Origin of the sequence: Mycobacterium intermedium, assembly GCF_002086275.1 — a bacterium.
Lineage (GTDB): Bacteria > Actinomycetota > Actinomycetes > Mycobacteriales > Mycobacteriaceae > Mycobacterium > Mycobacterium intermedium.
Genome location: NZ_MVHT01000045.1, coordinates 1 through 49,872, shown reverse-complemented (window position 1 = coordinate 49,872; position 49,872 = coordinate 1). Strand labels below are relative to the sequence as shown.

55 protein-coding genes and 1 tRNA gene are annotated in these 49,872 nt (G+C 64.8%); 27 read left to right on the top strand and 29 right to left on the bottom strand.

The window, feature by feature from the left end; translation table 11 throughout:
* Nucleotides 1-437 precede the first annotated feature (437 nt).
* On the bottom strand, nt 438-791 hold the full coding sequence (locus BST27_RS16795; protein ID WP_069418001.1) for a WhiB family transcriptional regulator: 354 nt from the start codon (nt 789-791) through the stop codon (nt 438-440).
* Between the two features lie 359 nt (nt 792-1,150).
* Here BST27_RS16795 and ponA2 point away from each other — a divergent pair, with 359 nt between their 5' ends.
* The 4 genes from ponA2 to BST27_RS16775 all read left to right on the top strand — a co-directional run bounded on the left by ponA2 (nt 1,151) and on the right by BST27_RS16775 (nt 5,876).
* The gene (gene ponA2, locus BST27_RS16790; protein ID WP_069418000.1) at nt 1,151-3,577 is read left to right on the top strand and encodes a transglycosylase/D,D-transpeptidase PonA2; all 2,427 of its coding nucleotides are present in this window, start codon (nt 1,151-1,153) and stop codon (nt 3,575-3,577) included.
* Between the two features lie 99 nt (nt 3,578-3,676).
* Nucleotides 3,677-4,636 carry a metallophosphoesterase gene (locus BST27_RS16785; protein ID WP_069417999.1) on the top strand — a complete coding sequence of 320 codons (960 nt, stop codon included), beginning with the start codon at nt 3,677-3,679 and terminating at the stop codon, nt 4,634-4,636.
* Nucleotides 4,633-5,739 (top strand): L-cysteine desulfhydrase Cds1, encoded by a 1,107-nt coding sequence (gene cds1 / locus BST27_RS16780; RefSeq protein WP_069417998.1) that lies wholly within the window; start codon nt 4,633-4,635, stop codon nt 5,737-5,739. The genes BST27_RS16785 and cds1 overlap by 4 nt, the downstream gene beginning before the upstream one ends.
* A 60-nt stretch (nt 5,740-5,799) precedes the next feature.
* Nucleotides 5,800-5,876: transfer RNA gene (locus BST27_RS16775), tRNA-Pro, on the top strand.
* Between the two features lie 88 nt (nt 5,877-5,964).
* Here BST27_RS16775 and BST27_RS16770 read toward each other — a convergent pair.
* A complete protein-coding gene (locus tag BST27_RS16770) occupies nt 5,965-6,738 on the bottom strand; it encodes a TetR/AcrR family transcriptional regulator (RefSeq protein WP_232007194.1) in 774 nt (257 codons plus the stop codon).
* A 20-nt stretch (nt 6,739-6,758) separates the two neighbouring features.
* On the opposite strand from BST27_RS16770, the gene BST27_RS16765 reads away from it, so the two are divergent.
* Nucleotides 6,759-7,517: a hypothetical protein gene (locus BST27_RS16765; RefSeq protein ID WP_069417996.1), complete on the top strand. Its 759-nt coding sequence runs from the start codon at nt 6,759-6,761 to the stop codon at nt 7,515-7,517.
* A gap of 31 nt (nt 7,518-7,548) precedes the next feature.
* Here BST27_RS16765 and BST27_RS16760 read toward each other — a convergent pair whose 3' ends face one another.
* Nucleotides 7,549-7,761 (bottom strand): hypothetical protein, encoded by a 213-nt coding sequence (locus BST27_RS16760; RefSeq protein WP_069417995.1) that lies wholly within the window; start codon nt 7,759-7,761, stop codon nt 7,549-7,551.
* Nucleotides 7,762-7,843: 82 nt separating this feature from the next.
* On the opposite strand from BST27_RS16760, the gene BST27_RS16755 reads away from it, so the two are divergent.
* Nucleotides 7,844-10,042, top strand: coding sequence for a molybdopterin-containing oxidoreductase family protein (locus BST27_RS16755; protein ID WP_069418052.1), 2,199 nt, complete (start codon nt 7,844-7,846; stop codon nt 10,040-10,042).
* On the opposite strand, the gene BST27_RS31405 is transcribed toward BST27_RS16755, so the two are convergent.
* The 4 genes from BST27_RS31405 to BST27_RS16740 all read right to left on the bottom strand — a co-directional run bounded on the left by BST27_RS31405 (nt 10,039) and on the right by BST27_RS16740 (nt 12,594).
* Entirely contained in the window at nt 10,039-10,194 is a 156-nt protein-coding gene (locus BST27_RS31405; protein WP_139805195.1) for a hypothetical protein, read from the bottom strand. The genes BST27_RS16755 and BST27_RS31405 overlap by 4 nt on opposite strands.
* Before the next feature lie 149 nt (nt 10,195-10,343).
* On the bottom strand, nt 10,344-11,681 hold the full coding sequence (locus BST27_RS16750; RefSeq protein WP_079219644.1) for a cytochrome P450: 1,338 nt from the start codon (nt 11,679-11,681) through the stop codon (nt 10,344-10,346).
* Between the two features lie 162 nt (nt 11,682-11,843).
* Nucleotides 11,844-12,146, bottom strand: a complete 303-nt coding sequence (locus BST27_RS16745) for a DUF4193 domain-containing protein (protein ID WP_069418050.1) — start codon at nt 12,144-12,146, stop codon at nt 11,844-11,846.
* 154 nt (nt 12,147-12,300) lie between these two features.
* Entirely contained in the window at nt 12,301-12,594 is a 294-nt protein-coding gene (locus tag BST27_RS16740) for a hypothetical protein (RefSeq protein ID WP_069417994.1), read from the bottom strand.
* A 207-nt stretch (nt 12,595-12,801) separates the two neighbouring features.
* On the opposite strand from BST27_RS16740, the gene BST27_RS16735 reads away from it, so the two are divergent.
* Nucleotides 12,802-13,341 carry a cysteine hydrolase family protein gene (locus BST27_RS16735; RefSeq protein ID WP_069417993.1) on the top strand — a complete coding sequence of 180 codons (540 nt, stop codon included), beginning with the start codon at nt 12,802-12,804 and terminating at the stop codon, nt 13,339-13,341.
* Between the two features lie 19 nt (nt 13,342-13,360).
* Here the strand turns inward: BST27_RS16735 and BST27_RS16730 are convergent, their stop codons facing one another.
* From BST27_RS16730 to BST27_RS16720, 3 genes are read right to left on the bottom strand one after another with little or no spacing between them, the layout of a single operon-like run.
* The gene (locus BST27_RS16730; RefSeq protein WP_069417992.1) at nt 13,361-14,122 is read right to left on the bottom strand and encodes an endonuclease/exonuclease/phosphatase family protein; all 762 of its coding nucleotides are present in this window, start codon (nt 14,120-14,122) and stop codon (nt 13,361-13,363) included.
* A gap of 18 nt (nt 14,123-14,140) precedes the next feature.
* On the bottom strand, nt 14,141-15,091 hold the full coding sequence (locus BST27_RS16725) for an acyl-CoA dehydrogenase family protein (RefSeq protein WP_069417991.1): 951 nt from the start codon (nt 15,089-15,091) through the stop codon (nt 14,141-14,143).
* Entirely contained in the window at nt 15,088-15,825 is a 738-nt protein-coding gene (locus tag BST27_RS16720) for a glycosyltransferase family 2 protein (RefSeq protein WP_069417990.1), read from the bottom strand. Before BST27_RS16720 ends, BST27_RS16725 begins: the two co-directional genes overlap by 4 nt.
* Nucleotides 15,826-15,941: 116 nt before the next feature.
* Here BST27_RS16720 and BST27_RS16715 point away from each other — a divergent pair, with 116 nt between their 5' ends.
* Nucleotides 15,942-16,487: a nucleotidyltransferase gene (locus BST27_RS16715; RefSeq protein WP_372515523.1), complete on the top strand. Its 546-nt coding sequence runs from the start codon at nt 15,942-15,944 to the stop codon at nt 16,485-16,487.
* Between the two features lie 75 nt (nt 16,488-16,562).
* Here the strand turns inward: BST27_RS16715 and BST27_RS16710 are convergent, their stop codons facing one another.
* From BST27_RS16710 to BST27_RS16695, 4 genes are all read right to left on the bottom strand, one after another.
* Nucleotides 16,563-16,841 (bottom strand): WGxxGxxG family protein, encoded by a 279-nt coding sequence (locus BST27_RS16710; protein ID WP_069417988.1) that lies wholly within the window; start codon nt 16,839-16,841, stop codon nt 16,563-16,565.
* Between the two features lie 186 nt (nt 16,842-17,027).
* Nucleotides 17,028-17,390, bottom strand: a complete 363-nt coding sequence (locus BST27_RS16705; RefSeq protein WP_069417987.1) for a hypothetical protein — start codon at nt 17,388-17,390, stop codon at nt 17,028-17,030.
* A 3-nt stretch (nt 17,391-17,393) separates the two neighbouring features.
* Nucleotides 17,394-17,651, bottom strand: coding sequence for a DUF7218 family protein (locus BST27_RS16700; protein WP_069418049.1), 258 nt, complete (start codon nt 17,649-17,651; stop codon nt 17,394-17,396).
* Between the two features lie 75 nt (nt 17,652-17,726).
* Entirely contained in the window at nt 17,727-18,512 is a 786-nt protein-coding gene (locus BST27_RS16695; protein ID WP_069417986.1) for an SDR family NAD(P)-dependent oxidoreductase, read from the bottom strand.
* Between the two features lie 186 nt (nt 18,513-18,698).
* On the opposite strand from BST27_RS16695, the gene BST27_RS16690 reads away from it, so the two are divergent.
* The 4 genes from BST27_RS16690 (at nt 18,699) to BST27_RS16675 (ending at nt 22,035) form a co-directional block, all read left to right on the top strand.
* Nucleotides 18,699-18,881: a hypothetical protein gene (locus BST27_RS16690; RefSeq protein ID WP_069417985.1), complete on the top strand. Its 183-nt coding sequence runs from the start codon at nt 18,699-18,701 to the stop codon at nt 18,879-18,881.
* Nucleotides 18,874-19,638 carry an STAS domain-containing protein gene (locus BST27_RS16685; protein ID WP_069417984.1) on the top strand — a complete coding sequence of 255 codons (765 nt, stop codon included), beginning with the start codon at nt 18,874-18,876 and terminating at the stop codon, nt 19,636-19,638. The genes BST27_RS16690 and BST27_RS16685 overlap by 8 nt, the downstream gene beginning before the upstream one ends.
* Before the next feature lie 179 nt (nt 19,639-19,817).
* The gene (locus BST27_RS16680) at nt 19,818-21,014 is read left to right on the top strand and encodes a glycosyltransferase (protein WP_069417983.1); all 1,197 of its coding nucleotides are present in this window, start codon (nt 19,818-19,820) and stop codon (nt 21,012-21,014) included.
* A gap of 76 nt (nt 21,015-21,090) precedes the next feature.
* The gene (locus BST27_RS16675) at nt 21,091-22,035 is read left to right on the top strand and encodes a helix-turn-helix transcriptional regulator (RefSeq protein ID WP_232007193.1); all 945 of its coding nucleotides are present in this window, start codon (nt 21,091-21,093) and stop codon (nt 22,033-22,035) included.
* Nucleotides 22,036-22,038: 3 nt separating this feature from the next.
* Here the strand turns inward: BST27_RS16675 and BST27_RS16670 are convergent, their stop codons facing one another.
* The 5 genes from BST27_RS16670 to BST27_RS16650 form a co-directional block, all read right to left on the bottom strand.
* Nucleotides 22,039-22,632 (bottom strand): PAS and ANTAR domain-containing protein, encoded by a 594-nt coding sequence (locus BST27_RS16670; protein WP_232007192.1) that lies wholly within the window; start codon nt 22,630-22,632, stop codon nt 22,039-22,041.
* 101 nt (nt 22,633-22,733) lie between these two features.
* Nucleotides 22,734-23,798 carry a DNA topoisomerase IB gene (locus tag BST27_RS16665; RefSeq protein ID WP_069417981.1) on the bottom strand — a complete coding sequence of 355 codons (1,065 nt, stop codon included), beginning with the start codon at nt 23,796-23,798 and terminating at the stop codon, nt 22,734-22,736.
* A gap of 79 nt (nt 23,799-23,877) precedes the next feature.
* Nucleotides 23,878-24,405 carry a DUF6328 family protein gene (locus BST27_RS16660; RefSeq protein ID WP_197518073.1) on the bottom strand — a complete coding sequence of 176 codons (528 nt, stop codon included), beginning with the start codon at nt 24,403-24,405 and terminating at the stop codon, nt 23,878-23,880.
* Between the two features lie 87 nt (nt 24,406-24,492).
* Nucleotides 24,493-24,891: a heme-binding protein gene (locus BST27_RS16655; RefSeq protein WP_069417980.1), complete on the bottom strand. Its 399-nt coding sequence runs from the start codon at nt 24,889-24,891 to the stop codon at nt 24,493-24,495.
* Nucleotides 24,892-25,251: 360 nt separating this feature from the next.
* On the bottom strand, nt 25,252-25,620 hold the full coding sequence (locus tag BST27_RS16650; RefSeq protein ID WP_069418046.1) for an STAS domain-containing protein: 369 nt from the start codon (nt 25,618-25,620) through the stop codon (nt 25,252-25,254).
* A 182-nt stretch (nt 25,621-25,802) separates the two neighbouring features.
* Between BST27_RS16650 and BST27_RS16645 the strand changes: the two genes are divergently transcribed.
* The 6 genes from BST27_RS16645 to BST27_RS16620 all read left to right on the top strand — a co-directional run bounded on the left by BST27_RS16645 (nt 25,803) and on the right by BST27_RS16620 (nt 31,446).
* A complete protein-coding gene (locus BST27_RS16645) occupies nt 25,803-26,687 on the top strand; it encodes an STAS domain-containing protein (RefSeq protein WP_069417979.1) in 885 nt (294 codons plus the stop codon).
* Nucleotides 26,688-26,715: 28 nt separating this feature from the next.
* Nucleotides 26,716-27,105: an STAS domain-containing protein gene (locus tag BST27_RS16640; RefSeq protein WP_069417978.1), complete on the top strand. Its 390-nt coding sequence runs from the start codon at nt 26,716-26,718 to the stop codon at nt 27,103-27,105.
* Nucleotides 27,095-27,505, top strand: coding sequence for an anti-sigma regulatory factor (locus tag BST27_RS16635; RefSeq protein ID WP_069417977.1), 411 nt, complete (start codon nt 27,095-27,097; stop codon nt 27,503-27,505). Before BST27_RS16640 ends, BST27_RS16635 begins: the two co-directional genes overlap by 11 nt.
* A 2-nt stretch (nt 27,506-27,507) precedes the next feature.
* On the top strand, nt 27,508-28,134 hold the full coding sequence (locus BST27_RS16630) for a SpoIIE family protein phosphatase (protein WP_069417976.1): 627 nt from the start codon (nt 27,508-27,510) through the stop codon (nt 28,132-28,134).
* On the top strand, nt 28,131-30,341 hold the full coding sequence (locus BST27_RS16625) for a SpoIIE family protein phosphatase (RefSeq protein WP_069417975.1): 2,211 nt from the start codon (nt 28,131-28,133) through the stop codon (nt 30,339-30,341). The genes BST27_RS16630 and BST27_RS16625 overlap by 4 nt, the downstream gene beginning before the upstream one ends.
* 73 nt (nt 30,342-30,414) lie before the next feature.
* Nucleotides 30,415-31,446, top strand: a complete 1,032-nt coding sequence (locus tag BST27_RS16620; protein ID WP_069418045.1) for an iron-containing redox enzyme family protein — start codon at nt 30,415-30,417, stop codon at nt 31,444-31,446.
* A gap of 92 nt (nt 31,447-31,538) precedes the next feature.
* On the opposite strand, the gene BST27_RS16615 is transcribed toward BST27_RS16620, so the two are convergent.
* The 7 genes from BST27_RS16615 to BST27_RS16585 form a co-directional block, all read right to left on the bottom strand.
* The gene (locus BST27_RS16615) at nt 31,539-31,739 is read right to left on the bottom strand and encodes a CDGSH iron-sulfur domain-containing protein (protein ID WP_069417974.1); all 201 of its coding nucleotides are present in this window, start codon (nt 31,737-31,739) and stop codon (nt 31,539-31,541) included.
* Nucleotides 31,736-32,428, bottom strand: a complete 693-nt coding sequence (locus BST27_RS16610; protein ID WP_069417973.1) for a HemK2/MTQ2 family protein methyltransferase — start codon at nt 32,426-32,428, stop codon at nt 31,736-31,738. The genes BST27_RS16615 and BST27_RS16610 overlap by 4 nt, the downstream gene beginning before the upstream one ends.
* 67 nt (nt 32,429-32,495) lie before the next feature.
* Complete coding sequence (locus BST27_RS16605) at nt 32,496-33,050, bottom strand: type 1 glutamine amidotransferase domain-containing protein (RefSeq protein ID WP_069417972.1); 555 nt, start codon at nt 33,048-33,050, stop codon at nt 32,496-32,498.
* 11 nt (nt 33,051-33,061) lie between these two features.
* On the bottom strand, nt 33,062-34,231 hold the full coding sequence (locus BST27_RS16600) for a zinc-dependent alcohol dehydrogenase (protein ID WP_069417971.1): 1,170 nt from the start codon (nt 34,229-34,231) through the stop codon (nt 33,062-33,064).
* Nucleotides 34,228-35,178, bottom strand: coding sequence for an SRPBCC family protein (locus tag BST27_RS16595; protein ID WP_069417970.1), 951 nt, complete (start codon nt 35,176-35,178; stop codon nt 34,228-34,230). The genes BST27_RS16600 and BST27_RS16595 overlap by 4 nt, the downstream gene beginning before the upstream one ends.
* Before the next feature lie 38 nt (nt 35,179-35,216).
* On the bottom strand, nt 35,217-36,203 hold the full coding sequence (locus tag BST27_RS16590; protein ID WP_069417969.1) for an LLM class F420-dependent oxidoreductase: 987 nt from the start codon (nt 36,201-36,203) through the stop codon (nt 35,217-35,219).
* A gap of 51 nt (nt 36,204-36,254) precedes the next feature.
* The gene (locus tag BST27_RS16585) at nt 36,255-36,719 is read right to left on the bottom strand and encodes a GatB/YqeY domain-containing protein (protein ID WP_069417968.1); all 465 of its coding nucleotides are present in this window, start codon (nt 36,717-36,719) and stop codon (nt 36,255-36,257) included.
* Between the two features lie 89 nt (nt 36,720-36,808).
* On the opposite strand from BST27_RS16585, the gene BST27_RS16580 reads away from it, so the two are divergent.
* Genes BST27_RS16580 through BST27_RS16560 form a run of 5 tightly spaced genes read left to right on the top strand, consistent with a single transcriptional unit; the run spans nt 36,809 to nt 42,437 of the window.
* The gene (locus BST27_RS16580; RefSeq protein ID WP_232007191.1) at nt 36,809-38,311 is read left to right on the top strand and encodes a DUF7847 domain-containing protein; all 1,503 of its coding nucleotides are present in this window, start codon (nt 36,809-36,811) and stop codon (nt 38,309-38,311) included.
* Between the two features lie 13 nt (nt 38,312-38,324).
* The gene (locus BST27_RS16575) at nt 38,325-38,975 is read left to right on the top strand and encodes a DUF4129 domain-containing protein (protein WP_069417967.1); all 651 of its coding nucleotides are present in this window, start codon (nt 38,325-38,327) and stop codon (nt 38,973-38,975) included.
* Entirely contained in the window at nt 38,957-40,111 is a 1,155-nt protein-coding gene (locus BST27_RS16570; protein ID WP_083148554.1) for a DUF4350 domain-containing protein, read from the top strand. The genes BST27_RS16575 and BST27_RS16570 overlap by 19 nt, the downstream gene beginning before the upstream one ends.
* Nucleotides 40,108-41,115 carry an AAA family ATPase gene (locus tag BST27_RS16565; RefSeq protein ID WP_069417965.1) on the top strand — a complete coding sequence of 336 codons (1,008 nt, stop codon included), beginning with the start codon at nt 40,108-40,110 and terminating at the stop codon, nt 41,113-41,115. The genes BST27_RS16570 and BST27_RS16565 overlap by 4 nt, the downstream gene beginning before the upstream one ends.
* On the top strand, nt 41,115-42,437 hold the full coding sequence (locus tag BST27_RS16560; RefSeq protein ID WP_083148552.1) for a DUF58 domain-containing protein: 1,323 nt from the start codon (nt 41,115-41,117) through the stop codon (nt 42,435-42,437). Before BST27_RS16565 ends, BST27_RS16560 begins: the two co-directional genes overlap by 1 nt.
* A 20-nt stretch (nt 42,438-42,457) precedes the next feature.
* Here the strand turns inward: BST27_RS16560 and BST27_RS16555 are convergent, their stop codons facing one another.
* A complete protein-coding gene (locus tag BST27_RS16555) occupies nt 42,458-43,450 on the bottom strand; it encodes a stage II sporulation protein M (RefSeq protein ID WP_069417963.1) in 993 nt (330 codons plus the stop codon).
* Between the two features lie 58 nt (nt 43,451-43,508).
* Here BST27_RS16555 and BST27_RS16550 point away from each other — a divergent pair, with 58 nt between their 5' ends.
* Nucleotides 43,509-44,462, top strand: coding sequence for an RDD family protein (locus BST27_RS16550; RefSeq protein ID WP_079220115.1), 954 nt, complete (start codon nt 43,509-43,511; stop codon nt 44,460-44,462).
* Between the two features lie 3 nt (nt 44,463-44,465).
* Here the strand turns inward: BST27_RS16550 and BST27_RS16545 are convergent, their stop codons facing one another.
* A complete protein-coding gene (locus BST27_RS16545; protein ID WP_232007190.1) occupies nt 44,466-44,888 on the bottom strand; it encodes a hypothetical protein in 423 nt (140 codons plus the stop codon).
* A 117-nt stretch (nt 44,889-45,005) separates the two neighbouring features.
* On the opposite strand from BST27_RS16545, the gene BST27_RS16540 reads away from it, so the two are divergent.
* Nucleotides 45,006-45,728 carry a PadR family transcriptional regulator gene (locus BST27_RS16540; protein WP_069417962.1) on the top strand — a complete coding sequence of 241 codons (723 nt, stop codon included), beginning with the start codon at nt 45,006-45,008 and terminating at the stop codon, nt 45,726-45,728.
* An 80-nt stretch (nt 45,729-45,808) separates the two neighbouring features.
* Here BST27_RS16540 and glpK read toward each other — a convergent pair whose 3' ends face one another.
* The gene (gene glpK / locus BST27_RS16535) at nt 45,809-47,377 is read right to left on the bottom strand and encodes a glycerol kinase GlpK (protein ID WP_170062331.1); all 1,569 of its coding nucleotides are present in this window, start codon (nt 47,375-47,377) and stop codon (nt 45,809-45,811) included.
* 57 nt (nt 47,378-47,434) lie between these two features.
* Between glpK and BST27_RS16530 the strand changes: the two genes are divergently transcribed.
* Both BST27_RS16530 and BST27_RS16525 read left to right on the top strand, forming a co-directional pair.
* The gene (locus BST27_RS16530) at nt 47,435-48,904 is read left to right on the top strand and encodes a glutamate-cysteine ligase family protein (RefSeq protein ID WP_069417961.1); all 1,470 of its coding nucleotides are present in this window, start codon (nt 47,435-47,437) and stop codon (nt 48,902-48,904) included.
* Between the two features lie 25 nt (nt 48,905-48,929).
* Complete coding sequence (locus BST27_RS16525) at nt 48,930-49,619, top strand: class I SAM-dependent methyltransferase (protein WP_069417960.1); 690 nt, start codon at nt 48,930-48,932, stop codon at nt 49,617-49,619.
* The last annotated feature ends 253 nt before the right edge of the window (nt 49,620-49,872 follow it).

Below are 49,872 nucleotides of genomic sequence, written 5' to 3'. Positions count from 1 at the left end.
GCTCGCGCAGCGAGGGGCTGAGGAACCGACCCATCGGCCGCGTCGGTGACGAGGCAGCTCGCGCAGCGAGGGGCTGACGAGGCCGCTCGCCCTGCCGTCCCAATCACATCCGCCACATGCGTCACCCCGCCGGGAGAGACCCGTCGTGCCCGGCTCGTAGCGACAGCTGCCTTCCCAACCGAGCTTGTCGCTACAAGCCGGGCAGACGCGCATGTGGTCCGGCGGGGTGACCAGTGTGACAGGTGTGGCGACGCTAAATGCAACCCCGGCGGTCACGAACCCGCCTACCGCCAACCGCCCATTCGCCAGTTCCTATTGCGCACAAGGCAATTAGCGTTGCGCCGGCCAACCGGGGAGCAACCGAGCCCCCACTTGTAACGGAAAAGTAATGACGAAGGCCGACCCGAAGGCCGGCCTTACAGTCTCTGAAGTGACCGCTAGCTGATCCCGCGACGCTTGCGCTTTTCGAAGAATTCCGACCAGGACGCGACGTCGGGATGCTGCTTCAGCAGTGCCCTGCGCTGGCGCTCAGTCATACCGCCCCAGACGCCGAACTCGACCTTGTTGTCCAAGGCATCCGCGGCGCATTCCTGCATAACCGGGCAGTGCCGGCAGATCACGGCGGCCTTGCGCTGGGCGGCGCCGCGGACAAAGAGTTCGTCGGGGTCAGTCGCCCGGCACAGCGCTTGCGAAACCCAGCCGAGTCGCTCGTCGGCATCACTCTTACGTACCGGGATACGGCCTACCGACGTGAGGTGGGTCCGTCGGCTAGCCGGACGATCTCCTGACACGAGCTGATCCCTTCCTCCCGGCCACAGTCCGTGGCCGCCTCCTCTGGGTACCAGCCGATGCGGCGATCTAGGCCACAATGCACACACCGGTGTTACCTGAATCTCACTGCGTATCTAAGTTAGGTGTCGGCTGGCAATTGCGCAACAGTCCGATAACGAATTTTCTGGGACGCTCGTCCAGGCTTGAGACGCTCGGCCGGTGCAAACACGGCGCGTCCGTCCAAAATGTGGCCCTGACCTGTAACGCAGGTGCAAATTGCCCTGTCAGGCGAGTAGCGCACTAGATCAACACGTGCTACAGAAATTTTTTTCCGCCGGACGGCGCGGAGCCGTGACAAAGGGTCGCTACTGTAGTACGCATGTCCGAGCGCCCCCCGGTCGCACTCACCCTGGCCAAGCTGGCAGGGTGTTGTCTGCTTGCGGCCATCGTCGCCGCGGCGCTCATGTTCCCCTTCGCCGGCGGGCTCGGATTGATGTCCAACCGAGCGTCCGAAGTCGTCGCCAATGGCTCGGCCCAGCTTCTCGAGGGGCAGGTCCCGGCGGTATCGACGATGGTCGACGCCAAGGGCAACGTCATCGCCTGGCTGTACTCGCAGCGCCGCTTCGAGGTGCCCTCCGACAAGATCGCCAACACCATGAAGCTGGCGATCGTCTCTATCGAGGACAAGCGGTTCGCCGATCACAACGGTGTGGACTGGAAAGGCACCCTGACCGGCCTGGCGGGGTACGCCTCCGGCGACCTGGACACCCGCGGTGGTTCGACGATCGAGCAGCAGTATGTGAAGAACTACCAACTGCTGGTAACGGCCCAGACCGACGCCGAGAAACGCGCCGCCGTCGAAACCACCCCGGCCCGCAAGCTGCGTGAAATCCGCATGGCGCTGACCCTGGACAAGACCTTCACCAAGCCCGAGATCCTGACGCGCTACCTCAACCTGGTCTCGTTCGGGAACGGTTCGTTCGGCATACAGGACGCGGCCCAGACCTACTTCGGCATCAATGCCAGCGACCTGAACTGGCAGCAGGCGGCGCTACTGGCGGGCATGGTGCAGTCGACCAGCGCACTCAACCCCTACACCAACCCCGAAGGCGCGCTGGCCCGGCGCAACCTGGTGCTCGACACCATGATCGAGAACCTGCCGCAAGAAGCCGACGCGCTGCGCGCCGCCAAGGCCCAACCGCTGGGCATCCTGCCGCAGCCCAACGAGCTTCCCCGAGGCTGCATCGCGGCCGGTGACCGTGCGTTCTTCTGCGACTACGTCCAGGAGTACCTCTCGCGCGCGGGTATCAGTAAGGAGCAGGTTGCCAGGGGCGGCTACCTGATCCGCACCACGCTCGACCCGGACGTCCAGGTCCCGGTCAAGGCGGCCATCGACAAGTTCGCCAGTCCGACCCTCGCCGGCATTTCCAGCGTCATGAGCGTGATCCAGCCGGGCAAGGACTCGCACAAGGTGCTGGCGATGGCCAGCAACCGTAAGTACGGCCTCGACACCGAAGCCGGCGAAACGATGCGACCGCAGCCGTTCTCCCTGGTTGGTGACGGCGCCGGCTCCATCTTCAAGATCTTCACCACGGCCGCGGCCATGGAAATGGGCATGGGTATCAACGCAAACCTCGACGTGCCGCCCCGGTTCCAGGGCAAGGGCCTGGGTAGCGGCGGCGCCAAGGGATGCCCGAAGGACACCTGGTGTGTGGTCAACGCAGGCAACTACCGCGGCTCGATGAACGTCACCGATGCGCTGGCCACCTCGCCCAACACCGCATTCGCCAAGCTGATCTCGCAGGTTGGGGTATCCCGCGCGGTCGACATGGCCATCAAGCTGGGGCTGAGGTCCTACGCCAACCCGGGCACCGCCCGCGACTACAACCCCGACAGCAACGAAAGCCTGGCCGACTTTGTCAAGCGACAGAACATCGGCTCATTCACGCTGGGCCCCATCGAGGTCAATGCGCTGGAACTGTCCAACGTCGCCGCCACTTTGGCGTCCGGCGGTATGTGGTGCCCGCCGAGCCCGATCGACAAGCTGATCGACCGCAACGGCAACGAAGTCTCGGTCACGACCGAAACCTGTGAACAGGTGGTCCCCGAGGGCCTGGCCAACACCCTGGCCAATGCCATGAGCAAGGACTCAACGGGCAGCGGCACGGCTGCCGGATCGGCCGCCGCGGCGGGCTGGGACCTTCCGATGTCCGGCAAGACGGGCACCACCGAGGCGCACCGCTCCTCCGGCTTCGTCGGCTTCACCAACCACTACGCGGCCGCGAACTACATCTACGACGACTCCCCGTCACCAACCGATCTGTGTTCTGGGCCGCTGCGCCACTGCGGCTCGGGCGACCTGTACGGCGGCAACGAGCCGGCACGTACCTGGTTCACGGCGATGAAGCCGATAGCCACCATGTTCGGCGAGATTCACCTGCCTCCGACCGATCCGCGCTACGTGGACGGCTCACCGGGGTCACGGGTGCCCAGCGTGGTCGGCCTGGACGTCGATCAAGCCCGTCAGCGCCTGAAGGACGCCGGCTTCCAGGTTGCCGACCAGACCAACGCCGTCAACAGTTCGGCCAAGTACGGCGAGGTCGTCGGAACGTCGCCCAGCGGTCAGACGATCCCGGGTTCGATCATCACCATTCAGATCAGCAACGGAATCCCGCCACCACCACCTCCGCCGCCGGAGGGTGCCCCGGAGGTCATCGGGTCGCAGGTCGTCGAGATACCTGGCCTGCCCCCGATCACCATCCCGCTGTTGGCGCCGCCACCACCCCCGGCGCCGCCTCCGCCGTAACCCGTATCGAGGCCCAAAGGGCTGCAAATCGGGCCGCAAAACGGGCTCAGTGAGGTAAGAGACACGACGTCAGACGCCTACCGGCAGTAGGCTGCCTGCATGGTTGCTGTCCTGCCTGCCCTGTTACGCACCGGCGCCGTTGCGGTCACCTCGGCCGTCGCCGGCATCGGCTACGCCTCGCTCGTTGAGCGCAACGCGTTCGTCCTGCGCGAGGTAACCATCCCGGTCTTGAGCCCGGGTTCGACTCCGCTGCGGGTGCTGCATATCAGCGATCTGCACATGCTGCCCAACCAGCGCCGCAAGCAGGCCTGGGTGCGCGAACTGGCCAGCTGGGAGCCCGATCTGGTGGTCAACACCGGGGACAACCTGGCCCACCCCAAGGCGGTGCCAGCTGTGGTCCAAGCGTTGGGCGACCTGCTGCACCGGCCCGGCGTGTTCGTCTTCGGCAGCAACGACTACTTCGGGCCCCGGCTGAAGAACCCGGCGAACTACCTAACCAACCCGGATCATCGCGTCCGCGGTGAACCGTTGCCGTGGCAGGACCTGCGGGCGGCGTTCACTGAACGCGGCTGGCTGGACCTGACCCATACCCGCCGCGAGTTCGAGGTGGCCGGGTTGCACATCGCCGCCGCGGGCGTCGACGACCCCCACATCGACCGGGACCGCTACGACACGATCGCCGGCCCGGCCAGCCCGGCTGCGAACCTGCGGCTGGGCCTGACCCATTCGCCCGAACCCCGGGTGCTGGACCGCTTCGCCGCCGACGGCTATCAGTTGGTGATGGCCGGCCACACCCACGGCGGACAACTGTGCCTGCCGTTCTACGGAGCGATCGTGACCAATTGCGGCCTGGACCGATCCCGGGCCAAGGGTCCGTCCCAGTGGGGCGAAAACATGCGGCTGTACGTGTCGGCGGGACTGGGCACGTCGCCGTTCGCGCCGGTGCGCTTCTGCTGCCGTCCCGAGGCGACCTTGCTGACCCTGATCGCCACCCCCAAGGGCGGCCGGGATTCCACCAGCGATCTGGGCCGACAGCCAACCGCGTCGCTGGTGCGTTGAGCGACCGGACCCGCATCGCGGTCCGCAATCGGTCCCGGAACTGGACGGACAACGCTGTCCGGCTGATCGAAGCCGACGCCCGTCGCAGCGCCGACACCCACCTGTTGCGCTATCCCCTGCCGTCGGCCTGGGCCGCCGACGTGAACGTCGAGCTGTACCTCAAAGACGAGTCGACGCACATCACCGGCAGCCTCAAACACCGCCTCGCGCGCTCGCTGTTCCTGTATGCGCTGTGCAACGGGTGGATCGACGAGGGCACCACGGTGGTCGAGGCATCGTCGGGTTCGACGGCGATATCCGAGGCGTACTTCGCCTCCCTGCTGGGCCTGCCATTCGTCGCCGTAGTGCCCGCCTCAACCAGCGCCGCCAAGGTGGCGTTGATTGAAGCGCAAGGCGGCCGTTGCCATTTCGTCGAGAAGTCGAGTCAGGTCTATGCCGAAGCCAGGCGGGTGGCCGACGAGACCAACGGTTACTACCTCGACCAGTTCACCAATGCCGAACGCGCTACCGACTGGCGTGGCAACAACAACATCGCGGAGTCCATCTACGCGCAGATGGCGGAGGAGCGCCACCCCATCCCGGAATGGATCGTGGTGGGCGCCGGCACGGGCGGAACGAGTGCCACCATCGGCCGGTACATCCGATACCGGCGCCACGCCACGCGGCTGTGCGTGGTCGACCCGGAGAATTCCGCGTTCTTCCCCGCCTACGCCGAACGGCGCTACGACCTCGTCACCGGCGCCTCATCGCGAATCGAAGGCATCGGCCGCCCGCGGGTCGAGCCGTCGTTTCTGCCCGAGGTGGTCGATCGTATGGTGGCGGTTCCCGACGCCGCCTCGATCGCGGCCGCCCGCCACGTCAGCGCGGTCCTGGGGCGCCGCGTAGGACCGTCGACCGGCACCAACGTGTGGGGAGCCTTCGGTCTGCTGGCCGAGATGGTCGCGCAAGGTCGTAGCGGATCGGTGGTCACCCTGCTGGCCGACAGTGGTGACCGGTACGCCGACACCTACTTCAACGACGAGTGGGTCGCCGCGCAGGGGCTGGATCCCAGCGGTCCCGCGCAGGCGCTCGTCGAATTCGAGCGCAACTGCCGCTGGACATAACCGTCCTACCTGCGGTTTGGGACAGTGGTCCACCCGTGCGATAGGCTGTCGTGGCTTAATCGGGGTGTGGCGCAGCTTGGTAGCGCGCTTCGTTCGGGACGAAGAGGCCGTGGGTTCAAATCCCGCCACCCCGACCAGACAACAATGGTCCGGCCAGCAGCGACACGGTCGGCGCTGCGGATCTTGGCGGACTCGCCGGATCCACGCCGCACCGAAGCCGACGGCTCAGCGGAATTCGTCGATCAGCTTGGCTACTGCCTGCTGAGCATCGTCGACGGTCAGCGGAGGCGTGGCGAACATTTCAGCCAGCATCATTGCTACTGGCGTTGTCCAGAGCAGCATGCCCAACGCGACGGCATGCTCACTGCTGGTCCCGGTATGCATCCGAGCGATCAATGCTGCGAGGGCCGCGCCGAGCCGCTTCAGGTGTTCTCCGCCAAGGGCGCTGCGCAATTCCTTGGTGGCGATGAGAATCTCCAATCCCGCCATCGCCTTCGGATTGGCGAATGCTTCCCAGGTCGCGCTCACCAACTCCTCGGTACCGATCGGCCGCTCAGGATCGGCCAGCATCTCGAGCGATGCGACCAGACGGTCGACTGCGTCGTCTATCACCGCGGTGAGCAGACCATCCCGATCGCCAAAGTGATGCTGAATGACACCCCAACTCACGCCTGCGCGTTCGATGATGTGCCGTGCACTGGCCGCCGAATAGCCCTCCTCACGGATGCAGCGAACCGTCTCTTCTATCAGCAGTTCTCGGGTCCGGTCCCCTCGCTGCTGTCGACCAGCGACCGGCCGACGCGGACTGGTGCGTCTGCCGGCAGTCACCCCGGTAGTCCGCTCTGCGCACCGCATTGCTTCATCAAAAAATGAGCTTAAGACACTTTGGAAAGTTTCCTGTTCGTCAGGGTCGTAGGCGTTCACCTGCGGGAAAACGCAGTGCCAACCTTGCTGTAAAAACATGGCATGTGCCATGCTTTTGCGCGTGCCGTCAGTCATCCCCCTCGCAGGCCGTACTCATGACTGAGACGATCAACGCCGACAAACAGGCAGCAGCGGCCAAGCCCGGCCTCTCGTCACTGCAGAAATCACTGTTCGGTGTCCTGGCGTTCTTTTTCGTCATCCAAGTTGTGTTCTGGTACCTCGAGTTTCATGCCGGGGTATCCCACACGGTCGCCACCACCACGCTCGTCGTTCTCGTCGTTGGCTGTTTCTTGACCGCACTCGCGCTGCCGTGGTTACCGCTCCCCGGTCAGCGTGACCGCACCAAAGCCGAGCGACTCAGCGCGATGGTGATCGTCTGGGTTTTCATCGCCCTGATCCCACGGTTCATCTGGGAATTACCGTGGCTTCTGCTTTTCGACCAGATCAAGGCTGGCGTCCAGCGTGGCGCGCTCTGGACGTACATGTGGGCGCCCATCCTGCTCGGCGGCGACGCCCGCTACCTCAACGGCGATCCGCTCATCGTCGTCCTTGAATGGATCGCCCTGTTCGTCGGGCTATTCGAGGCGTACGCGATGGTCCAGTTCTTCCGCAACGGCAAGCGTTTCACGAACACGCAACTCTCCTTCATCATGGGCGGGATGATCGTGGAGGTCACGCTGCCAGCGGTCTACTTCGGGGTAGAGATCGCCAACAACCTGCAGAGCATGACCAGCCCCGTCGAAATGTGGATCAAGTTCGTCGTGCTCAACCTGTTGTGGTGCACCATGCCTTTTGTCACGTACTTCTGGGGGGTCAGCAGACTGGCGCGCCAAGATCTCGCGGTGAAGTTCTGAGGTCGAGGAACCGAACCCCGCCAACGCGGCCCTAGGACGATCCGCGCTCTTCCTCCCGGGCGGCTTCGGCCTTGGACCGACCCTCTCCCGCCGTGCGCCGGTGTTCCGTGGCCGCGTCGCTGTGTTGCTCGCCGCCACGACCGGGCTTCGCCTTCTCGGCCCACTCATGGCCTTCAGCGATCTGTTCGTTCAGTTCAGCCGCCCGATCACCCGCGTCCGCGCGATCGCGCGCTGAATCCGGCATGTCACAACCATAGCGGGCGCCGAACGTCGCCTAGCAGACAATCGAGACGTCAAACTGTCGTCCTTACCGTAACGTGTTGGTGATGGCACCCGAGCACAGGACCACGTTCTGCCGGATCTGCGAACCACTGTGCGGAATGATCGCGACCGTCGAGGACGGCAAACTCGTCAGCCTTCGTCCAGACAAGGAGCATCCGCTCTCCGCCGGCTTCGCCTGCCAGAAGGGCATCGCCTTCACCGAAGTCCAGAACGACCCGGACCGCGTCACCACGCCGCTGCGACGCACGTCGACCGGGTTCGAACCGGTCACGTGGGATGCGGCGTTGTCCGATATCGCCGCTCGACTCGGCCGGATTTTGAAGGCCCACGGCTCGGGTGCGGTGGGCTGGTACATGGGCAACCCGGCGGCATTCAGCTACGCCCACACGTTTGCGGCACTGATGTTCATCAAGGGCCTGGGACGCCACAGCCACTACTTCACCGCCTCGTCTCAGGACACCAACAGCAGGTTGATCGCGAGCCAAATGCTTTACGGGGTACCGACATCGACGCCGATTCCCGACCTGATGCGGACCGACCTCTTCGTCGTTATGGGCGCCAATCCCGTTGTCTCGCATGGCAGTTTCTTGACGGCGCCCCGCATCAAAGACCGCATGCACGACATCGTCAAGCGCGGCGGGCGGGTCGTCGTCATCGATCCGCGCCGCACCGAGACCGCCACGGCTTTCGAGTGGCTGGGCATCGTCCCCGACACCGACTCCTATCTGCTGCTGTCCCTGCTGCAGGTGATGTTCGCCGACGACCTTGTCGACCTGCCGCGAGTGCGCCAACAGGCCGACGGGATCGAGTGGGTGCAGACGCTCTGCAAGCCGTTCACACCGGAGATGACGGCACCGCACACCGGTATCGAACCGGAGACCGTGCGCTCGCTCGCGCACGACCTGGTGCGTACCGAGCGGGCGGCGGTCTACGGACGGCTGGGCACCTGCGTCGGCCGAAGCGGCACCCTCACGGCGTACCTGATCGACTGCGTCAACCTGGCCGCTGGGAACCTCGACACGCCCGGAGGCTCGGTGTTCGGGTCGATGGAGACGGTGGGCGCGCGGTGGGTGAACACCTTGATGGGTGCGGGACTCCGTCACGACACCCGACGGAACCGTTCGCGCATCGGCGGCACGCCGAATGCCATCTTGTCCGAACCCGCCGCCTTCATCGCCAAAGAAATCACCACGCCCGGCGACCGGCAGATCAGAGCCATGTTCGTGTCGGCCGGCAACCCCGTCTTGTCGGTGCCCAACGGCGACGAACTCGAGGCAGCCTTCACAAAGCTCGAACTTTCGGTGGCTCTCGACTTCTACGTCACCGAAACCACGTCCCGCTGCGACTACATCCTGCCGACCACGACGATGTATGAACGTGACGATTTCCCGTTCACCTTCCAGCAATTCCAGGCCACGCCGTTTCGTCAGGCCACCAAAGCCGTCGTCGCCCCCCGAGGAGAAGCGCGATCCGAATGGGACATCGTCGACGACCTGACCAAGAGATTGGCACGTCAGGCGCCGACCTTCGGGGCACTAGCTGTCGCACGAAAAGCGTTGAGCGTCTTTGGGGTAACGCTGTCTCCGCGCCAGATGATCGACGTCCTCATCCGGACGTCACAGGGCGGAGACCTGTTCGGCGTGCGCCGCAACGGTTTGTCGCTGCGGCGACTGACCGAGGATCACCCACATGGTGTGGTCGTGGCGCCACACATCCGAACGGGTGTGTTACGCACGGCGGTTGCCTATCTGTCCCGACGGGTCAAGCTGATTCATCCCGAGATCGCCGACGAGGTCGACAAGCTGCTGGCCCGCAAGGATCCTGAAGGCTATCCACTGCGAATGATCGGCATGCGGGAAACCCGTTCGGAAAACTCATGGATGCATAACGCGCCGTTACTCATGCGCGGAGAGCGGGCACATCGCGCGCTGATCCATGTCGACGATGCGGCGGCCCTGTCGCTGACAGACGGCAGTCTGGTGCAACTCTCGTCACCGTACGGTCAGATCCAAATCACTGTCTCCACGACGAAAGACCTGCTGCCCGGGGTGATAGCGGTGCCACACGGATGGGGCCACAAGGGCACCGGAACTTGGAGCCTGGCCAACCGGGCCGGCGGCTCGAACGTCAATCAGTTGACGTCGAGCGCGCCGGAAGATGTCGAACTGTCCGGAATGGCTTGGCTCACCGGCGTTCCGGTCCGAGTGGACCCCATCCGCGAGCCGGTAGTTCCGGTCAGCTAGAACCAGACTTTTCGACCACCGACGGGGCGGCCGACCGCACCGAGAATCCATAAGACCACGCCGATGACGACCAGGATGCCGCCGATCGTCTCCAGAATGGCGAGCTTGGTGACCAAGCCGACGATAAACAGGATGATTCCCAAAATGATCATGGCGACTCCCCTTTGCTGAACGGTGTCCAATTGATTGGTTCACCAGGGGTACCCGACTTGCGGAACGCCCAATCGCAACGCGGCCCTTAGATTACGGGTACCCAGACAAGCCCTGAAAGATCTCGCGAAACCCGCGAGAACCGGCTCAGTTACCGAGCGGGGCGGTATCTCACCAAAGTGCCGTGTCGGGGGGCGAGCATGATGGAGCGCCGCACAATCCGTTCGGGATCCCCCCCGGCAGCCTCAAATTCGCCCTCACGCAGCAGCACATGCAAGACGGTGATCAACTCCCGCATCGAAAAGGCGGCGCCCAGACACCGTTTGATTCCGCCGCCGAACGGAACCCATGCGAACGTCTGGGGTGGCGCGTCGACGAATCGGTCCGGACGAAACTCGTGCGGCTGGTGGTAGGTGTCGGCACTGCGATTGATCGCGATGATATGGATGACGATGCGGGTGCCGGCCTCGATGCGATAGCCGCCAAGCACGTAGGGCTGTGCGGCGACACGGGCGGTGAAGGGAGCCGGCGGACGGACCCGCAGCGTCTCGTTGATCACCGCGGTCGTGAAGGCTTCCCCACCACCGCATGCTTCCTCCCGGACCCGCCGCAGCGCGTCGGGATGATGGAGTAAGAGGTCGAACGCCCAAGCCAGGGTGGTCGCCGTGGTCTCGTGGCCGGCCAACATCAGCGTGATCAGGTCATCCCGAATCTCGTTGTCCGACAGGCTCTCTCCGTTCTCGCCGCGAGCGCGGATGAGCAGCGCCAGAATGTCGTGTTGCTCCGCCAGGCGGGCGTCGTTCCGCCGTTGGGCTATCAGTGGCATGACGACGTCGTCGATGTCACGCCAGGCCCGTGCCCGCGACGGCCACACCCGCAACGTGCCGAGCCGCCGCAATGCATAACGAACCGTCAGTTGTTCGGACACACCGAGGTTCAGCAGTCGTTCGAAGGGACGGCCCAACCGTCGCACCTCATCGGGATCGTCGACACCGAAGATGATCTTGACGATGACGTCCAGCATCAGTGAGCGCGCCGCCGCCAACATTGCGAAGGGGCGGTCGACGGGCCAGTCGCGCATTGCGGCGCGGGTGGACTCTTCGATGATCGGCACATAACTGCGCAAGGCACCGCCGTGTAGCGGCGGTGTGAGCAGCTTGCGCCGCCGTAGATGCTCAGGCTCTTCCTGGACGAACATCGACCCCGATCCATAGATCGCCGCCGCCGGTCCCACCCCGGCTCCGCCGAGCAGAATGTCGGGCGGGGCCGCAAAGACCTCTTTGGCTAGGGCCGGGTCAGAGACGATTGCCACGTCGCCCAGGCTGAGGATCGGCATCGTCATGATCGGCCCGTATCGGCGGATCAACCGCAGCATCCGACGTTCGCCACCGACCAGGTAGGCGACCGCATACGCCGCCGCGTACGCGGCATGGAAACGGCGGGGCGCGGGTAGGCCTGGCGGACTGGTCAGATGGCTGAGTCCTCCCATGCAGCCTCCCGCGACCGCGGCAAGATCACGGCTAAGCGTACTAACAGCGTTAGTAGCTTGTGTGCGCCATTCGGTCAGCAGGAATCCCGATCTGTCGCACGCAGCCGACGGCGTAGCGGGCACACGTCCCGCGCCGCCGCGGTGGGTTAGAACGTTTTCAGGTTAGACACAGTCGGCGCAGATTTGGCGCCCACCGCTGGTGCTGCGCAGCCGGCTACGGTGCTGCACCAAGAAGCAGCACGAGCACATGAACTCGTCGGCCCGCTTAGGAACCACCGCCACCGTCAGCTCTTCGCCGGACAGGTCTGCACCAGGCAGCTCGAAGAAGGGGACGTCGTTGGGATCTTCGTCGACGACGACCGTGGACAACTTCGGCAATGAGGGCACAATCTCGCCGAGGGGCGAGCGGTCCCCCGCGTCGATCTCGGTCACGCGGCGTGCGTCGTAATCTGCTGTGGTGGACATGGCCGATCCTTCCTGCTGAGTCATCGGGTCGCTCATCACCCGTGGCTCAGTCAGTACCCTTTTAGATCACCGGCCACACGCGTCTACACGAAAATTTTTGGTCCGCAAATAGACGACGCGCTGCAGGTCAGGATTACTTTGCTAGGCGCGAAAGTCAGTGGCCGGCGAGGTACAGTTCGCGGCGTCCGCTCGGCAAGTCTGCAGGCTCGAACTGCCCACTCCCGGATCGGCTGCGCGACACCCATGCCAGGCCCACCCAGGGCGATAGGACGGCCAGGCAAAGGGTCACTGCCGCGACGGCGCCGTGTCCGGTGGCCAGCGCAATGATGCCCGCAATAAGACAAATTGCCCAGGTCAGAGCGAAAATCACGCCGGGCAGGCGCACTCCGTTGTCGTCGGCAGCCGTGAACTGCGTGCTCCGCTCGTTGCTGGTTGCGGTGTAGTTCATGCTCAACTCCCAAGGACAGGCAAAAACATGCCTTCAGGCCACTGTAGCCTATAGATACTATTGCTTAATTATTGAGTTGCTGTGGCCCCGTACTTCCAGCAAGACGAGGTCTACCCGATAGCTACTAGGCATAAACGTTGCCATCGTGTGCTGGCGACGTTAGAGATGAAGGCTGGTTAGAAGCTAAGGAGTGGGTATTACTGCGCTGTGAGTGATACCGCCGTACTGGTCATCGACATGTTCAACGACTACAGCCATGAAGATGCCGAACAGCTGACAACCAACGTCGAAAAGATCATCGACCCGCTGGTCGAGCTGGTTCAGGAGGCCCACCGCCGGGACGATGTCGACCTGATCTACGTCAACGACAACCACGGCGACTTCACCGCCGACCACAACGCCATCTTCAGCGCGGCGTTGAACGGCGAGCGCCCCGACTTGGTCAAGCCGTTGAAGCCGCCGCCCGATTGTCGGATTCTCACCAAGGTCCGCCACAGCGCGTTCTATTCCACCGCACTGGACTACCTGCTGGACCGCCTGAAGACCAAGCGCATCGTGCTGACGGGCCAGGTCACCGAGCAGTGCATTCTTTACACCGCGCTCGACGGCTACATCCGGCACTTCGACGTGATCGTTCCGCCCGACGCGGTCGCACACATCGATGAGGACCTGGGCGCGGCTGCCCTCAAGATGATGGAGAGCAACATGGGTGGCCAACTGCTGCCCGCCGCCCGCTGCCTGGACTAACGCCGCACCCCCGCGGCAATCAGCGGTGCAATTCGACCACCAGCGGTCGGTGATCGGAGATCGGCATCAAGTCAGCGACCGTTCCCCCGGCGCGCAGCGTTGGATCATCGGTCAGTATGTGGTCCAGCTGGCGGTCCGGCGCCGGCGCCGGGAACGTGGCCGCAAAAGCCAGCGGCCGCATGCCCGACCAGCGCTGCGCCGCCGGCGGAGTCAGGTTGAAATCGCCGATCAACAGCCTGGGGCCGGGCAGGCCGCGCACGTCCCGAACCAAGCTACGCAGTTGCCGGCGGTTCCAGCCGGGCACGAAAGACAGGTGGGTGTTGGCCACGGTGAGCGGCCCCAACGGGGTCTCGAAACGCCCGATGACGGCCGCCCGGGGCTCCTCGTCGACCATCATCACCTTGTTGGGCCCAGGAAGATACATGGGGAATCGCATGCGGATGCGAGGCAGCCGCACCACCTGCCAACTCGACGCCGGATACCGCGACAGCAGTGCGATTCCGTAGGCCGCGGTACCCGGCTGTTCAAGACCGGTAGCCGCCATCCAGGTGGCACCGGGGGTGCCCGAGATCGCGGCAACAAAGCGATGCTCCACCGCTCCCATGGCTTCTGCCGCCGCCGCAGTGAGGTCCGCTTTCCCCGACCGAGGCTGCTCGACATCGACCTCTTGCAAGCCGAGCACGTCGGGATCGAGCGCCTTTACACAATCCCGCAGCCGTTGCACGTCCACTCCGTCACCCACGGTGCGGCCATGCAGGATGTTGAAGGTGGCGACCCGCACGGCTCTGCTACACGCCCCTCAGCCGCGCTCGCCAACCAGCCGGCCGAGTTCGGCCAGATCGCGCTCGGCGTGGCTTTGGCGAATGTAGATGGTGAGGTCGGCAACCCGCTGCGCGTGCCGCCCGTCCTCGGTCAGCGGTCCCGGTCCCAGGGCACGGCCGGTGCGGGTAATGGCTTCGTCCACCGCATGTTCCACCACGGCGCGGACACGGCGGGCCAGGAGCTGCGCGGTGTCGGTCCGGTCGAACGGATCCGCGTCGATCTTGCTTGCGGCGACGGCCAGCATCGCCTCACCGGCGGCAAGCGCCGCGTCCACCGCGCCCAGGTGCGCCAGCGCATACGCGTCGGCCGACTCGCTACTCGCGCAACGATAGAGCGGGTCGGCGACGCGTTTGGCACCACCGAGCCAACAGGCCGCCACCCCGATGGCGCCGTGCCAAAATCCCGGTCGATTCACGTAGTCACCGGGTTCGCCGACCAGGACGGCGTGCGCATTCGTGAACTGCACCGACCTGGTGTCGCTGCCCGCCATCCCCGGATTCCACCAGGTAGTCGGCAAGGGCCTGATGCCGGGATCGGTGACGGTGACCGCGAACAGCCCTCGTTCGCCGCGCTTGTCGTCGATGTTCGCGGTGACAAGCGCGTGCGTGCAAAATCCAGCACCGGAACACCACACCTTGACGCCGTTGAGGGTGTACGCGTCGCCTACGACGCGGGATGCGGTCAGCACGGTGTCTGGATCTTCGGCTGCCCACACTCCCCACAGCTGGCTGGCATCCGGAGGCTTGCCGCCCAACTCATTCAGGATGGCGACGGCGTCTACGTGGTATTCGGCTATGCGTGCCGCAGAGATGTCTTCCTGCGCCAGTTGCACCAGGCGCTGCCAGCGTTCGGCGGTCAGACCCGAGGCCGGCAACGGCAATTCCAGTCTCCCGGAATCGAGCCAGTGCTGTACCACGCCTGCCGTCATGCGCAATCCTCCACCGGCCCCGCAGCGCCGACGCTGTCCAGTTGCCGCAAGCGGTCGGCGAAACCGTCAAGGGCCGGCGCGTCGATCCGCGCCGAGGTGACGACCGATGGCCTCGTGTCGCGGTCGACGCGGTAACCGGCGGCCTCGAACCGCGCGACGAGGTCGACGTCTTCGCCCGAAGACAGGGACCGGAAACCGCCTAATCTCCAGTACGCCGCGGAGCTGAATCCCATGTTCGCCCCCTGCACGTGGTCCGCGTCTTGGTCCCGGTCGCTACGCGTCTCGTAGTCCCGCTCGAGGCGGTCGACAACCTCCCACCGGTGGCGGCCCCTATCGGTGACGCGCACCAGACCCAGGTACATGTCGGCGTCGCTCTTCAGCTGCCGCACCAGCCAGTCCGGGTCCACCCTGCTGTCGGCATCGGTCGTCGCATACCAGCAGTCGGCGTCACCGAATGTCGGCAGCGAACGCACGTAGCGGAAGCCTGCGGCGCGAGCAGCACCGACGTCGCGCGCTTCCACGCGGACGAAGTGCACATCGGGCCCGTATTCTCCAGCCAAAAGGGTGCTGCCGTCTTCGGTCGCGTCAAGTACTACAACCACCGTGACCGGAGTCGGAACACACAGGCAGGCGGTCAGCACCGCACGCAAACAGGCAGGGAGATCAGCCTTTTCGTGGTGGGCGGGAATCACTACGGCTGCTTGGCCATAGGCGTGCGGGGTTGCGGCGAACATGCACCGTTAATTTCCCATTTCAGCGTCAATTAAACGAGTGCCTCATGCGAGCAGCGGCGGGCAGGTTGGCAGCCGCATGCGCAGGGTATGCCTAGTCGACGATGAATGAGACGCCTGTGGCCGACTGTACGCATTTGCGGGAAGCGCTCCGCTCCGCCGCATCGGCACTCAAGGAGCATGGGCCGCACTTCGCGCTGGCGGGTAGCTACGCACTGTGGGCGTATGGCGCTCCCGAACCCACCCACGACGTCGACATTGTCGTCGCCGAGTCAGACGCTCAAGCTGCGGCTGCGACACTCGAGAAGGCCGGATTCCGCATCGAGCACCCTCCGGAGGACTGGCTCTTCAAGGCACATTCCGGCGACATGCTCGTCGACGTGCTGTACCGCGTTAATGGAGTGACGGTAACGCCGACACTCTTGGATTGCGCCGAAGAGCGTGTGGTGCTGGCGATTTCGATGCCGGTGCTGCCGCCAACGATGGTGTTCATTCAGAAATTACGCGCACTCACCGAGCATCATTGCGACTTTACGAAGTTGCTTCCCGGCGCCCGAGCGGTTCGCGAACAACTCGACTGGGACCGGATCGAATCCGAAACCGCCGACAATCACTTTGCCGCTGCATTCCTACTGCTGGCCGGGCGACTGGGCCTCAAGAACTAGGCCTCAAGAAACTAGGCGACCGGTGGGCATGCCCCGTCCGCCCCACTCGGACGGGGCATGCCCGTAGGGGAGTGTCTAGACAGCGCCGCCCCGCGGGGTGTTGGTCACTGTTCCTGCCCCGGGCCGCACGTTGGCGCCGGCGTCGTTACGCCGCTTCAGGCCAGCGAGGCCCAAGAGACCGAGCAGACCAGTAAGTCCCCACAGTCCGGTGTTGTCGCTGTTTTCATTGTCGTCGACAGCCAGCGTGGTCGTCGTCGACGTGGGCGTCGTGGACTCGGGCGCGGCATTCGCAACGCCGGCACCGCCGAACACGAGCGCACCTGTGGCAGCCATGACCGCAACGGACTTTCGCATTTTTCCTCCATTTGTTTCGGCAGCCCGCAAGGGAGCCGCTTATCGAGAACCAGTGTGCTCTAGTCCTCAGAACCGCAACGCTTTTGGCGACATCAATTTGTTGTCGCAGGTCTATCGTTGCGCCCTAGCAATACCCACATACGTGGCGCGGAAACGCGTTTCAAGCCAGCGATCTGTTCTCGGGGACTATTCCCAAGGCGGAGTGTCATCCATCTTGGTGTAGTACTTGGCCAAGTGGCTCTTCACCCGTTCGATGTCCGACTCCGGCAGGTCGATACCGCCGCGTGACCCCTGCATGATCGCTCCGGCGGCCATCACCGCTCGCGGCACCACTCGGAGTTTGCCGTCGATCACGTCGGCGATCAGCAACTTGTAAGCGGTGAAGTTGTTTTTCTTGTCGCTGTCGTACCACACGTGGGCGTCACGATATTTCGCGTTGGGTTCCTCAGTGGCAGCAGCCCACTGCCGCACCCGCTTCTCCGCCGCCGTGCCATCCCACTTGCGATTACGGTCGGCCAGCGGCAGATCTTGGAACGCGGTGACTGTCATCGCTCAGTGGTTGCGGAGTTTGGCGACCAGCTTGTCCTTGGTCAGGCTCGAATACCCGGAAATTCCAAGCTCTTTCGCCCGCTTCTTCAGCTCAGGTACCGTCCAGTCGTTGTAGGACCCGCTCCTGCCGCCCTTGCGAGCGACCTTCGACTTCCCTTGGCCGGCTGCGGCGTTGGATATGCGCGCCGCCTTCTCTTTCGAGTCGCCCTTCTTGCGCAGGTCTTCATAGAGCTTCTCGTTCTTGATGGACGAGTTCGGCATGATCATTACCTCCTGTACGTGCTGCGATGCGAAAGGGGTGCCCCGTCGCACCGCGCTCAAACTGCAGATCGGGCATCACACCGCTTCGCCGGTCGGCGAAATGATCTGGCCGACCGGCCCTCTCACGCGGTCGGTCAGGATGCGGCAGGCAAGCGACGTCATTGCGCTCGCGACCCTTGTCGCCATGTTGTGCTTTTCGGCTTGTTCGAGTGCCTGCAAAGCCTGACGCGCGACGCTGGAGGGATGACCGGCGGGCACTCGGCCGATCACGGCCAGCAATAGGTCGCCCAAGCCGGCGCTGTCCCGGTGTGAAGGCTGCGGCACCAGCGCGACCACCTTTACCCCAGTCCCGCGCAGGTCCTGCTGCAAAGCCTCGGCGTACGTCTGTAAGAATGCCGAGCCGGCCGAATAGACCGCAGCGTCGAGGCTTGACATCCCCTTCGGAGGAGAGGCGGTCAAAACGATGCTGCCGCTGCCGTGCAGCACCATCTCGTCGGCCAGCAGACGAGCGAGCAGCATTGTCGCCCGGACGTTGTCGTCGACCTCCTCTAGCGCGCTGTCGAGGCTGCCATCCAGGTGGCCGTCGGGCGGTGGCATGCTGAGCGCGGCCGCCACCACCGGCTTGCCCATCGCTGTTGCACGCCGGTACAGCAGGTAAGCGTCGTCAACACAATGCATGTCGGCATTTACCGGCTCTACCTCGGTGCCCAGAACGCTCAGTGCGGCGGCCGCAGTATGTATTTCCTCGTCGCGATCGGCAACGATCAAGTCGTAGCCACGCTTTGCGAATTGCTTGGCTAATGCGAAACCCACGCCGCAGCTCGCGCCGGTGGATACAGCTACCCCGTCAATCCCAGCCAATGGTCGCTCCTTAGTTCCCGAATCGCCGCCCGACGGCGACCCGCGGCGCAGACCTACCCGTCGGGGCAACCCTCAAACCGATGGCGGCGGCGAATCAGCAAAGTTTTCGCATATTGGATGGCGCAGCCCTACTGAACTATCCAGCGACGCGGTTGCGCACGCGGGTACCGGGTATTCGTAGTTCATATGCAACCGGCTGATGAGCGGGCCGGCCCTGATGGCCGGCGCAACGGAACTTTGGCCATCGGCGTTTCCGTGGGTGGCGTCGAGGCTTTGTTGCGCCCGGGCGACGGTCTGCCTTACGCCGAACAGGCGATCCTGCCCAGCGAACGACTTGCCGACAATGTTTCAACGGGCAGCGATGGCTGACCTCACGCCCACCCCCGCCATTCTGGTCGACATCCGTCGCGAGCAGGACGCGACGATCTTGACTCCCGAAGGCGTACTGGACAATTCGACGTACCTGAAACTGCGCGACGTCGTCATCAAGGTCGCGCTTGACGAACGCCGCCCGGTAGTTGTCGACGTCAACTCGCTTGCAGTGCCGGCTGATGCGGCATGGTCAGTGTTCACCAGCGCGCGTTGGCACCTCAGCATCTGGCCTGATGTTCCGATTCTGCTCGTATGTGGGAACCCGCGGTCGCGACGCGTCATCGCCAGCTGCGGTGTCACCCGCTTTGTTCCTGTACACGCGACGCGTGCGTTGGCGCTCGAAGCGATCGAGGACCATCCGCTCACCGGTCGGCACCGGGCATGCGCCGAACTCCCGGCGACGCAGAGCGCGCTTCGGATGGCGCGCGATCTGGTCACCGACTGGCTCACCACGTGGGACCGGCGCGAACTCATTCCTGTTGCTGGGACCGTGGCGACGGTGTTCATCGAAAACGTACTCGCCCACACCGTGAGCGAACCGGCTTTCATTCTCGAACATCACCGAGACGGTGTGACCGTAGCGGTCGAGGACCATAGTCGCCAACCTGCGATCCGGCACGAAAATCCCGTTCGTGGGGCCGACATACTCTCGGGTCTGGCGATCGTTTCGTCGCTGTCTCGCGTGTGGCGCAGCACTCCCACTCCGACCGGCAAGACCGTGTGGGCGGTAGTTGATCGCGAAAATAAGCTGTGATGGCCGACCATCGAGGCCTCTGCGCCGTTCCCGATGCGGATGCAATCTGACCCAGGACCCGCCGCGGCTCGCATCACGTGGGATGTCCACAAAACGCACCGCCCAGAGCGCGTTTATCCAGAAAAGAACAGGGGTAATCCCTAATTTTCCCAGGTATTCGACTTGCGCCAGGAGTAACTCTGAAGATCGCGATAGTTAGTGGCGACGACATTGCCGCGGATTGCGGCCATGTCTACGACAGCGATGGCCACCAGTTGAGCGCCGCCTTGGCCTCGCTCGGACACGATGTCACCGCCTACGAGCGACGAGGCGATCACACCCGCGACGGCGCCGCTGCAGCCGAATACCAAACAGTCTCGACATCCATTGGTCCGAGCAAGCGCATCGCTCCTAGAGCAGTGCTGCCCTACGTCGGCGAATGGGCAGACGAACTTGTGCAGCGCTGGTCGTCTGAACCGCCCGACGTCGTGCATGCATACGGCTGGTTGGGCGGGTTAGCCGCTCAACTTGCGGCCCGGCGCCCAGCCCTGCTGACGGTGCAGAGCTTTTACGGAGTGAGCGCGTCACCGACGTCGGTAGAGGACACCGAACGCACACGGCTACAGCCGGTACTGGCCCGCAATGCGGCATGGGTCACCGGCGGTAGCGGTGACGACGTAGACGGGCTAGCCAAAATGCGTCGCAGCCGGGCGAAGTTGTCGATCTTGTCAACCGGCGTGGATGTCGAACGCTTCGCCCCCGTGGGCCCGGAACTTCCCCCGGCCGGCCTCCATCGTATTCTATGCTTGGCGCCAAACCCCGACCCGTGCAACGGATTTGATCGTGTCATTCGGTTAATGCCTAGAATTTCTGACGCAGAATTGGTGATCGCGGAAACCGGTCCCACCGATCGTCATTTCGATCGCGAGCGGGGAGCTTTGCAGACGCTGGCAGCTGATTTAGCCGTCGGCCATCGAATTCACTTCGCGGGCAACGTGACCGGCGACGCCTTGCCGACCCTGGTGAGATCCGCCGACGTGGTCGTTTGCCCGCCACGACACTCACCGCGCGCCACTGCTGCGCTACAGGCCATGGCCAGCGCAGTGGTTGTTGTCGCAGTGGATACCGGGGCCCTCACTGACACCGTAATTCACGGTGTAACTGGCTTATTAGTGGCGCCGGACCAGCCCGGCGAGTTGGTTTTGGCCCTCAAAACAATTCTTGCGGAACGCTTTCAGCGTCAGAGCATGGGAGCTTCCGGGCGCTCCCGCGCAACGTCGCGGTTTACGTGGGACCGCATTGCGCTTGACGCAACCAACATCTACCAGCAGGCGATTGCGGCGCAGTCGCCGGGCACGACGAGAGCAAGGGGTGAGCACTGTGCCACCGTCCGCTAGGACCAGCGCGAAACGCGCAAGTGAAATAAACGGGTCTGTTCACGAAAGCGGCCAACCCGGCCTCGGCTTGGCCGAAATGCGCGGCCTTCCGGCAATTCGCCACCGCCAGTTTCACACCATCGATCCCGACACCGCCCAGCGATTCTTTGCCAGCGCATACACGCCGAGTTGGCAGATCGGCGGGCTGGCGAAAGGCGACGCGGTCACGCACCGTCGCTGCGAAGCGGGCCTGCTCACTATCGACGACGTTCGTATCGAGGGTCGGATGACTTGCGAGGCGGAAACGGAGGACGCCGTCGTGGCGATCCGGCCTCGCGGGGGCTCTTTGGCGGTCGGTGAAAAGCCAGTCACCGACGTGGTGCTCGTCGCGTCGAACATGCCGGGCCTGCTCGAAGTGAGAAACGCCCGGTTCCAGGTGGCGAGCATCTCGGTGAAGTTGCTGCGCAAAGTGGCCGCGCAGAACAACACGCCGCTGCCCCAGCAAATTCAGTTCCTCAGCCCACAACCGCGCGCGGGCGCGGCCGTGCACACCTTGAACGATGCCCTGGACTACGTGAGCAACGCATACTCCGCCGCCGACACGGCAAATCGTCCACTGGTCGTCGCCGCCGCAGCCCAGCTGTTGACCGCCGCGCTGCTTGACACATTTCCGTCGAATCTGACCAACGTCCCGCAAGAACACAACGGCAAGGGGCCGGTGCCGCCGGCCTTCAAGGAAGCGATGGCGTTCATCCAGCGCCATGCGGGTCACGGCATTGGCGTCAACGACATCGCCGCGGCGGTGAACCTGACGCCTCGCGCCGTGCAGTACTTGTTCCGGCAGCAACTCGAGACCACGCCCACGGAGTACCTGCGCCGGGTGCGCCTACAGCGGGCCCATCACGACCTGGTGCGTGGCGACCAAGCCTCCACCACCGTCACCGAAATCGCGCAGCGCTGGGGCTTTGCCCACACCGGCCGCTTCGCCGTCCTGTATCGCGAAACCTACGGTCAGAGCCCGCACACCACTCTGACCGAGTAGGGGTCATCCGAAGTCCGTCGGCGGGGCGCCCGCGCTCGTTTCGGCGACAAGGCGCTCGGCGACCACCCGAAGCTTCGTGTTCGAGTCTTGTGAGATGCGCGTCAACAGCTGAAACGCGATGTCGGCGCCTACCCCGTACCGCGCCATCATGATGCCCAGGGCTTGGTTGATGACGGCCTTGCGAGCGGTGATTTCCTGCACCGCCTCGGTTGTTCGCGCCTGCACGTCGGCTTGGTACTGCTGAGTCTCGTCGACGTAGAAGCCCGCGATGCCGGCGGGGACGCCGTCTTTGTCGACGATCCTGTCTCCCACCATGACGACCACGTGCACGCTGCCGGCCGTGTCGATGATGCGGTGCCGGCTGCTGAACGCGGTGCCGTGGCGGCGCACCTCCTTGATCAGGTCGAGCACGCTCGGCATGTCGTCGGGATGCTTGTGGGAAAGCAGCAGCGCGGTGGTCGGCGTGACCGAGCCCGGTTGGTAGCCGTGCATCTTGGCGACTTCGTCAGACCATTCCCAACGGTCAATGCGCGACAGGTAGCGAAATCGACCCGCCGGCGACCAGCGGTGCTTTCTCCGCATCGAGTCGGCAGGCACACGCACAATGTATTCGCCGGTCCCCAAAACCGTGTCGTGTCCATCAACCGATTCGGAATCTGGACAACGGCCGCGCTCGAGCGAAGGCATGGCTAGCTCACCTATGCCGTCTTTGCCAGTTGCTGTGCGCCAGATGAGCTGTCGCTCTTGGCTACTCGGCGGATTAGCGTCCGCGTCGCTTTCTCCAGGATCTCCTGCCCAGCGGCTGGTTTACGGGCCCGCTCCGCGCGGCGCGCCGCGTTCGCAATCGTCATGCCCTGTCGATAACCCGTCACCACCCGCGGATCCACATAGGAGCCACGTGCCACCGCCGGCGTGTTGCCCAATTCCTCGGCGACTTCCTTCATTACTGCCGATTCCACTCGTTTGGCCACCCGCTGCGACACCGCCGGGTCGGCGTCGGCGAATGCCGCCGCCGCCAGCACGGTGCCGTGCCAGGTGCGCAGGTCCTTGACGCTGTAGTCATCACCGACCAACTCCTTGAATCGCGCGTTCAGATCATCGGATCGAATGTCGGTCCACCCATTTGCAGTGCGGCACACCAAGAGTCGTTCGGTGCAGTCGGTGCGCCGGACGAGCGCGCCCACCGCTCGCACCACTTGCGGGTCCTCGATTTCCCACGTGCGCCGCACTCCGCTTTTCGCCGGGAAGTCGAACTCGACCACGCTGCGTCGCACCGTCACGTGTTCGCACAGCAAGGTGGACAACCCGTAGGACTCGTGCTCCTCGGCGTACTCCTCGCCGCCGGCGCGAAAATACCCCTGGTCGAGCAGATGCAACGCGAGCGCCAGCACCCGGTCACGCGTCAGACCCCGGCCACCGAGGTCCCGCGCGATATGCTCCCGCCACGCGGGCAACTGTTTGGACAGCTCAAGCACGCGGTCAAACTTCTCCTCGGCCCGCTCCTGCTGCCACGCTTGGTGATACAGGTACTGTCGTCGCCCGGCCGCATCGGTTCCGACGGCCTGGATGTGGCCGTTGCGATACGGCGCGATCCAGACGTTTTTCCATGCCGGCGGAATGACCAATTCCTTGATCCGTTGCAGGGTTTCGGCATCCTTCCGGTCGGACAACAGCCGACCGTCGGGCGCGTGATACGCAAAGCCTTTGCCTCGGCGCTTGCGTTTGATCCCCGGCTTGTCCAGCACGCTGCGACGCAGTCGCATATCGCTCCTTAAATCCCATCAATCACACGGGAATTACCCGCGCAGCCAATGGTTCACACCCTCGTGTGTTGTTGACCGGCTATTCGCCTGGCAATTGGAGATTGCGGGTACGCAACGCGAACGGCAGCACGACCCAGGCCACGGCGAACAACGCCAGAACACAGCCCCCGGCGATTAGAGCCGCCGCAGTGCCCGCGACCGCCTCGAAAATGATGATCGCCACCCCGGTCAATGCCAGACCGAGCAGCAGCAGCCCCACGTACGCGCACCGGTGGGCAGCGGATACCAGCACGACAAGGCGGTGTCGACGAAACAGCAAGCGGTGCATGCCCACCGGGGCGATCAGAAGTACCGTCGCAGCAATCGAACAACCCACCGTCGCCAGGTAGACCACCCGCATTTCGTCGCTCAACATGTTGAAACGCTCTTGGAACGGCAGCGTTAGCAAGAAACCGGTGAGCAACTGCACACCGGTCTGCACCACCCGCAGTTCCTGCAGGAGGCTATTCCAGTTGCGGTCGAGCCGCTCGGCCTCTGTTTCATGCCGCACGCGTTGATCCCACCGCTGATCATCTTCGGGATGATCCACATCCACGCTGGTGATCATTGCATCAGCACGTGCAAAGGGAAACGGCCCGCCACACGATCGTGGCGAGCCGTTCCGGCGATTCGTCGGACAATCAGTCCGAACGAATCAGCCGGCCATGAATTCGTGGTAGGCCGACTCCAAGTGCGGCGGCAACACCGACACATTGCACTGACGCTCGGTCTCCCCGATCGGCGACAGGATTCCGCGCAGGTCGTAGTACTCGTTGGGATGCGCGGTGAAGTAACTGCGAATGTTGGCAGCCGCCTCCCCACGCGGCTGGCCGTAGGCGGCCGTAACCACCTGATTGGCGCCCGGGTGGGCGGAAAGGTACTGCTCCGCCTCGCCGCGCACGGATGACACGGTGCCGTTCACAGCGTCGGGACTGCAATCGGGCGAAGCCGCCGCCATCGGCGCACTGATAACACCCATTGCCATTCCCCCGAGCAGACAACCGGCGCTGACACCGGCAACTCGCCGGCGCGCGACGATACTGCTGAATTTCATAGTGGTTCCTTCGAATGTGCGAACTTAGATTTCGCGTGGTGAGCGCCGCCCACGTAGAGCAGCGATGAAACACCACAGTCTGGCAAGGGACCGCCCGAGGTCCCGAAATCCAAAGTAGCGAAGGCTAACGCGGCGCGCGGATGTTGTTCGCGCTCAACGAACAGCGGCATCCGGTCATCGGGGCTCGATGGCGTGACACGTGCAACGGATGTGGCAATTCTTGTTAAGCGATCGCCAAATCAGCGGGCCAATAATGAGATCTCTTAGAAAGCCGTCCAGATCCTTAAGAGAACGTGATCTTGATTCGTGACGAAACCGTTATCCCGGGGCCGTTCCAGAGTCGCGCCTTGAGGTGCGCTGCTAGCGGTTCGACTTGCCGTCCCGAACACCGGTGAGCGCATCATCCAGTGTTGGGTACAGCGGGAACGTTTTGTCCAGGCCGGTCAGGTGAATCGGTCTCCTGGTAGCCGGACCGCGTGCCACCACGCCGAATTCGGCGCTGTCACCAAGCTTCTCGAACGTGGCCGCCAGAATCTTCAGTCCCACCGAGCCGAGAAACTCCACCGCGGAGAGGTCGATCACCAGCGCCTGCGGATTGTCCGCTACCACTGCGCCGATGGCTTCCTCGAGGGCCGGGGCGGTGACCAGGTCGATCTCGCCGCCGACACTGAGCACAGCGACTCCATCGTGGTCCGCGACCGTGGCGGTGATCGAATCAGGTGCTGACAATGCGCGATCCTTCACTCCGGGCCTGACGTGTGACCAAGCGTGTTGCAAGCCTAACCCGCCACGCTAACTGCGAGAAGAAGAACACCTCAACACGTAAACGCTGTGGTGTTCAGGCTAGTCTCCCCATAGGGAAGTGCGGCCCGCGAAAAGCGATGCGCACTCGGGAGGCCTTGGGAGGTCCCATGTCAGATTTGCCCTCGGATTCCAACAGCACCACGGCGACCGCGCAGACGGTCAGTGAAGGTTTGCTGCCTCAGTTGGTCCAGCACTTGAGACGCAACCGAACTGGCTTGCGTGAGGAATGGGCGCGCAGGATCACCGAGGCGGAACTGCTGACCGCGATGACGCCCGAGGAAATATTCTCCGAGGCGACCGCCGTGTACGACAACTACGTCGAGGTGCTCGAGACGGGAAGCGTCGAGGCGCTGCAGGACTATGCACGCGACCTGTCCGAACGAATCATTCCCCGGGGCGTCGAAACCGACGAGGTGCTGGGCATCGTGCTGTTGCTGCGCGACGTGCTGGCGCGATCGCTGTTCGAGAAGTACCAGACCGACTTCGAGATGCTGAATCGCGTTCTGGATGCCTATGAACCGGCGGCCAACCGCATCGCCAACACCGTGGGCGTCAGCTTCGTCCAGGAACGCGAGCGCATCATTCGCCAACAGCAGGAAGCCATTCGCGAGCTGTCCACCCCAGTGCTGCAGGTGCGTGAGCAACTGCTGATTCTGCCGATCATCGGCGTGCTTGACAGTCAGCGCGCCCGCCAGGTCACCGAACAGTTGCTGCGGGCCATTCGCGCCAACCGCGCCAAGGTCGTCGTCATCGACATCACCGGTGTGCCCACCATCGACTCGACCGTGGCCAACCACCTGGTACAGACCGTCGACGCGTCGGGGTTGATGGGTGCCAGCGTGATCATCACCGGCCTGTCGTCCGAGATCGCGCTGACCCTGGTGACGATCGGGCTGGACTTGTCGAAGATGAACGCCGTCGGTGACCTGCAGGGCGGCATCGAAGAGGCCGAACGGCTGCTGGGTTACGAAGTCACCCGGGCCAGCGACTGATCCCAGCAGGCACACACCGAGAGCAGCCATGCCAGTACCAATTCTGAAACAGGGCGCGGTTCTGATCGCCACTGTTCAAGCCGCACTGACCGACTCGGATACCGAGAGGCTGCGCGAAGACCTGATGGAGCGGGTCAGCCAATCTCGGGCACAAGGGATCGTCGTCGACCTCACCGCCATCGACGTGATGGACTCGTTCGCAGCTCGGTCCCTGCGCACCATCGCCCACATGACCCGGCTGCGCGGCGCCGACACCGTCATCGTGGGTCTGCAGCCCGAAGTGGCTTTCGCGATGGTGCAACTCGGACTGGCCTTCGACGACATGAGCACGGCGCTGGACCTGGAAGAAGGCATCGCGCTGCTGGAAAAGAAACGCGGCCTCGGGAAATCAATGATCGGGCGCGACGGTGGCGGATGACAACGTGGTTGCGATCAACAACCCCGATGACATCGTTGCCGCACGCAAAGCCGGCCATCAGCTCGCTCTAGAACTCGGGTTCACGTTGACCGACGTGACAATGATCGCCACCGCGATCTCGGAGATCGCCCGCAACATCACCAGCTATGCCGGGCGCGGCGCGGTTCGAGTCGCTGTCGCCGAGCGTGAGGGACGTAAGGCCCTGGTGGTACGCGCCGAGGACGAAGGTCCGGGGATCGCCGATATCGAGCGGGCCATGGAAGACGGCTATTCGACCGGGCGTGGCCTCGGCATGGGGCTGCCGGGAGCGCGCCGGTTGATGGACCGGCTGATCGTGGAGTCCAAGTTGGGCAGCGGGACGGTCGTCGAGATGTGGAAATGGGTCCCGACCCGTGTATGACCATGCGTGACAGTGGTCGCTTCGGGCCCGTCGAATGGGCGACCGCAGGTCGCCCACGACCCGGCGAGCACGAGTCTGGCGACCAGTCGCTGGCCGTCTCGATCGACGACGATGCCGCTCTGTTCGGCGTTCTGGATGGGCTGGGTCATGGTCCGCCCGCCGCGAGTGCGGCAACATCAGCGGTGGAGGCACTGAAGAATGCGCGCGGGGAGCGGCTGGAAGTATTGATGCAGCTCTGCCACCGGGTGTTGGGCGGCACGAGGGGGGCGGCGATGACGCTGGCACGGATCGACTTCGCGGCTGGCACGCTGACCTGGACCGGGATCGGAAACGTCACGGCCAACCTGGTGGCAAAGGCCGTCAGCGGGGTGGACATCCGTTCCAGCGTGCGTCTGACCGGCGGCATCGTCGGCTTCCGGAATCCCGAGATCACACCGGCAAGATGCGTTCCCATTCGTCCTGGTGACCTGCTCGTCATCGCCTCCGACGGGATCAGCGACGATCACCTGGACCACGTCGACTTCGCCGCCTCCGCCACCACCATCGCCGAGCAGATTTTGGTGAAACACAGCAAAGACGCCGACGATGCGATGGTGCTCGCCGCGCGTCATAGAGGCCGCACGACATGACCGACGCCGACGGTTTCCAGACGCAGTATGTCGCCGCGTTGCGCGCCTACCTGGACACCCGCGACGAGGACAGCCTGGCCGTGGGCCACGAACTTGGCCGACGGGCGCTGCAGGAACAGATCAGCATTCTCGACATCATCGAAAGCCACTTCCGGTTCCTCGCCGAACTGGAGGCTGACTCCGAAGCCCGCCCTGGGAACTCCCTGGAATTCCTGTTGCAGACGTTGGCCACGCTGGACATCGCGACTCGCGGATTCCTCGACGGCACAAGGCGTTACGAAGAACAACGGGCCCGCGCCGAAGGTCTGGCCGACCGCGACCGATTCCGCACCGCCTTGGTGAACTCGCTGCAAGAAGGCTTCTTCGTCGCCGACCACGACGGGGCGGTGATCGAGATCAACAATGCCTTCACCGAAATCCTCGGCTTCTCCCCAGAAGGCTTGCCCTACAAGTGGCCACACCCTTGGCTCGTCGACAAGAAAACCGCTGCCCAGCAACAAGATCTGGTCCGATCCCAGGGCAGCGCCCAGTACGAAACACCGGTCCGGCACCGAGACGGCCATCTCGTGTGGGTGGCTACGAGCATCAACGCCGTTCGCGGCCCGGCCACCGACCGCGACGTGTACGTCGGCACCGTCCGGGACATCACCGCCGAGCGGGCGTTTGCGGCCCGGGAGAGCGCGGTGCTGCGATTGGCCACCGCCGTCGGCGTGGCCAAGAGCGTCTCCGAGGTATTGGCGATCACCCTCGAAGAGTGCCGGACCGCGGTCGACGTCCACCGGGTGGTCGCGGTCATGTGGCCCGCCGGTGACGGCGAGCCGACCGTCCAGGTAGCCGGCAGCCCCGCCGAAACATCTTGGCGTCAACTTGATCCGCTGCTGCGGCAGACATTTCTGGATGCGCGTCACCAATTGCCACTGACGGCAAGGACGGTGCAATGGCCGAATGCTCCGGGCAAGGCCCACGGATTGGTCGCGGTGCTGTCCGGGGCCGCAGACGTGGCCTTGTGGCTGGAACTTCGGGTGCCACGCTATGTGATCGCCGAGGACAGGCTGCTGGTCACGGTCCTCATCGGGCATCTCAGCCTGGCCATCCAGCATGTGCGGCAATTCGAGAGCGCACGCGAGACTTCGCTGACCCTGCAACGCGCGATGCTGCCGCCGGTCGAGCCGCCGGCAGGGTTCGCCGTCCGATATGAACCCGCCGTCCCGCCGCTAGAGATCGGCGGCGACTGGTATGACGTACTGGCGATCGACGACCACCGCATCGGCATCGTGGTCGGCGACTGCGTGGGCCGCGGGCTGCCGGCCGCTGCCATCATGGGTCAGCTGCGCAGCTCAGCACGCGCCCTGTTGCTCACCGGCGCCCGCCCGGGGCTGCTGCTCGAGCAGCTGGATGCGGCCGCGGCACTGATCCCGGACGCTTATTGCACGACGGTGTTCCTGGCGATACTCGACACGCCAAGCGGAGTCCTGGAGTACAGCAATGCCGGCCATATGCCGGCCGTGCTCGTCGGGCCGGAGTCCGAGTCCGTCTCGGAGCCAATTTTCCTGACCGATGCCCGGTCGGTGCCGCTTGCGGTACGCCGACATGAAACCCGCCCCCAAGCCTCCCGGGTGCTGCTGCCGGGCTCGACGCTGATGTTTTTCACCGACGGCCTGGTGGAGCGCAAGCACGAATCGATTGATGAGGGCCTCGCACGGGTCGCCACCGTTCTGGCGGACTCGGTGGCGCTACCCATCAGCGCCGTCGCCGACGTCGTGCTGACGCAACTGGCTCCGCCGGGTGGCTACGACGATGACGTCGCGATGGTGGTCTATCGCCACCGACTCGCACCCCTGCTTGTCGAAACACCCGCCAGCGCACAAGAATTGGCCGGCATCCGGCATCGGCTGACGTCCTGGCTGACGGCAGGCGACGTGAGCGACGAAAAAGTCAACGACATCGTGCTGGTGCTCAGTGAGGCCTGCACCAACTGCGTCGAACACGCTTACCAGGGACACGACGTCGGAACCATGCGGTTGGAGGCGGAATTCGCCGACGACGAGATCCGTGCTCGCGTCATCGACACCGGTTCCTGGAAGCCACCAGCCCCCCATCCCGGCAATAGTGGGCGCGGACTGGTGTTGATGAAGGCGATCAGCGAATCAATGAACATCCAAACCACTCCGCGCGGAACTACCCTGGAGTTCAGCTTCCCGCGGTGACCCGTCGGATAACGCCAGCCCAGTTTGACCCGACGCGATAGGGGTATCCACGAGCGTGAGTTTCGCATCGATCATGCCTAGCAAAGGCGAACGCAGCGTTGCGGCTGAGCCAAACCTGCCGGCTGGCTACGGCCCCCTGTCGATCGCCGTTCGCCGTGCCCTGACCGGGCCTGCGCCCCGCGACCAGTTCGCACGTATCAGCGCGTCGGTGGGCGATGTCGATCCGTACGGACTGGATCTGCAGTTGGCGTTGTATATGTGCTACGAGTTGCACTATCGCAGCTTTGCCGGAGTGGATCCGATGTGGGAGTGGAACCCCGCGCTGCTCCACCTGCGAGCCCAGTTGGAGCGAGCGTTCCTGGCGAGCGTGCGCCGCGACGTCGGCCCCATCGAACCCCACCACACCGCGGCGGCTGAAATGGAGGCGATCTCGGTCGAGCCGCCAGACGGTACCGGACCCTCGTATTACCTGCGCGACACCGGCACGTGGCAGCAGATGTGTGAGTATTTCGTCCACCGGTCGCTGTACCACCTCAAAGAGGGCGATCCGCATGCCTGGGCCATTCCACGCCTGACGGGCCGGGCGAAGGCGTCGTTCGTCGCCATCGAGTTCGACGAATTCGGCGCGGGACACGGTTCGCGACTGCACCAACGACTCTTCGCCGATCTGTTGGACGCGGCCGGACTGGATTCCACGTACCTCGCCTACCTTGACGTTGCCACGGCGGAGTCATTGGCCGTCGTCAACATCATGTCGCTCTTTGGGTTGCACCGTCGGTTGCGCGGCGCGACCATCGGACACTTCGCGGCCACCGAGATCACCTCGCCGCCGGGTTCGGCACGCTTGGTCGCCGCGTTACGCCGGATGGAGGCCCCAGAGGCTTGCGTCAGGTTCTACAGCGAGCACGTGGAAGCAGACGCGGTACATGAGCAAGTAGTGCGCCACGACGTGGTGGGCGATCTCGTCGCCCGCGAGCCACAAATCGAAAGCGACATCGTGTTCGGGATGCGCGCCCACGCCCTCGTCGAAAACCGTTTGGCGGACTGCATACTCGAGGCATGGCAGGCCGGCCGGTCTTCGCTACGGCAGCCACTGTTCAGCTAGTCCGCCCAGGCGCTGGGGAAACAGCGTTCGGCAAACGCGAAATCCCCCGAAAGATAACGGCTTTCGGGGGATACTTCGTGCGCCAGGCAGGTCTAGCCGGCCGCCGTTTTCGGCACCCGGCACCTGCGGTGGCTGGTGTCGCACAACGGATATTCCTTGCTGCGCCTACAGGTACAGATCGCCACCATGAACCGGTCGGACTCTACGACGCGGCCACCGGGGGTCTCGACGCTGACCGGCCCGGAAACCAGGACCGGGCCGTTGGGGATCACTTGCACCCTGGTAGTACTCACGATTTGTCCGCCCGTATCACGACAATTTCTTCTTCCCGGCAACCTCGTGGTACCTGGCCGGTCTCCTCGAGCCATGCCGCACGAGCCGATAGTACCGGGCCGAAAGGTATCAATTGGGAAGCAACGACGTCCGCTTCCATTCCCGACGCCCGCAATGCTTCCAGCGACTGCTTCACACCGGCGAGCGCCGACTGCACCAACAGCAGCGATCCGTTGTCGGTCAACAGTTTCGGCGCAGCCTCGCACAACGGATCGAGCACCAACCGGCCGTCCGTCCCGGCATTCCAAGCCCACGATGGCCCGGCGGCAGCGTCGATGATCTCGTCTTCGGCGTCGGATGGGGTCGGGACGTACGGCGGGTTGGACACCACCACGTCGAACGGACCGCAATCGAGAGCCTTCACCCACGATCCTTGCCGGACATCCACTTTGACGCCGGCACCAGCCGCATTGCCGCGTGAGTTACGCACGGCGTGCGGGCAGATGTCGAATGCGGTGACGCTGGCACACCCCATTTCGGCGGCGGCGATTGCGACGAAACCACTTCCAGTACATAGGTCCAGTACCCGGCGCCGCGGGATCAGGCCCGTCTGTCGCATCGCGCTGACGAGTAGACGTGAGTCGTGCTGTGGCCGATAAACTGGTTCAGCGATCAGTGTGTCGCCCGGATCGGGGCACGTGATTGTCATGGCCTGATTAATGCCCGCAAAATGGCGCGTTAAAACCAAAAGTGCGACCACTCATAGCTGAGGACACTCAGCTCGCTGAACTCTGTACCAATTCCTTGACTATCCTCGTGCAGAAGGCCTCAAGGTCTTTAGGCGACCGGCTGGTGATGATGTTGCCGTCGACCACTACCTCTTCGTCGACCACGTTGCCCCCCGCATTTCTCAAGTCGGTGCGGATGCTCGGATATGAAGTCAACGTGCGTCCCCGGATGACGTCGGCCTCCACCAACGTCCAAGGGCCATGACAGATTGCGGCGACGGGCTTTCCGGACGCCACGAAATCGCGGACGAAGGAGACAGCGGTGCCGTCCTTGCGGAGCTTGTCCGGGTTCACCGTGCCGCCGGGCAGCACCAGACCATCGAATTCGTCAACCGAGGCTTCCGCCACGGCGCGATCGACGGCGAAGGTCCCAGCCGGTTCCAGATCGTGGTTGCGCGCTTGGATTTCACCCGTTTGCAACGAGAGCACCTCAACTTGAGCACCTGCCTCCTGAAGCACCTTGCGCGGTTGCTCCAGCTCGACCTTCTCGACGCCATCCGCAGCCAGTATGGCAATCTTCTTGCCCTGCAACTCTTCTGACATAGCGTGCTCCTTTACGGTTTGAGGACGACCTTGGTGCAGTTGTCCTGCTTATGCTTGAAAATTTCGTAGCCGTGCGGCGCCTGGTCCAGTTCCAGATGATGGCTGATGATCACGGTGGGGTCGATCTCACCCGTGCGGATCAATTCGAGCAACGGGCGCATATACCGGTGCACATGGCACTGGCCCGTTTTGATGGTCAGCGAGCGGTTCATCACGGCACCGATCGGAAACTTGTCCATCAAACCGCCGTACACCCCGACGATCGAGATGGTGCCGCCATTGCGACAACTCATCACCGCTTCCCGAAGGGCGTGTGGCCGTTCGGTTTCCAACCGCATGGCTTGCTTTACCCGGTCGTAGGCATCCACTGCCGTGGTGGAGTTGCGCGCCTCCATTCCTACCGCGTCGATGCAATGATCGGGCCCGCGTCCGGCCGTCATGTCCCGCAGCTCCTCGAGCACCGAAGTCTCGGCGAAGTTGAGCGGGGTGGCGCCCAGCTTCTTGGCGAGGTCCAGCCGATACGGAACCTGGTCAATGGCAATGACCTTGGCTGCTCCCAATAACAGCGCACTCACCATCGCGAACAGCCCCACCGGCCCGGCGCCCCACACCGCGACGATGTCGCCGGATTTGATGTCGCACATCTCGGCACCCATGTAACCGGTGGGCAAGATGTCCGACAGGAAAAGCACCTGATCGTCGCTCAGGTCGTCCTCAATCTTCAGCGGCCCCACGTCGGCGAAAGGCACGCGCGCGTATTCCGCTTGTCCGCCGGCGAAGCCACCCAACATGTGGGAGTATCCGAAAAGCCCTGCGGGAGAATGGCCCATCAATTTTTCGGCGATGCCGGCATTCGGATTGGAATTCTCACACAATGAATAAAGGTCGCGCTCACAGGCCGAGCACGCCCCGCAGGCGATGGGAAACGGCACCACCACCCGGTCACCCGCTCGCAAGTTAGTGACTCCCTTGCCGACCTCGACGACCTCGCCCATGAACTCATGGCCCAGCACATCGCCGCGCATCACGGTGGGGATGTAGCCGTCGTAAAGGTGCAGGTCCGAGCCGCAGATCGCCGTCGAGGTGATGCGCACAATCGCATCGCGATCGTTGAGGATGGTCGGGTCCGGAACCGTCTGCACTTCGACGCTGTTGCGTCCCGCGTAAACCGTGGCCTTCATCGACTCGCTCCTTCGGATTGCGCCGTCTGCTGATGCATCTGCCGGAACGCCGCGGTGCCCTCGGGTGACCCGTCGGAACGCGTGACCTGACCCGTCTCCAAGATCTGTTTGAAGCGGCGGAGGTCATCGTTGACCTGCTGGTCGGGCGACTCGCCCAGCAGCGTTGCCCCCGCCTTGGCTAGCGCACCACCGGGGAGGTGGTATCCGATCGCGACGCGGACTTCGGTGCCGTTACCGGAGCTATCCGGGGCGAAGTCAACACATCCCCCGTTCTGAATGCCGGAGCCGGGCAGTGACTGCCAGGCGATTCGCTTGTTCGGCACGTCCTCGGTGAGCTGCGCGTCCCACCGAATGGGTTGGCCCACGGGTGCTTTCGCGACCCAGTGCGAGCGACCGTCCGGGCCCGTGGTCACCGACTCGAGGTGGTACATGAAGCTGGGCAGGTGCTCCAGGTCGCGCCAAAAGCGGTACACCTCCTCCGGTGGCCGCCGCACGGTGACGGCTGCGCGCAACGTCTGATGCCGCGGGGCATTTGCATGCCGACCGGTGTCCGACTGGCCGTTGCTGCCCGTGGCACGCAGCGCGGCGTAGAGATCTGCTCCGCCGATGACGGTCAACGCGACGGCGGTCAGGGCGCCACGCCTGCGGCGCTCGGCAGCGTCACCGTTGCTGCGCCGGAGGCCAGCTACCAGTAACGCGATATCCAGCGCATCGCCGGCCACCCTCGTCCACACCAGTTTTGGCGAGCCAAACAACAAGGCCGCGCCGTGGCCACACTCACGCACACCGAGCGCTCGGGTCACCACCCGGGCTCGTTGGCTGTCGCTTATGCCCGCCAGTGCGGCGACCTTTCCGGGTGCCAGCACTTCGCTGAGTCCCAGCCCCAAACTGGCCACACCGAGCCCTTTGACCAATGCTGACGTTGAATTCGTGCCGGGTCCGCTCATGGTCCAACCGCATACCCCTGGAGCGGTGAGCCAAACGTTCAGGCGGCGGCCTCCCGTAGTGCCTTGAGCAACGGCTCAGCGGCTTCCTTCAAGAACAGTTCCTGCGATTCGCCGCCGATCTGCAGCAGCGCGATGTCGGTGAACCCGGTTTCCCAGTAAGGCTTGACGGCCTCGACGATCGCATCCAGGTCCGGGCCACATGGAATGTTTTCGGCGACGTCCTCGGGACTAACGAACTGGGTGGCTGCGGCGAAACCCGCCGGTGTCGGCAAGTCGGCGTTGACGCCCCAGCCGCCCCCGAACCAGCGGAACTGGTCATGGGCACGCTCCACGGCGGCGTCGCGGTCTGGGTCCCAGCAGATGGGTATCTGCCCGATCACCCGTCCCCCGCCGGCCATTCCGGCCGCCTGGCGTACCGAGTACCAGGCGTCCACCAATTCACCGTCTGGCTGCACCGCGACCAGGTGGTCGGCGAGTTTGCCCAACTTGTCGATCGCCTTGGGCCCGCCGACCGCGACCGCGAGGCCGACCGGCACATCGGGGACGTCCCACAGGCGCGCGGAGTCGACCTGGAAATACTCGCCGGTGAAGTTCACCAGCCGGCCACCGAAGAGCTCGCGGATGATCTTGATGGCCTCGCGCAACATGTCATGGCGCCGCTCGACCATCGGCCAGCCTTTGCCGACCACGTGTTCATTGAGATTCTCGCCGCTACCGAGCCCCAGTGTGAAGCGCCCGTCGGCCAGGATCTGCACGGTCGCCGCCTGCTGCGCAACGATCGCCGGGTGGTAGCGCATGGTCGGACAGGTCACGTAGCTGTAGAGGTCCACCTGCTGTGTCGCGTGGGCGACCGCGCCAAGAACCGCCCAGGCATTGGGCGCGTGCCCCTGCGACGTCAGCCATGGCGAGAAGTGGTCACTGCACACCTCGAAATTAAAGCCATATTCTTCGGCTGAAACCGCGTCGCTTACAAGACTTTTGGGATCACTTTGCTCTGTCATCAGGGTGTAGCCGAACCGAGTCATAACACCCGGGTACCCCGGTGACCTCGCCGCAAACGACGGCGGGCCCGGCCGCTAGAGCCGCTCTTTGACCGCCGCCGACAGGCGCGCCCCGTCGGCCTTTCCTTCGGCTATCGCGGTGGCAGCCTTCATCACCAAACCCATCTGCTTCATGCTGGGCCGCTCACCGATCTGCTCAGCCACCTGGGCTATCGCGGTGTCAACCACGTCAGCCACCTCGGCGTCGGTGAGCTGCGTCGGCAGATATTCATCGATGATCCGCGCCTCGGCGTGTTCGTTGGCGGCAAGCTCGCCACGACCGTTTTGGGTGTAGATCTCTGCCGCCTCACCACGCTTGCGGGATTCCCTGGCCAGCACTTTGAGCACTTCCTCGTCGGAGAGTTCTCTTGCCTGCTTGCCTGAGACTTCCTCGCTCTGGATAGCGGCCAGCAGCATGCGCAAGGTGGCGGTTCGCAGCTTGTCCTGCGCCCGCATCGACTCGGTCAGGTCGGACCGGAGCCGGGACTTGAGTTCTGCCATGACAGAGACGCTACGCGTCCTAGATTGTGAAATGACCAGACCGCCGACAGGATGGAGGCCATGACCTACGACGACGGCAGCTACCCAACGTGAGCACGCCGCCGCCCGACGATCCGGTCGAGCCGTCACCCGATGATCCGGGCCGCGAGCCGACCGGGGACGCCCAGCCAACATATGGAGCACCGGCGGACGGTCCCGCGCCTGCGGACGGCCCTTCGCCGGCATACGGCCCGCCACCGGCATACGGCCCGCCACCTGCATACGGGGCGTCACCTGGCTACGCGGCGCCGCCTGGGTACGGGGCACCGCCTGGATACGGGGCACCGCCTGGGTACGGGGCACCGCCTGGGTATGGGGCACCACCGTCGTACGGCGCACCACCGCCTGGCTACGGCACGCAGCCGCCTGGCTACAGCGCGCCGCCGGCTGGCTACGGCACACCTCCCGGTTACAGCGCACCGCCGCCCGGCTACGGGACGCCACCACCTGGCTATGGCACAGCCCCTGGCTACGGCGCACCACCGCCCGGCTACGCGGCGGCACCGCCCGGCTATGGCACAGCCCCCGGCTACGGCGCGCTGCCCGGCTATCCATACGGCCCGCCCGCCGTCCCGCAAGCCGTCAAACCTGGGATCATCCCGCTACGACCGCTGACCCTCAGCGACATCTTCAACGGTGCGGTCGGCTACATCCGCGCCAACCCCAAGGCGACGCTCGGTATGACCGCCATCGTGGTGGTCATCATGCAACTCATCACGCTGGCCACCACACTCGCGCCCTTGGCCGCGTATGGCGAGTTCTCAACCGAGCCTCCCGACGAACTGACGGGGGCGGCGGTGGGCACCTGGTTCCTGTCCATCGGCGCCGGCCTGGTGGTCTCCTGGCTGGGCGGTGTGCTGCTCAGCGGCATGCTGACGTTCACCGTCGGACGCGCCGTGTTCGGATCGCCCATCACCATCCGCGAGGTGTGGGCCAAAGTTCGCGGTCGCCTGCTGGCGTTGATAGGTCTGTCGATACTCGAAGGCCTGGGCGTCGTGGTGATCGTCGGCCTGGTCATCGTGATTCTGGTCGGCGTCGCGGCGGCGGCCAATGGGGCGGTGGCCGTGCTGCTCGGCTTCCCGCTGCTGCTCGTCGTGGGCCTGCTACTGGTCTACCTCTACACGGAGTTGTTGTTCGCACCGGTGGCGATCGTGCTGGAGCGGCTGACCGTCTTCGAGGCGATCACCCGGTCCTTCGCCCTGGTCAAGAACGGGTTCTGGCGCGTGCTGGGCATCCGACTGTTGACGGCAATCGTGGTTGGCGTGGTCGGCGGCGCGGTCTCGGCACCGTTCAGCATCGTCGGGCAGATCATGGTGGGCGTGACCGGTGAGAACGGGACGACGATGATGCTGATCGGTACGACCCTGACGTCCATCGGCGGAGCCATCAGCCAGATCATCACCGCGCCGTTCACCGCCGGTGTCGTCGTGCTGCTCTACACCGACCGCCGCATCCGCAGCGAAGCCTTCGACCTGGTGTTGCAGAGCGGCGCACTGAGCGGGCCCGCCGCGGTGGAGTCCACCGACAACCTCTGGCTCACCAGGCCGGTCTGAGGACTGACTGACAATGCCTGCCATCGATATCGATCGCGATGCCGCGCACGAGGCCGCCCAGCGCGAGTTGAACAAACCGATCTACCCGAAAGACTCACTGCCCAACCGCATCAACGACTGGATCACCGAACTGCTCTACAAACTGCTGGAGAAGAGTTCCGAGATACCCGGCGGCTACTTCACCGTCACCGTGTTGCTCATCATCCTGGCGATCGCAACAGCCGTCGCCGTACAAACCGCGCGCCGCACCCTGCGCACCAACCGCGGCGGCGATGCACAGCTCTTCGATATCGGCGAGCTAACCGCGGCCCAGCATCGCGCCACGGCGGAAGGCTATGCTGCCGAAGGCAATTGGGCCGCCGCGATCCGGCACCGGCTGCGCGCGGTGGCTCGCCAGCTGGAAGAGACCGGCGTGCTCAATCCGGCACCGGGCCGAACCGCCAACGAGCTGGCCGCCGACGCCGGCGAGGCGTTGCCACATCTGAAAGGCGAATTGTCCCAGGCCGCAACGGCGTTCAACGACGTCACCTACGGTGAACGGCCCGGCACCCAGGCCGCATACCAGTTGATCGCCGACCTCGATGACCATCTGCGGTCGCGCTCCACCGCATCGTCGGCAGTGGAAGCACCGGCCGCATTCGATTCGTGGGCGCAGGTCCGGTGACCTCCGCGCGTCCCGATTCCGAAGCGGCCACCAAACGGCGGCCGTGGCGGTCAGTTCTGCTGCTACTGACCGTGGTTGCCATCGTCGCGGCGGTCACCACTTACCTGACGGCGCCTCGACCCGGCGGCACCATGGACCCCGAGGCCACCAATCCGTCGGGTGCGCACGCACTGGTGACCCTGTTGCGCGAGCATGGCGTCGAGGTCGTCGTCGCCAACAACGTGGCCGATGTCGAGCGCGCGGCACGCGCTGACTCGCTGTTGCTGATGGCGCAGACTCAGTACTTGAGGGACAACTCGCTGCTTGAGCGGCTGGCGCATACTCCCGGTGACCGGCTACTGGTCGAGCCCACGTCACGCACCCGCGCGGTGCTGACACCTCGGTTGCGTCACGGGGCCGCCAAGGAATTCAGCAGCCAGCCCGATTGCCCACTGCGCGAAGCGAACCGGGCCGGCACGGTACGCTTCGGTCCGAGCGACGCCTACCAACCCAAGGGTGACCTGCAGGTAATCAGCTGCTACGGCGGAATATTGGTCCGGTACTACGACGACGAGGGTCGCTCGATCACGGTGGTCGGCACCAACGACTTCATGACTAACGGGGGCCTGCTGTCGGAGGGCAATGCGGCGCTGGCCATGAACCTCGCGGGGGCGCGGCAGCGCCTCATCTGGTTCGCGCCTCGCCACGTCGAGGGTGAAAACGCCGCTCCAGCATCGATTTCCGATCTGATCCCGGAAAACGTGACCTGGATGGTCTGGCAGTTGTGGCTGGTCGTCCTGCTGGTGGCGCTGTGGAAGGGCCGACGGATGGGCCCACTGGTCGCCGAAGACATTCCCGTCGTCGTCCGGGCGTCGGAGACCGGCGAGGGCCGCGGCCGCCTGTACCGGTCCCGCCGCGCCCGCGACCGCGCCGCCGAAGCCTTTCGGACCGCGACACTGCAGCGCCTGGTGCCCCGGCTGGGCGCTGGCTCCACGTCCGACCCTGCCGCGGTGGTTCTGACCGTTGCTCGGCGCACCGGCGCCGACCCGGAATTCATTCGGTATCACTTGTTTGGCCCCCCGCCGACGACCGATCAGGATCTACTTCACCTCGCCCGTGCGCTCGACGACATCGAAAGGCAGGTCACCCACTCGTGACGCATTCCGGTTATGGGTCCTCGCCCAGCCCGCAAGCTCCGCCCACCCAGTCCCCCGCCGCAGAGTCGGCCCGGGAGGCGCTGTTGGGCCTGCGCGCCGAGATCGCCAAGGCCGTCGTCGGACAGGACGGCGTGATCAGCGGCCTGGTGATCGCGCTGCTGTGCCGGGGCCACGTGCTCTTGGAAGGTGTTCCGGGAGTGGCCAAGACGTTGATGATCAGGGCTTTGGCCGCCGCGTTGCAGCTGGAGTTCAAGCGGGTGCAGTTCACACCCGACCTGATGCCGGGTGACGTCACCGGCTCGCTGGTCTATGACACGCACACTGCGGAGTTCGAGTTCCGGCCCGGGCCGGTGTTCACCAACCTGCTACTGGCGGACGAGATCAACCGCACCCCGCCCAAGACCCAGGCCGCGCTGCTCGAGGCGATGGAGGAACGCCAGGTCACCGTCGAAGGCAAAGCCAAGCCCCTGCCCGACCCGTTCATCGTCGCCGCGACGCAAAATCCGATCGAATACGAGGGCACCTATCAGTTACCCGAGGCGCAACTCGACCGTTTCCTGCTCAAACTCAACGTGACGCTGCCCGTGCGAGACGCCGAGATCGCCATCCTCAGCCGGCATGCGCACGGCTTCGACCCGCGCGACCTGTCCGCGATCAGACCTGTGGCCGGCCCGTCCGACCTGGCCGCCGCACGTGAGGCCGTAGCCCAGGTGTTGATCGCCGACGAGGTGCTGGGCTACATCGTCGACATCGTCGGCGCCACCCGGTCCTCCCCCTCGCTGCAACTGGGCGTCTCACCCCGCGGGGCGACGGCGCTGCTGGGCACCGCACGGTCGTGGGCGTGGCTGTCCGGGCGCAACTACGTCACACCCGACGACGTCAAGGCCATGGCCCGGCCGACGCTGCGGCACCGGGTCATGCTCCGCCCGGAGGCCGAACTCGAAGGCGCCACCCCCGACGGCGTCCTGGACGGAATCCTGGCCTCGGTCCCGGTGCCCCGCTAGTGGTTCTCACCGGACGGACCGGATTACTAGCGCTGATCTGCGTCCTGCCGATCGCGCTATCCCCTTGGCCTGCGGAGGCTTTCGGTCTGCTGCTGGCTGTTTTGGTGGCGCTGGTCGTCGTCGACGTGGTACTGGCGGCCAGCCCGCGCAAGCTGCGTTTCGCCCGCTCACCGGACAGTTCAGCCCGCTTGGGTCAGCCGGCCCATTCCGACCTGACAATCCACAATGACGGCCGGCGCCGATTCCGCGGCCAGGTGCACGATGCGTGGCCGCCCAGCGCCCGCGCCCAACCGCGCGTCCATCCGCTCAGCATCGCCGCCGGTCAGCGCGAGCAGGTCCGCACCGAGTTGGCACCGGTCCGCCGCGGCGACCAACGCGCCGCGGCCGTCACCGCCCGGTCCGTGGGACCGTTGGGGTTGGCCGGACGGCAGAAATCGCAGCAGGTGCCGGGACAGGTTCGGGTGCTGCCACCGTTCCTGTCCCGCAAGCATCTGCCGTCCCGGCTGGCCAAGCTGCGGGAAATCGATGGCTTGCTGCCCACCCTTATCCGCGGACAGGGCACCGAGTTCGACTCTCTGCGCGAGTACGTCGTCGGGGACGACGTCCGCTCGATCGACTGGCGGGCAACAGCGCGGCGGTCCGACGTGATGGTCCGCACCTGGCGGCCCGAACGCGACCGCAGGGTCGTGATCGTGCTCGACACCGGCCGGATGGGAGCGGGCCGCGTGGGTGTCGACCCGACCTCAGCCGATCCGGCGGGATGGCCCCGACTGGACTGGTTCATGGACGCCGCGCTGCTGCTGGCGGCGCTGGCGTCGCGTGCTGGTGACCACGTCGACTTCCTCGCCCACGACCGGGTGGGCCGAGCCGCCGTGTTAGGCGCGTCACGCACCGAACTTCTCGCGCAGCTGGTCGAAGCGATGGCACCGTTGCAGCCGGCGCTCGTCGAATCCGACTGGCGGGCAATGATTGCCACCATCTTGCGGCGCACCCGCCGGCGCTCGTTGGTGGTGCTGCTGACCGACCTCAACGCAACAGCCCTCGACGAGGGCCTGCTGCCGGTGTTGCCGCAGTTGTCAGCCAAACACCACGTGTTGCTGGCCGCGGTCGCCGACCCACGCGTGGACGAACTGGCCGTCGGTCGTTCCGACGCAGCAGCGGTGTACGACGCGGCCGCCGCCGAGCGGGCCCGCAACGACCGGCGCGCGATCGCCTCGCGCCTGCGCCGCGGCGGGGTGGAGGTCGTCGACGCTGCGCCCACGGAGATCGCGCCCGGCCTCGCCGACCGCTACCTGGCGATGAAAGCGACCGGCCGGCTCTAGATCTCTGGGGCGGGGCAGCCTCAGCGGGTTGGGACGACGTCGGGCGCGTCCTCGATATCGCCGGTCTCACCAGCCCTGATGCCTTTACGCCCGAAATGCACGATGTACCACAGGAACGCCGCCTCGGCGAGAACCCCGATGGCTATCCGGACGAACGTCGGAAACGGCGCCGGGGTCACCAGCGCTTCGATCAGCCCGGAGACCAACAGCACGACGACCAGTCCGACGGCGACCGACACCACCCCACGACCGTGCTCGGCGAGGACCTGGCCCCGTGGCCGGTCACCGGGCGAGATCACCGACCAACCGAGTCGCATCCCTACCGAGGCGGCCAGGAACACCGCGGTCAGCTCCAGCAGTCCGTGCGGAATGAGCAGTCCCAGCAACAACCCGCCCTTACCGGCGTGGAACATCAGCCCGCCGATCACACCCACGTTGGCGGCATTCTGATACAGCACGAACGGAATTGGCAGCCCGAGCAATACGGACATCGCGATGCATTTGGCGGCCACCCAGGAGTTGTTGACCCACACCTGCAACGCGAACGCCGCGGCTGGGTGCTCGCTGTAATACGACTCGACGTCGTGATTGACCAATTCGTCGATGTCCGCCGACGTTCCGATCAGCGACTGCACCTCGGGGCTGCCGGCCACCCAAAATCCCATCACCACGGCCACCGCGAAAAACGCCACCGCCGTCGCCAGCCACCACCGCCAGGCACGGTAGGCGACGACCGGAAACGAGACCGTCCAGAACCGGGTGAAGGTACTGCTCAACGGGGCATGGGCGCCGGTGACCGCCGAACGGGCACGCGCAACGAGACTGGAGAGCCGGCCGATCACCAACGCGTCGGTCGACACCGACCGCAGCATCGACAGGTGGGTGGAGACCCGTTGATAGAGCTCGACGAGTTCGTCGACTTCGGCTCCGGTCAGCGAGCGACGCCTCTTGATCAGCTGGTCCAGCCGATCCCACGTGTGCCGGTGAGTCAGTAGGAACGCGTCGACGTCCACGTCGGCAGCCTACCCAAGCGCCCAGGTAGGCGCCCCAAAGTGTGTAGCGTTCTCTGGTATGTCGGAGGTGGTAACCGGGGACGCTGTGGTGCTCGATGTCCAGATCGCACAGCTCCCCGTGCGCGCACTCAGCGCGATCATCGACCTCACCGTGATTTTCACCGCCTATTTCCTGGGACTGATGCTGTGGGCGGCCGCGATCAGACAGTTCGACGAGGCGCTGACGGTCGCCTTCCTGATCATCTTCACGGTGCTGGCCATGGTCGGCTATCCGGTGGCCATCGAAATGGCGACACGCGGCCGTTCGCTGGGCAAGATGGTCATGGGCCTGCGGGTGGTTTCCGACGACGGCGGCCCGGAGCGCTTCCGGCAGGCGCTGTTTCGCGCACTGGCGTCGGTGATCGAAATCTGGATGCTGCTGGGTAGTCCCGCGGTGATCTGCAGTCTGTTGTCGCCCAAGGCCAAACGCATCGGCGACATCTTCGCCGGCACCATCGTCGTCAGCGAACGGGCTCCGCGGCTGGCGCCTCCCCCGATGATGCCGCCAGCCCTGGCTTCGTGGGCGTCCTCGCTGCAGCTGTCGGGACTCACGGCCGCTCAAGCCGAGGTCGCGCGCCAATTTCTCTCCCGGGCAAACCAACTCGATCCCCGACTGCGCGACCAGATGGCCTACCGCATCGCCGCTGACGTGGTGTCCCACATCGCTCCGCCACCACCGCCCGGCGTTCCCCCGCAATTCATCCTTGCGGCTGTTCTTGCCGAACGACACCGGCGCGAATTGGCACGACTGCGTCCAACCGCGCCGCCGTCCGCGATGCCGGCGACTACGCCAGCGCCGTGGGCTCAGCAACAGTGGCCGCAACAGCAGTGGCCGCAACAACAGTGGCCACAACAGCAGTGGCCTCAGCCGGCACCGCAGCCATATCCGTCGGCCCCAGGTCGGTCGCCGGAACCACACATCGAGTCACCGCAACCGGCGCCAAGCCAAGAGGGATTTGCCCCGCCGAGCTGAGTTCTAGCGCGCGACGATCAGAGCCAGGACGGCGACGTCGGCAATCAAGAGCGCCCACCCGCACAACGGAACGGCAATGCCGAATCGGCGCTTGGCGGTGAACAGCGAGATGACGATGACGCAGAGGGCCACCAGGGGCGCACCGTAGAACAACACGCCGAAGTCGATCCCGGTACTCAGGTTGGGACAGGTGCCAGCGGTGCAGGCATCGGTGCTCATGACCGCGCCGAGCGCGAAGAGCATCACGATCGCCGCACCCGGGACCGTCAGGATCGCGAGCACCCAGTTCGCCCAGGAAGCAGTCTTGCGACCACCCGTCGCCTGGCTGTGCGTCGGATCGGTCTCCGACCCGGCTTCGAAGGTCACCTGGTGGTTTTTCCCCTTCATCACCTCAGTTGCTACCCGGCACAGAATGAATGCAAACAAGCAACCCCAGGATAGCCACGCCTAGCGCTACGATAGTTTCCGATATATCGTGATACATAGCCGATATACCGCATGGCGCCGCTACGGGCGGCCATCCCGACGTAAGGAACAAGAGTCATGAACGACCGCTTCACCCCGCCTGGCGGGCCATTCGGCGTCCAGCCGGGCTTCGGATTCGGACCGGGTTTTGCCCCGGGTTTCGCCCAGCGCCGAGCAATGCACGCCGCCAAGCGGCATGCCCGACGCGAGTTCGTCGAGAACCTCCGCGACCACGCCGGTGGCGGACCCTTCGGGTTTGGTCCCGGAGGCCCCGGCCCGGGATTCGGCTCGGGATTCGGGCCGGGCTTCGGGCCGGGATTCGGCTTCACCCCGCGCGGTGGCTGGCGTCGCGGCGGCCCCGGTCGGGGCCGGCGGGGCGACGTCAAGGCCGCAATTCTCGTCCTGCTGACCGAACGGCCCATGCACGGCTACGAGATGATTCAGCAGATCGCCGAACGCAGCAACGGTCTATGGAAGCCGAGTCCCGGTTCGGTCTACCCGACGCTGCAACTCCTGGACGACGAGGGCCTGATCACCGCCACCGAGGCCGACGGCAGCAAGAAGCTTTTCCAGCTGACCGAGGACGGCCGTGCCGCCGCGGCCAAGGTCGAGACCCCGCCGTGGGAGGAGATCGCCGAAGGGGTGGACCCTGGGCACGTCAACCTCGCGACCGCGGGGCGCCAACTCTTCGGCGCCGTCGCACAGTCGGCCCACGCCGCCACCCCCGAGCAGCAGCAACGCATCGTCGACGTGCTCAACAACGCCCGCCGCGAGATCTACGGCATCCTCGGCGAGGCCTGAGCTCCCGGTCGCGAGCGCGCGCAAATGTACGGCCACAACGGCGTGTCCACGTACAACTGCGCGCGCTCGCGGAGCAAGTCTTAAGAAACGTCCACCCAGTCGAGGGTGCGCTGCACCGCCTTGCGCCACCCGGCGTAGCCCGCGGCGCGCTGGTCGTCGTCCCAGGATGGCGTCCACCGCTTGTCCTCTTGCCAGTTGGCGCGTAGATCGGACGGGTCGGCCCAGAAGTCGACCGCCAAACCCGCCGCATAAGCGGCGCCCAATGCCGTGGTCTCGGCGACCACCGGGCGCACCACGTCCACGCCCAGCACATCGGCCTGAATTTGCATGCATAAGTCGTTGGCGGTGATGCCGCCGTCGACCTTGAGCACCTCGAGGCTCACCCCGGAGTCCGCCTTCATGGCGTCCACCACGTCGCGGCTCTGGTAGCAAATGGCCTCCAGCGTCGCGCGCGCGAGGTGGGCGTTGGTGTTGAAACGCGACAGGCCCACGATCGCGCCGCGCGCATCGGATCGCCAATACGGAGCGAACAACCCGGAAAATGCGGGCACGAAGTAGACGCCGCCGTTGTCGGCGACCTGACGGGCCAAGGACTCGCTCTGGGCTGCACCGCTGATGATGCCCAACTGATCACGCAGCCACTGCACCGCCGACCCGGTCACCGCGATCGAACCCTCGAGCGCGTACACCGGCTTGGCGCCCTCGAATTGATAACAGACGGTGGTCAGCAAGCCGTTGTCCGAGCGCACAATGTTCTCGCCGGTGTTCAACAGCAGGAAATTGCCGGTGCCGTAGGTGTTTTTCGCCTCCCCCGCATCCAGGCACACCTGACCGACCATCGCCGCATGCTGGTCGCCCAGGACTCCGGTGATCGGCACCTCCGCGCCGAAGGGACCCGACTCCGAAGTCACGCCGTACGACTCCCGCGCTGAGGACGGCTCGATCGAGGGCAGCATCGCGCGCGGAATGTCGAAGAACGACAACAGCTCGTCGTCCCAGTCCAAGGTCTCGAGGTCCATGAGCATGGTCCGACTGGCGTTGGTCACGTCGGTGACGTGCACGCCGCCGCGCGGGCCGCCGGTCAAATTCCACAGCACCCAGGTGTCCGCGGTGCCGAACAGCGCCTCGCCCTTTTCCGCGGCCGCGCGCACCCCGTCAACGTTTTCCAGAATCCACTGCAGTTTCCCGGCGGAGAAGTAGGTGGCCGGCGGCAACCCCGCCTTGCGGCGGATCACATCGCCGCGACCGTCGCGGTCCAACGCCGACGCGATGCGATCGGTGCGGGTGTCCTGCCACACGATCGCGTTGTAATACGGTCGGCCAGTCTGCCTGTTCCACACCAACGTCGTCTCGCGCTGGTTGGTGATACCAAGCGCAGCAATATCTTTCGCCGACAGATTTGCGGTGTTCAGCACGGTGGTCAGTACCGACCAGGTCCGCTCCCAGATCTCGACCGGGTTGTGCTCAACCCAGCCGGCACGAGGCAGGATCTGCTCGTGCTCGAGTTGGTGACGAGCCACCTCGGCCCCCTCCTGATCGAAGATCATGCAGCGGGTGCTGGTCGTGCCCTGATCGATAGCGGCCACGAAATCTCCGGACTCGGCCAACTGCTCTCCTCGATAGATCGGACACGGCAACTCATCGTCCATGATGGTTTACCGCACTCACACTTGCGTAGCCGACGGTAAACCTGTTGCATCAGCTTTGTGGGCGAAGAGGTCAAGCGCACCACGTATAACCGCGCACATCGGCGGGAATACCGGCGCAAAGTGCGGTTGTGTCTAGAGGTCTTCGAGTCGATGCTGGCGCAGTCCCGGTTCGTCTGCGACCGACCGCTGACCGGTATGGAGATCGAATGCAACCTGGTTGACGGGGATTATCAGCCCGCCATGTCGAACCGCTTCGTGTTGGACGCCATAGCGGATCCGGCCTATCAGAACGAATTAGGCGCTTACAACATCGAATTCAATGTGCCGCCTCGGCCACTGGCGGGACACACCGCGCTGGACCTCGAGGAAGAAGTGCGGGCCAGCCTGAATGCCGCCGAGATGAAAGCCAACTCCGGTGGCGCGCACATCGTCATGATCGGCATCCTGCCCACGCTGATGCCCGAACACCTTTCCGACGGCTGGATGAGCGAATCGACGCGGTACACGGCCCTCAACGATTCCATCTTCAGCGCGCGCGGCGAAGACATCCCGATCAATATCTCCGGTCCCGAGCCGCTGAACTGGCAGGCGGCATCGATCGCACCCGAATCGGCTTGCACCAGTATCCAATTGCATCTGCAGGTGGGTGCCGAGAACTTCGCCGCCAACTGGAACGCGGCGCAGGTGCTCGCTGGTGCCCAGTTGGCGCTGGGCGCGAACTCGCCGTATTTCTTCGGTCACGAATTGTGGGCCGAGACGCGCATCGAACTCTTTGCGCAGTCCACCGATACCCGTCCCGAAGAACTGAAGACGCAGGGCGTGCGACCGCGGGTGTGGTTCGGCGAACGCTGGATCACTTCGGTGCTGGACTTGTTCAAGGAGAACGTCCGCTATTTCCCGTCGCTGTTGCCGGAGGTGTCCGACGAGAACCCGTTGGCGGAACTCGCAGCCGGTCGCACCCCGCACCTGTCCGAACTGCGTCTGCACAACGGCACCGTGTACCGGTGGAACCGGCCCGTTTACGACGTTGTCGACGGACAGCCGCATCTCCGCCTGGAGAATCGGGTGTTGCCGGCCGGTCCGACGGTGATTGACATGTTGGCGAACTCGGCCTTCTACTACGGCACGCTGCGCAGCCTGTCGGAGGCAGACCAGCCGGTGTGGACACAGATGAGTTTCCCTGCGGCACATGCCAATTTCCTAGCTGCGGCCAGGCACGGCATTGATGCGCGGCTGCACTGGCCCGGTGTGGGCGAAGTGTCCGCCCCTGAGCTGGTGTTGGACACCCTGCTGCCGCTGGCGCACGAGGGTCTGCGACGTTGGGGCGTCGACGCCGAGGTTCGCGACCGGTTCCTGGGCGTGATCGAAGGCCGGGCCCGCGCCGGCCGCAACGGAGCGAGCTGGCAGGTGTCGACCGTGCACGCCCTGCAAGACGGCGGGATGGACCGGCCCGCGGCCCTGACCGAGATGTTGCGCCGGTACTGCGAACACATGCACGCCAACGAACCCGTGCACACCTGGGACTAGTCCAAGCGCGCGTAGGTTGGGATACGTGACTTCCGACGTAATGGACTGGGACAGTGTCTATAAGGAGCAAGGCCACTTCGCGGGTCCGCCGCCGTGGGATATCGGCGAGCCGCAACCTGAATTGGCGGCGCTGATCTCGGCCGGGAAAGTCCGCAGCGACGTTCTCGATGCCGGATGCGGCCTCGCGGAGTTGTCTTTGGCCCTGGCCGCCGAGGGGTACACCGTGCTCGGCGTCGATATCAGCCCCACGGCCGTGGCCGCGGCCACGAAGGCCGCCGCGGAACGGGGTTTGACCACGGCCAGCTTCGAGCAGGCCGACATCACCGAGTTCTCCGGACACGACGGCCGCTTCGCGACCGTGATCGACAGCACCCTGTTCCATTCGCTTCCGGTCGAGGGCCGCGACGGCTACCTACGCTCGGTGCATCGTGCGGCCGCCCCAGGCGCCAACTACTACGTGTTGGTGTTCGCCAAGGGTGCCTTCCCGGCCGAGGCGCCAGTCAAGCCCAACGAGGTCGACGAGGACGAGTTGCGGGCCGCGGTGAGCAAGTACTGGGAGATCGACGAGATCCGCCCGGCCTTCATCCACGCCAACCGGGTCGAAGTACCGCCCGAGCTGGCCCAGGCAGGTGTCGAGTTCCCGCCGCACGACCTCGATGACAAGGGCCGAATCAAGTTCCCCGCATACCTATTGGCGGCCCACAAGGCTTCGTAGGGTTCACAGGGTTCAACACGCCCGTTACGGCCAACCCAAGTTGAGGTGGCCGGGGCCGGCAGACGCGACCGATACCGACCACATCGCGTTACGGGGCAGTGCCCTGCTGGAACAGACCCGCCAGGTTGCTACCGATGTTTTGTAGGCCTGAGACGAAGCTGTTGACGTTGAATCCGCCTAGGCCGATGTTTCTGAAGCCCGAAACGCCGCTTCCGAGGTTGCCGATTCCTGAGGAGCCTTCGCCGAAGACGTT

What these genes read in the sequence shown, in the direction of transcription:
- ponA2 (WP_069418000.1), top strand. Translation starts at nt 1,151, where the DNA reads ATGTCCGAGCGCCCCCCGGTCGCACTCACCCTGGCCAAGCTGGCAGGG.
- BST27_RS16785 (WP_069417999.1), top strand. Translation starts at nt 3,677, where the DNA reads ATGGTTGCTGTCCTGCCTGCCCTGTTACGCACCGGCGCCGTTGCGGTC.
- BST27_RS16770 (WP_232007194.1), bottom strand. Translation starts at nt 6,738, where the DNA reads ATGACTGACGGCACGCGCAAAAGCATGGCACATGCCATGTTTTTACAG.
- BST27_RS16765 (WP_069417996.1), top strand. Translation starts at nt 6,759, where the DNA reads ATGACTGAGACGATCAACGCCGACAAACAGGCAGCAGCGGCCAAGCCC.
- BST27_RS16760 (WP_069417995.1), bottom strand. Translation starts at nt 7,761, where the DNA reads ATGCCGGATTCAGCGCGCGATCGCGCGGACGCGGGTGATCGGGCGGCT.
- BST27_RS16755 (WP_069418052.1), top strand. Translation starts at nt 7,844, where the DNA reads ATGGCACCCGAGCACAGGACCACGTTCTGCCGGATCTGCGAACCACTG.
- BST27_RS31405 (WP_139805195.1), bottom strand. Translation starts at nt 10,194, where the DNA reads ATGATCATTTTGGGAATCATCCTGTTTATCGTCGGCTTGGTCACCAAG.
- BST27_RS16750 (WP_079219644.1), bottom strand. Translation starts at nt 11,681, where the DNA reads ATGGGAGGACTCAGCCATCTGACCAGTCCGCCAGGCCTACCCGCGCCC.
- BST27_RS16745 (WP_069418050.1), bottom strand. Translation starts at nt 12,146, where the DNA reads ATGTCCACCACAGCAGATTACGACGCACGCCGCGTGACCGAGATCGAC.
- BST27_RS16740 (WP_069417994.1), bottom strand. Translation starts at nt 12,594, where the DNA reads ATGAACTACACCGCAACCAGCAACGAGCGGAGCACGCAGTTCACGGCT.
- BST27_RS16725 (WP_069417991.1), bottom strand. Translation starts at nt 15,091, where the DNA reads ATGACGGCAGGCGTGGTACAGCACTGGCTCGATTCCGGGAGACTGGAA.
- BST27_RS16720 (WP_069417990.1), bottom strand. Translation starts at nt 15,825, where the DNA reads ATGTTCGCCGCAACCCCGCACGCCTATGGCCAAGCAGCCGTAGTGATT.
- BST27_RS16710 (WP_069417988.1), bottom strand. Translation starts at nt 16,841, where the DNA reads ATGCGAAAGTCCGTTGCGGTCATGGCTGCCACAGGTGCGCTCGTGTTC.
- BST27_RS16705 (WP_069417987.1), bottom strand. Translation starts at nt 17,390, where the DNA reads ATGACAGTCACCGCGTTCCAAGATCTGCCGCTGGCCGACCGTAATCGC.
- BST27_RS16700 (WP_069418049.1), bottom strand. Translation starts at nt 17,651, where the DNA reads ATGCCGAACTCGTCCATCAAGAACGAGAAGCTCTATGAAGACCTGCGC.
- BST27_RS16690 (WP_069417985.1), top strand. Translation starts at nt 18,699, where the DNA reads ATGCAACCGGCTGATGAGCGGGCCGGCCCTGATGGCCGGCGCAACGGA.
- BST27_RS16685 (WP_069417984.1), top strand. Translation starts at nt 18,874, where the DNA reads ATGGCTGACCTCACGCCCACCCCCGCCATTCTGGTCGACATCCGTCGC.
- BST27_RS16675 (WP_232007193.1), top strand. Translation starts at nt 21,091, where the DNA reads ATGCGCGGCCTTCCGGCAATTCGCCACCGCCAGTTTCACACCATCGAT.
- BST27_RS16665 (WP_069417981.1), bottom strand. Translation starts at nt 23,798, where the DNA reads ATGCGACTGCGTCGCAGCGTGCTGGACAAGCCGGGGATCAAACGCAAG.
- BST27_RS16660 (WP_197518073.1), bottom strand. Translation starts at nt 24,405, where the DNA reads ATGATCACCAGCGTGGATGTGGATCATCCCGAAGATGATCAGCGGTGG.
- BST27_RS16655 (WP_069417980.1), bottom strand. Translation starts at nt 24,891, where the DNA reads ATGAAATTCAGCAGTATCGTCGCGCGCCGGCGAGTTGCCGGTGTCAGC.
- BST27_RS16645 (WP_069417979.1), top strand. Translation starts at nt 25,803, where the DNA reads ATGTCAGATTTGCCCTCGGATTCCAACAGCACCACGGCGACCGCGCAG.
- BST27_RS16640 (WP_069417978.1), top strand. Translation starts at nt 26,716, where the DNA reads ATGCCAGTACCAATTCTGAAACAGGGCGCGGTTCTGATCGCCACTGTT.
- BST27_RS16630 (WP_069417976.1), top strand. Translation starts at nt 27,508, where the DNA reads ATGCGTGACAGTGGTCGCTTCGGGCCCGTCGAATGGGCGACCGCAGGT.
- BST27_RS16625 (WP_069417975.1), top strand. Translation starts at nt 28,131, where the DNA reads ATGACCGACGCCGACGGTTTCCAGACGCAGTATGTCGCCGCGTTGCGC.
- BST27_RS16620 (WP_069418045.1), top strand. Translation starts at nt 30,415, where the DNA reads ATGCCTAGCAAAGGCGAACGCAGCGTTGCGGCTGAGCCAAACCTGCCG.
- BST27_RS16610 (WP_069417973.1), bottom strand. Translation starts at nt 32,428, where the DNA reads ATGACAATCACGTGCCCCGATCCGGGCGACACACTGATCGCTGAACCA.
- BST27_RS16605 (WP_069417972.1), bottom strand. Translation starts at nt 33,050, where the DNA reads ATGTCAGAAGAGTTGCAGGGCAAGAAGATTGCCATACTGGCTGCGGAT.
- BST27_RS16600 (WP_069417971.1), bottom strand. Translation starts at nt 34,231, where the DNA reads ATGAAGGCCACGGTTTACGCGGGACGCAACAGCGTCGAAGTGCAGACG.
- BST27_RS16595 (WP_069417970.1), bottom strand. Translation starts at nt 35,178, where the DNA reads ATGAGCGGACCCGGCACGAATTCAACGTCAGCATTGGTCAAAGGGCTC.
- BST27_RS16590 (WP_069417969.1), bottom strand. Translation starts at nt 36,203, where the DNA reads ATGACTCGGTTCGGCTACACCCTGATGACAGAGCAAAGTGATCCCAAA.
- BST27_RS16585 (WP_069417968.1), bottom strand. Translation starts at nt 36,719, where the DNA reads ATGGCAGAACTCAAGTCCCGGCTCCGGTCCGACCTGACCGAGTCGATG.
- BST27_RS16575 (WP_069417967.1), top strand. Translation starts at nt 38,325, where the DNA reads ATGCCTGCCATCGATATCGATCGCGATGCCGCGCACGAGGCCGCCCAG.
- BST27_RS16550 (WP_079220115.1), top strand. Translation starts at nt 43,509, where the DNA reads ATGTCGGAGGTGGTAACCGGGGACGCTGTGGTGCTCGATGTCCAGATC.
- BST27_RS16540 (WP_069417962.1), top strand. Translation starts at nt 45,006, where the DNA reads ATGAACGACCGCTTCACCCCGCCTGGCGGGCCATTCGGCGTCCAGCCG.
- glpK (WP_170062331.1), bottom strand. Translation starts at nt 47,377, where the DNA reads ATGGACGATGAGTTGCCGTGTCCGATCTATCGAGGAGAGCAGTTGGCC.